This window comes from Kitasatospora sp. NPDC057692 (genome assembly GCF_042799475.1).
Lineage (GTDB): Bacteria > Actinomycetota > Actinomycetes > Streptomycetales > Streptomycetaceae > Kitasatospora.
The window spans coordinates 81,912-138,741 of the sequence record NZ_JBHVIV010000003.1 but is presented as its reverse complement, the minus strand read 5'-3'; the positions used below and the strand labels follow the sequence as shown (position 1 = coordinate 138,741).

50 protein-coding genes are annotated in these 56,830 nt (G+C 73.9%); 27 read left to right on the top strand and 23 right to left on the bottom strand.

The window, feature by feature from the left end; genetic code table 11:
* Positions 1–224 precede the first annotated feature (224 nt).
* A complete protein-coding gene (locus ACFVFS_RS02850) occupies positions 225–2,729 on the top strand; it encodes a transglycosylase domain-containing protein (protein WP_380619338.1) in 2,505 nt (834 codons plus the stop codon).
* Positions 2,730–2,848: 119 nt separating this feature from the next.
* The gene (locus ACFVFS_RS02845; RefSeq protein WP_380619336.1) at positions 2,849–3,946 is read left to right on the top strand and encodes a DMT family transporter; all 1,098 of its coding nucleotides are present in this window, start codon (positions 2,849–2,851) and stop codon (positions 3,944–3,946) included.
* A gap of 40 nt (positions 3,947–3,986) precedes the next feature.
* On the opposite strand, the gene lepB is transcribed toward ACFVFS_RS02845, so the two are convergent.
* On the bottom strand, positions 3,987–4,772 hold the full coding sequence (gene lepB / locus ACFVFS_RS02840) for a signal peptidase I (RefSeq protein WP_380619334.1): 786 nt from the start codon (positions 4,770–4,772) through the stop codon (positions 3,987–3,989).
* A 147-nt stretch (positions 4,773–4,919) separates the two neighbouring features.
* Positions 4,920–5,282 carry a chorismate mutase gene (locus ACFVFS_RS02835; protein ID WP_380619332.1) on the bottom strand — a complete coding sequence of 121 codons (363 nt, stop codon included), beginning with the start codon at positions 5,280–5,282 and terminating at the stop codon, positions 4,920–4,922.
* A 331-nt stretch (positions 5,283–5,613) separates the two neighbouring features.
* On the opposite strand from ACFVFS_RS02835, the gene ACFVFS_RS02830 reads away from it, so the two are divergent.
* Entirely contained in the window at positions 5,614–6,042 is a 429-nt protein-coding gene (locus ACFVFS_RS02830; RefSeq protein ID WP_350571830.1) for an OsmC family protein, read from the top strand.
* 443 nt (positions 6,043–6,485) lie between these two features.
* Entirely contained in the window at positions 6,486–8,687 is a 2,202-nt protein-coding gene (locus ACFVFS_RS02825; RefSeq protein WP_380619330.1) for a putative bifunctional diguanylate cyclase/phosphodiesterase, read from the top strand.
* A 27-nt stretch (positions 8,688–8,714) separates the two neighbouring features.
* On the opposite strand, the gene ACFVFS_RS02820 is transcribed toward ACFVFS_RS02825, so the two are convergent.
* Entirely contained in the window at positions 8,715–9,830 is a 1,116-nt protein-coding gene (locus ACFVFS_RS02820) for an LLM class flavin-dependent oxidoreductase (RefSeq protein WP_380619328.1), read from the bottom strand.
* Positions 9,831–10,455: 625 nt separating this feature from the next.
* Here ACFVFS_RS02820 and ACFVFS_RS02815 point away from each other — a divergent pair.
* Both ACFVFS_RS02815 and ACFVFS_RS02810 read left to right on the top strand, forming a co-directional pair.
* Entirely contained in the window at positions 10,456–11,052 is a 597-nt protein-coding gene (locus ACFVFS_RS02815; protein ID WP_380619326.1) for a DedA family protein, read from the top strand.
* A gap of 291 nt (positions 11,053–11,343) precedes the next feature.
* Positions 11,344–12,636 carry a hypothetical protein gene (locus ACFVFS_RS02810; protein WP_380619324.1) on the top strand — a complete coding sequence of 431 codons (1,293 nt, stop codon included), beginning with the start codon at positions 11,344–11,346 and terminating at the stop codon, positions 12,634–12,636.
* Positions 12,637–12,655: 19 nt separating this feature from the next.
* On the opposite strand, the gene ACFVFS_RS02805 is transcribed toward ACFVFS_RS02810, so the two are convergent.
* Positions 12,656–13,606 carry an alpha/beta fold hydrolase gene (locus ACFVFS_RS02805; protein ID WP_380619444.1) on the bottom strand — a complete coding sequence of 317 codons (951 nt, stop codon included), beginning with the start codon at positions 13,604–13,606 and terminating at the stop codon, positions 12,656–12,658.
* Between the two features lie 1,368 nt (positions 13,607–14,974).
* On the opposite strand from ACFVFS_RS02805, the gene ACFVFS_RS02800 reads away from it, so the two are divergent.
* Together ACFVFS_RS02800 and ACFVFS_RS02795 are read left to right on the top strand one after the other, a co-directional pair.
* The gene (locus tag ACFVFS_RS02800) at positions 14,975–16,894 is read left to right on the top strand and encodes a glycosyltransferase family 2 protein (RefSeq protein ID WP_380619323.1); all 1,920 of its coding nucleotides are present in this window, start codon (positions 14,975–14,977) and stop codon (positions 16,892–16,894) included.
* A 9-nt stretch (positions 16,895–16,903) separates the two neighbouring features.
* Complete coding sequence (locus ACFVFS_RS02795) at positions 16,904–18,835, top strand: galactose oxidase-like domain-containing protein (RefSeq protein WP_380619322.1); 1,932 nt, start codon at positions 16,904–16,906, stop codon at positions 18,833–18,835.
* A 12-nt stretch (positions 18,836–18,847) separates the two neighbouring features.
* On the opposite strand, the gene ACFVFS_RS02790 is transcribed toward ACFVFS_RS02795, so the two are convergent.
* The 3 genes from ACFVFS_RS02790 to ACFVFS_RS02780 form a co-directional block, all read right to left on the bottom strand.
* Positions 18,848–19,930: a glycoside hydrolase family 6 protein gene (locus ACFVFS_RS02790; RefSeq protein WP_380619321.1), complete on the bottom strand. Its 1,083-nt coding sequence runs from the start codon at positions 19,928–19,930 to the stop codon at positions 18,848–18,850.
* Positions 19,931–20,065: 135 nt separating this feature from the next.
* Positions 20,066–20,743 (bottom strand): uracil-DNA glycosylase, encoded by a 678-nt coding sequence (locus ACFVFS_RS02785; protein WP_380619442.1) that lies wholly within the window; start codon positions 20,741–20,743, stop codon positions 20,066–20,068.
* A 168-nt stretch (positions 20,744–20,911) separates the two neighbouring features.
* On the bottom strand, positions 20,912–22,060 hold the full coding sequence (locus ACFVFS_RS02780) for a low temperature requirement protein A (RefSeq protein WP_380619319.1): 1,149 nt from the start codon (positions 22,058–22,060) through the stop codon (positions 20,912–20,914).
* Between the two features lie 268 nt (positions 22,061–22,328).
* Between ACFVFS_RS02780 and ACFVFS_RS02775 the strand changes: the two genes are divergently transcribed.
* The 3 genes from ACFVFS_RS02775 to ACFVFS_RS02765 all read left to right on the top strand — a co-directional run bounded on the left by ACFVFS_RS02775 (position 22,329) and on the right by ACFVFS_RS02765 (position 25,305).
* Positions 22,329–22,868 carry a ricin-type beta-trefoil lectin domain protein gene (locus ACFVFS_RS02775; protein WP_380619317.1) on the top strand — a complete coding sequence of 180 codons (540 nt, stop codon included), beginning with the start codon at positions 22,329–22,331 and terminating at the stop codon, positions 22,866–22,868.
* 291 nt (positions 22,869–23,159) lie between these two features.
* Complete coding sequence (locus ACFVFS_RS02770; RefSeq protein ID WP_376089726.1) at positions 23,160–23,900, top strand: HAD-IIA family hydrolase; 741 nt, start codon at positions 23,160–23,162, stop codon at positions 23,898–23,900.
* A 301-nt stretch (positions 23,901–24,201) separates the two neighbouring features.
* Entirely contained in the window at positions 24,202–25,305 is a 1,104-nt protein-coding gene (locus ACFVFS_RS02765) for a Gfo/Idh/MocA family oxidoreductase (protein WP_380619315.1), read from the top strand.
* A gap of 62 nt (positions 25,306–25,367) precedes the next feature.
* Here ACFVFS_RS02765 and ACFVFS_RS02760 read toward each other — a convergent pair whose 3' ends face one another.
* Positions 25,368–25,925: an RICIN domain-containing protein gene (locus ACFVFS_RS02760; RefSeq protein WP_380619313.1), complete on the bottom strand. Its 558-nt coding sequence runs from the start codon at positions 25,923–25,925 to the stop codon at positions 25,368–25,370.
* 231 nt (positions 25,926–26,156) lie between these two features.
* Between ACFVFS_RS02760 and ACFVFS_RS02755 the strand changes: the two genes are divergently transcribed.
* Together ACFVFS_RS02755 and ACFVFS_RS02750 are read left to right on the top strand one after the other, a co-directional pair.
* Positions 26,157–26,672, top strand: a complete 516-nt coding sequence (locus ACFVFS_RS02755) for a hypothetical protein (RefSeq protein WP_380619311.1) — start codon at positions 26,157–26,159, stop codon at positions 26,670–26,672.
* Positions 26,669–27,121 carry a hypothetical protein gene (locus ACFVFS_RS02750; RefSeq protein WP_380619309.1) on the top strand — a complete coding sequence of 151 codons (453 nt, stop codon included), beginning with the start codon at positions 26,669–26,671 and terminating at the stop codon, positions 27,119–27,121. The genes ACFVFS_RS02755 and ACFVFS_RS02750 overlap by 4 nt, the downstream gene beginning before the upstream one ends.
* A gap of 6 nt (positions 27,122–27,127) precedes the next feature.
* Here ACFVFS_RS02750 and ACFVFS_RS02745 read toward each other — a convergent pair whose 3' ends face one another.
* Both ACFVFS_RS02745 and ACFVFS_RS02740 read right to left on the bottom strand, forming a co-directional pair.
* Positions 27,128–27,550: a type II toxin-antitoxin system VapC family toxin gene (locus tag ACFVFS_RS02745; protein ID WP_355370541.1), complete on the bottom strand. Its 423-nt coding sequence runs from the start codon at positions 27,548–27,550 to the stop codon at positions 27,128–27,130.
* Complete coding sequence (locus ACFVFS_RS02740) at positions 27,543–27,827, bottom strand: type II toxin-antitoxin system Phd/YefM family antitoxin (RefSeq protein WP_380279392.1); 285 nt, start codon at positions 27,825–27,827, stop codon at positions 27,543–27,545. Before ACFVFS_RS02740 ends, ACFVFS_RS02745 begins: the two co-directional genes overlap by 8 nt.
* 225 nt (positions 27,828–28,052) lie before the next feature.
* Between ACFVFS_RS02740 and ACFVFS_RS02735 the strand changes: the two genes are divergently transcribed.
* The 7 genes from ACFVFS_RS02735 (at position 28,053) to ACFVFS_RS02705 (ending at position 35,447) form a co-directional block, all read left to right on the top strand.
* Complete coding sequence (locus ACFVFS_RS02735) at positions 28,053–28,352, top strand: DUF6412 domain-containing protein (RefSeq protein ID WP_380619307.1); 300 nt, start codon at positions 28,053–28,055, stop codon at positions 28,350–28,352.
* A 92-nt stretch (positions 28,353–28,444) separates the two neighbouring features.
* Positions 28,445–29,161 carry a YidC/Oxa1 family membrane protein insertase gene (locus ACFVFS_RS02730; RefSeq protein WP_380619305.1) on the top strand — a complete coding sequence of 239 codons (717 nt, stop codon included), beginning with the start codon at positions 28,445–28,447 and terminating at the stop codon, positions 29,159–29,161.
* Positions 29,162–29,272: 111 nt separating this feature from the next.
* On the top strand, positions 29,273–30,043 hold the full coding sequence (locus ACFVFS_RS02725) for a CDP-alcohol phosphatidyltransferase family protein (RefSeq protein WP_380619303.1): 771 nt from the start codon (positions 29,273–29,275) through the stop codon (positions 30,041–30,043).
* A gap of 205 nt (positions 30,044–30,248) precedes the next feature.
* Positions 30,249–30,986, top strand: coding sequence for a hypothetical protein (locus ACFVFS_RS02720; RefSeq protein ID WP_380619301.1), 738 nt, complete (start codon positions 30,249–30,251; stop codon positions 30,984–30,986).
* A 199-nt stretch (positions 30,987–31,185) separates the two neighbouring features.
* Positions 31,186–32,445 (top strand): serine hydrolase domain-containing protein, encoded by a 1,260-nt coding sequence (locus ACFVFS_RS02715; RefSeq protein ID WP_380619299.1) that lies wholly within the window; start codon positions 31,186–31,188, stop codon positions 32,443–32,445.
* A 212-nt stretch (positions 32,446–32,657) separates the two neighbouring features.
* Positions 32,658–33,950 (top strand): serine hydrolase domain-containing protein, encoded by a 1,293-nt coding sequence (locus tag ACFVFS_RS02710; RefSeq protein WP_380619297.1) that lies wholly within the window; start codon positions 32,658–32,660, stop codon positions 33,948–33,950.
* A gap of 228 nt (positions 33,951–34,178) precedes the next feature.
* Positions 34,179–35,447, top strand: coding sequence for a serine hydrolase domain-containing protein (locus ACFVFS_RS02705; protein WP_380619295.1), 1,269 nt, complete (start codon positions 34,179–34,181; stop codon positions 35,445–35,447).
* A 7-nt stretch (positions 35,448–35,454) separates the two neighbouring features.
* On the opposite strand, the gene ACFVFS_RS02700 is transcribed toward ACFVFS_RS02705, so the two are convergent.
* Both ACFVFS_RS02700 and ACFVFS_RS02695 read right to left on the bottom strand, forming a co-directional pair.
* Positions 35,455–35,844: a hypothetical protein gene (locus ACFVFS_RS02700; protein WP_380619293.1), complete on the bottom strand. Its 390-nt coding sequence runs from the start codon at positions 35,842–35,844 to the stop codon at positions 35,455–35,457.
* Positions 35,845–36,175: 331 nt separating this feature from the next.
* Entirely contained in the window at positions 36,176–36,538 is a 363-nt protein-coding gene (locus tag ACFVFS_RS02695) for an ATP-binding protein (RefSeq protein WP_380619291.1), read from the bottom strand.
* Between the two features lie 203 nt (positions 36,539–36,741).
* Between ACFVFS_RS02695 and ACFVFS_RS02690 the strand changes: the two genes are divergently transcribed.
* The 5 genes from ACFVFS_RS02690 to ACFVFS_RS02670 all read left to right on the top strand — a co-directional run bounded on the left by ACFVFS_RS02690 (position 36,742) and on the right by ACFVFS_RS02670 (position 40,368).
* Positions 36,742–37,605 (top strand): helix-turn-helix domain-containing protein, encoded by an 864-nt coding sequence (locus tag ACFVFS_RS02690; RefSeq protein ID WP_380619289.1) that lies wholly within the window; start codon positions 36,742–36,744, stop codon positions 37,603–37,605.
* Between the two features lie 4 nt (positions 37,606–37,609).
* The gene (locus ACFVFS_RS02685) at positions 37,610–37,795 is read left to right on the top strand and encodes a DUF397 domain-containing protein (protein WP_380619287.1); all 186 of its coding nucleotides are present in this window, start codon (positions 37,610–37,612) and stop codon (positions 37,793–37,795) included.
* Between the two features lie 143 nt (positions 37,796–37,938).
* Positions 37,939–38,571, top strand: a complete 633-nt coding sequence (locus tag ACFVFS_RS02680) for an RNA polymerase sigma factor (RefSeq protein WP_380619285.1) — start codon at positions 37,939–37,941, stop codon at positions 38,569–38,571.
* Positions 38,568–39,596, top strand: coding sequence for a CU044_5270 family protein (locus ACFVFS_RS02675; protein ID WP_380619283.1), 1,029 nt, complete (start codon positions 38,568–38,570; stop codon positions 39,594–39,596). Before ACFVFS_RS02680 ends, ACFVFS_RS02675 begins: the two co-directional genes overlap by 4 nt.
* Before the next feature lie 115 nt (positions 39,597–39,711).
* A complete protein-coding gene (locus tag ACFVFS_RS02670) occupies positions 39,712–40,368 on the top strand; it encodes a peptidase inhibitor family I36 protein (RefSeq protein ID WP_380619281.1) in 657 nt (218 codons plus the stop codon).
* A gap of 75 nt (positions 40,369–40,443) precedes the next feature.
* Here the strand turns inward: ACFVFS_RS02670 and ACFVFS_RS02665 are convergent, their stop codons facing one another.
* Positions 40,444–41,961 (bottom strand): MFS transporter, encoded by a 1,518-nt coding sequence (locus tag ACFVFS_RS02665; protein WP_380619279.1) that lies wholly within the window; start codon positions 41,959–41,961, stop codon positions 40,444–40,446.
* Between the two features lie 164 nt (positions 41,962–42,125).
* On the opposite strand from ACFVFS_RS02665, the gene ACFVFS_RS02660 reads away from it, so the two are divergent.
* Entirely contained in the window at positions 42,126–42,854 is a 729-nt protein-coding gene (locus ACFVFS_RS02660; protein ID WP_380619277.1) for a TetR/AcrR family transcriptional regulator, read from the top strand.
* A gap of 89 nt (positions 42,855–42,943) precedes the next feature.
* On the opposite strand, the gene ACFVFS_RS02655 is transcribed toward ACFVFS_RS02660, so the two are convergent.
* From ACFVFS_RS02655 to ACFVFS_RS02615, 9 genes are all read right to left on the bottom strand, one after another.
* Positions 42,944–43,780 carry a DUF4097 domain-containing protein gene (locus tag ACFVFS_RS02655; protein WP_380619275.1) on the bottom strand — a complete coding sequence of 279 codons (837 nt, stop codon included), beginning with the start codon at positions 43,778–43,780 and terminating at the stop codon, positions 42,944–42,946.
* A gap of 89 nt (positions 43,781–43,869) precedes the next feature.
* On the bottom strand, positions 43,870–44,436 hold the full coding sequence (locus ACFVFS_RS02650) for a hypothetical protein (protein ID WP_380619273.1): 567 nt from the start codon (positions 44,434–44,436) through the stop codon (positions 43,870–43,872).
* A 146-nt stretch (positions 44,437–44,582) separates the two neighbouring features.
* Positions 44,583–45,650: an adenosine deaminase gene (locus tag ACFVFS_RS02645; protein WP_380619440.1), complete on the bottom strand. Its 1,068-nt coding sequence runs from the start codon at positions 45,648–45,650 to the stop codon at positions 44,583–44,585.
* A 90-nt stretch (positions 45,651–45,740) separates the two neighbouring features.
* Positions 45,741–47,078: a DUF445 domain-containing protein gene (locus ACFVFS_RS02640; protein ID WP_380619271.1), complete on the bottom strand. Its 1,338-nt coding sequence runs from the start codon at positions 47,076–47,078 to the stop codon at positions 45,741–45,743.
* A gap of 81 nt (positions 47,079–47,159) precedes the next feature.
* On the bottom strand, positions 47,160–48,506 hold the full coding sequence (locus ACFVFS_RS02635; RefSeq protein ID WP_380619269.1) for a nucleotide sugar dehydrogenase: 1,347 nt from the start codon (positions 48,504–48,506) through the stop codon (positions 47,160–47,162).
* Positions 48,503–49,858: a glycosyltransferase family 2 protein gene (locus ACFVFS_RS02630; RefSeq protein ID WP_380619267.1), complete on the bottom strand. Its 1,356-nt coding sequence runs from the start codon at positions 49,856–49,858 to the stop codon at positions 48,503–48,505. The genes ACFVFS_RS02635 and ACFVFS_RS02630 overlap by 4 nt, the downstream gene beginning before the upstream one ends.
* A 179-nt stretch (positions 49,859–50,037) precedes the next feature.
* Positions 50,038–50,997 (bottom strand): ATP-binding cassette domain-containing protein, encoded by a 960-nt coding sequence (locus ACFVFS_RS02625; protein ID WP_380619265.1) that lies wholly within the window; start codon positions 50,995–50,997, stop codon positions 50,038–50,040.
* 31 nt (positions 50,998–51,028) lie between these two features.
* The gene (locus tag ACFVFS_RS02620; protein WP_380619263.1) at positions 51,029–51,892 is read right to left on the bottom strand and encodes an ABC transporter permease; all 864 of its coding nucleotides are present in this window, start codon (positions 51,890–51,892) and stop codon (positions 51,029–51,031) included.
* Complete coding sequence (locus ACFVFS_RS02615; RefSeq protein ID WP_380619438.1) at positions 51,885–52,685, bottom strand: ABC transporter permease; 801 nt, start codon at positions 52,683–52,685, stop codon at positions 51,885–51,887. Before ACFVFS_RS02615 ends, ACFVFS_RS02620 begins: the two co-directional genes overlap by 8 nt.
* Positions 52,686–53,011: 326 nt before the next feature.
* On the opposite strand from ACFVFS_RS02615, the gene ACFVFS_RS02610 reads away from it, so the two are divergent.
* Positions 53,012–55,438, top strand: a complete 2,427-nt coding sequence (locus ACFVFS_RS02610; RefSeq protein WP_380619261.1) for a transglycosylase domain-containing protein — start codon at positions 53,012–53,014, stop codon at positions 55,436–55,438.
* A gap of 23 nt (positions 55,439–55,461) precedes the next feature.
* Here the strand turns inward: ACFVFS_RS02610 and ACFVFS_RS02605 are convergent, their stop codons facing one another.
* On the bottom strand, positions 55,462–56,640 hold the full coding sequence (locus tag ACFVFS_RS02605) for a winged helix DNA-binding domain-containing protein (RefSeq protein WP_380619259.1): 1,179 nt from the start codon (positions 56,638–56,640) through the stop codon (positions 55,462–55,464).
* Between the last annotated feature and the right edge of the window lie 190 nt (positions 56,641–56,830).

The window sequence follows — 56,830 nt, the reverse complement described above, 5'->3', positions numbered from 1 at the left end:
GGGCTCTCCGGCTTTTCGCTGCCCATTGACGTCCGATTTGTGTGTGATGTCGGTCTCGCTTCCCGCTGCCGTGGAGCCAACCGGTACCTTCGGCGCGTTCTGGGCTGTAAACCGGAAAAGGGGCAAAGTTCCCCGACCGCCGACGATCCCGTCTGCGTGAGCCGGCACGCCCCCGTGCGTCGCGCCGGCCGCGCAGCCGCCCGCCCGCAGGAGAGGCCGCCGCTTTGTCCCGTAACGCCCTGAGCGGCGCGCCGCGCACCCGGAAACCCAAGGTCCGCCGCCCCCGCAGACCCCGCCGCACCGGCTGGCGCAGACTGATCCCCACCTGGCGGATGACCCTGGTCGGCTTCGCCACCGCGCTGCTGCTCGGGGTCGGCCTCTTCGCCCTCGGCATCACCCTGGTGAAGGTGCCCGACGCGCACGCCGCCGCGACCGCGCAGAGCAACACCTGGCTCTACCAGGACGGCTCGGTGATCGCCCGGACCGGCCAGACCAACCGGCAGAACGTCGGGCTGGACAAGGTCTCCCCCGCCGCCCAGCACGCCACGCTGGCCGCCGAGGACCGCAGCTTCTACCACGAGGGCGCCGTCAACATACCCGGCCTGGTCCGCGCCGCCGTCAACACCGCCAAGGGCGAGGGCACCCAGGGCGGCTCCACGATCACCCAGCAGTACGTGAAGAACACGTACCTGAGCCAGAAGCAGTCGCTCAGCCGCAAGGTGAAGGAACTCTTCATAGCGATCAAGGTGGACGCCACCGAGAGCAAGGACGAGATCCTCTCCAGCTACCTCAACACGTCCTACTACGGGCGCGGCGCGTACGGCATCCAGGCCGCCGCGCAGCAGTACTTCGGCGTCGACGCCTCCGAGCTCAACGCCGCCCAGGGCGCCTACCTGGCCGCGCTGCTGAACGCCCCGAGCGCCTACGACGTGGCCACCGCCACCCCGGCGGGCAAGCAGAACGCCGTCAACCGCTGGAACTACGTGCTCGACGGCATGGTGAAGGAGGGCTGGCTCTCCGCCGAGGAGCGGGCCGCCACCACGTTCCCCGAGGTCAAGGACCCGCAGACCCAGCTCGGGCTGTCCGGCCAGGCCGGCTACCTGGTCAACGCCGCGACCGAGTACCTCACCGGCAACCAGATCATCAGCGAGTCCGAGCTGGCCAGGGGCGGCTACACGGTCAAGCTGACCGTCGACCCGGCCCGTCAGCAGGCCCTGGAGGGCGCCGTCCAGGCCCAGCTGCACGACACCCTGAACCCGGAGAAGCGGAAGAAGGACGCCGCCGCCCAGCCCGGCGCCGTCTCGGTGGACCCGAAGTCCGGCGCCGTGGTCGCCCTGTACGGCGGCGTCGACTACACCAAGCACTACGTCGACAACGCGACCCGGCGGGACTACCAGGCGGGCTCGACGTTCAAGGCGATCGCGCTGGCCGCGGCGCTGGAGAACGACGCCAAGACGCAGTCCGGCCAGACCATCACCCCGCGCACCGTCTACGACGGCACCAGCGGCCGCAAGGTCCGCGGCGGGAAGGGCACCCCGTACGCGCCGCCGAACGAGGGCGACAAGAGCTACGGCCAGATCACCCTGCAGCAGGCCACCGACTGGTCGGTGAACTCGGCCTTCGCCCAGCTCGCCCAGGACACCGGGCTGGCCAAGGTGCGGGAGACCGCGATCGCGCTCGGCCTGCCGAGCAACACCCCAGGGCTGGACCCGGTGCCGTCGATCCCGCTGGGCACCGCCACCCCGAGCGTGCTGGACCTGGCGGGCGTGTACGCCACGCTGGACAACGACGGCCGGCAGATCACCCCGTGGCTGGTGCAGGAGGTGAGCCACGAGGGCGAGCCGGTCGCGCTGCCCGCGCACAAGGTCACCCAGGCGATCAGCGAGCAGACCGCGCGCGAGGTCACGGCGATGCTCCAGGGCGTGGTCAGCGACCAGGGCGGCACCGGCTGGCGCGCGAAGGCGCTGGGCCGGCCCGCGGCGGGCAAGACCGGGACGACGGACGACCAGAAGTCGGTCTGGTTCGTCGGGTACACCCCGGAGCTGGTCACCTCGGTCGCGCTGTTCGGGCAGGACCCGGCCAGCGGCGCCCAGGTCAGCCTGAGCGGCACCGGCGGGATCGACGGCGCGGCGGGCGGCCAGTTCCCCGCGCAGATCTGGACCTCCTACATGAAGGCCGCCCTGAAGGGCCAGCCCGTCGGCGACTTCCCCGCCCCCTCGGGCGCGGAGGACGCGCGCGGCGGTTCGGGCTCCTCGGGCCCGGGCTCCTCGTCCGGTCCGACGAGCACGCCGTCGGCCACCCCCGACGGGTCGGCGACGCCGTCCGGCGGCGCGCCCTCCCAGGGCGGTTCCGGCTCGGGCGGCGGTGCGGGCTCGACGCCGTCCACCCCGCCGTCGACCGACCCCACCGCCCCGCCGTCCTCGGGCGGTTCCGGTTCGGGTTCGGGATCCGGCGGTACCGGCTCCGGTGGCTCGGGCGGTTCCGGGTCCGGCGGCGGGGGCACCGTGCCGACCCAGCCGGCCACCCCGCAGCCGAGCAGCAAGCCGACCAGGCCGGGGCCGAGCACCGGCCCCACCACCGCTCCGACCACGGCACCGCCGGCGACCGGGGGCGGCGGCTCCGGGTCCGGCGGCTCCGGCTCGGGTTCGGGGTCCGGCGGCGGCAGCGGGACGGACGCCGCCGGCGGAACGAGTGCGCTGGCCGGGGCCGGGGCCGGATCGGCCGGGTAGCGGACGCTCCCACGGGGCGCCGGGCAGGACGCCGGTAGGACGCCGGGCAGAACGCCGTGCAGGACCGAATGATGGAATGACCCCTTACCGAAAACCGGTAACACTGTCACAATTCGTCGGTGCACAGCTCCAACCCCCTGCTCGGCCGCTCCCCCGGCCGGACCCTCGGTCTCACCCTCGCCCTCGTCTCGGCGTTCGCCTTCGGCGGCTCCGGCACCGCGGCCAAACCACTGATCGAGGCCGGGCTCTCCCCCCTCCACGTGGTCTGGCTGCGGGTCACCGGCGCCGCCGTCGTACTGCTGCCGCTGGCCTACCGCCACCGCGACGCCGTCCGGCGGCGGCCCGGCCTGCTGATCGGCTTCGGCCTGCTCGCCGTCGCCGGCGTCCAGGCCTGCTACTTCGCGGCGATCTCCCGGATCCCGGTCGGCGTCGCCCTGCTCATCGAGTACCTCGGCCCGCCGCTGCTCATCGGCTACGTGCGGTTCGTCCAGCGCCGACCGATCAGCCGCGGCTCGGCGATCGGCGCGGGGGTCGCCGTCGCCGGGCTCGCCTGCGTGGTCGAGGTCTGGAACGGGCTGAGCTTCGACGCGCTCGGCGTCCTGTTCGCGCTGGGGGCGGCCTGCTGCCAGGTCGGCTACTTCGTGCTCGCCGACGCCGGCAGCCGGGGCGAGCGCCCGGTCGACCCGATCGCCGTCAGCGCCTACGGCCTGCTGATCGGCTCCGTCGTGCTCACCGCCGTGACCCGCCCCTGGCAGGCGGACTGGGGGAAGCTCGGCGGGGACGTGGTGATGAACGGGCACACCCTGCCCGCGCTGCTCCCGGCGGCCTGGATGGTCCTGGTCGCGACCGTGCTCGCCTATCTGACCGGTGTCGTCGCCGTCCAGCACCTGTCACCGCCGGTCGCCGGGGTGGTGGCCAATCTGGAGGCGGTCGTGGCCACCGTGCTGGCCTGGGTCCTGCTGGGCGAGCACCTCGGCCTGCCGCAGACGGCCGGCGGCCTGCTGGTGCTGGCCGGGGCGTTCGCCGCCCAGGCCGGCAAGCCCGCCGAGGCGGCCGGGCCGGACCGGGCGCGGGGCGCGGGAACGGGGGCGGGGACGCCCCCGGGTACGGACACCGGGACTGGCGCGGTGCCGGCCGGGGCGACGGCGCTCGGCGAGCGGCTCGCCCGGGCGGCCGAGGCCGAGGGCCGGCGCGGCGGGGAGCGGGACCGGCGCTAGCCGCTCCGCCCGGGGCGGCGGGTGATCGCCCGGGCCGGGATCAGCGGCCGACCCAGCCGAACCAGTCGAGGTGGCCGAGCGGCCACACGACGGCCGACACCGGGCCGACCACGTTGTCTACCGGCACGGCCCCGCCGCCGGGGCCGCGCTGGTGGTAGCGCGAGTCCGCCGAGTCGCTGCGGTGGTCGCCCTCGACCCAGACGTAGCCCTGCGGCACCGTCACCGGGCCGAAGTCCAGCCCGGCGCAGGAGTCGTCCCCGGGGTGCAGATAGGGCTCGTCGAGCTCGGCGCCGTCGACGGTCAGCGTGGTGCCCGAGCACTGCACGGTCTGCCCGCCGGTCGCGATGACCCGCTTGACCAGGTAGTTGTCGTCCTTGGGCGGCACCAGGCCGACGAAGGAGAGCACCGAGCCCAGCGCACCGGTGACGGGGTTGCCGTCGGCAGGCTGCGGCGGCAGCCAGTCCCCGGGGTCCTTGAAGACCACCGGCTGGCCCCGCTCCGGCTTCCATCCGGTCAGCGGGGCGAGCTTGTTCACGCCGACCCGGTCGCCGACCCGCAGGGTGTTCTCCATCGAACCGGAGGGGATGGTGAACACCTGGAAGAGGCAGGTCTTGATCAGCAGCGCGACCACCAGGCCGACCGCCGCCATCGCCGGGATCTCGATCCACCACGGCCGCGGCCGCCGGCCGGACCGGCGGTCCTTCGGCGGCCTGCTCCGGCGCCCCTCGGCCGCGCGGCGGGCCCGCCGCGCCTCGGCCCGGCCCCCGACCGGGGCGGGCCCCGCCCCGGCGTCGCCGCCGTGCGTATCGGGCAGGTTCACCGCCATCGTCGCTGCTCCACTCTCCGGCTGCGGGGGAACCTGCACGCTACGCCAACCGGGGATCGAGGCGAAATCGGACGTTTACCCGCGCCAGACATCCCGGCGGGCCGGCCGCGGCTCCCCCAGGTGCTCCCGGCCCGGTCGGCCGCGCCGTCAGGCGGAGGCGTTCCCGCCGGTCACGGCGTCGCTCGCGATGGCCTCGTGGTGGCGGATGACCTCGGCGATGATGAAGTTGAGGAACTTCTCCGCGAACACCGGGTCCAGGTGCGCCCCGGCGGCCAGCTCCCGCAGGCGCTTGATCTGGGTGCGCTCCCGGGCGTGGTCGGCGGGCGGGAGCCGGTGCTCGGCCTTGAGCCGGCCGACCCGCTGGGTGGCCTTGAAGCGCTCGGCCAGCATGTGGACCACCGCGGCATCGATGTTGTCGATGCTCTCGCGCAGGCTGGTCAGCTCGGCCCGCACGGCATCGTCGACCCCCTCGGGCAGTCCGGCGTCGGGGGTCGTGGGGTGGTCCGTCATCGGGGCGGCTCCGCGGCTCTCTCGGTGGTGCGCCCGACCGCGCGGCGGCCGGGCCCGGGCCCGGGCCAATCTAACAGGGCGCCCGGCACCGGCCCGCACCATTCGGCCTAACCGTCCACGATACGGACGGCACACGGACCGCCCGTCGGACGGCGCTCCGAGCTGCCGGGGTCCGTCCACGGACGAGCCGAACCGCTGGGGCCGCCGGGGGATTTTCGGACGCGACGGACCGGTGCGCTACTTGTGGCACGCCCCGGACCTGCCCGTAGGCTGGGCGCGGCATGACCGGACGTGACGAATCAGCAGTTCCCCAGTGATGGAGGTATCGATCGTGGCAACCACCCGCACCGCCCGCACCGCTTGGGAAGGCAACCTGGTCGACGGCAAGGGCCAGGTGACGTTCGCGTCGTCCGGCATCGGCGAGTACCCGGTCTCATGGCCGGCCCGCGCCGAGGCCCCGAACGGCAAGACCAGCCCGGAGGAGCTCATCGCGGCCGCGCACTCGGCCTGCTTCTCGATGGCCCTCTCGCACGGTCTGACCGGCGCGGGCACCCCGCCCACCAAGCTCGACACCCAGGCCGATGTGACCTTCCAGCCGGGCACCGGCATCACCGGCATCCACCTCACGGTCACCGGCGAGGTGCCCGGGCTGGACGAGGCCGGCTTCGTGAAGGCCGCCGAGGACGCCAAGGCGAACTGCCCGGTGAGCCAGGCCCTGACCGGCACCACCATCACCCTCACGGCCAACCTGGCCGGCTGACCTCCCCGGGCGCCCCGTCCGCGGCCCCGGTCCCGGCGCGGCGCGCGGTCGGCGCGTGGTCGGCGCCGAACCGGGTCCCGAGGGCGCGTTCCCGGAGCCCACGCCCCTGGTGCACATCATGTGATGTGCACCAGGGGCGTCCGCATGTATCACCACACTCGCCCCCAAACCAGACGAATCACCCTGGCGGCGGTCACCGCGCGTTGCCGTCGCGTCCTATGATCGGCCGCAGCGCCCTGTTCCTCACGGTTCCTCAGGCGGGCTCCCACCCGGCCGCTCCGTCCCGAGCGTCCCGCACCGGAGTCCCCTCTCCGCGAGTGCGGCAGAGTGCGGAGCCGGCCGCCGAAGTCGGGTGACCGGCCGGACCAGCGTCAAGCGTCAGCAGCGGACGGGAGCATGCCGTGCCGGGCCAGAACGAGGGGGCCGACGCACACCACCCAGGCGTGCGGCACGAGGACCCGCGGCCACGCCGCCTCCTGCCGCCCGCCCTCCACCCCGCCCCGGCCAACGGCACGGCCCGCGCCGCCCTGGCCGACCCCCGGGAGGGCCCGGCCGACGACCCCGTCCCCCGCTGCCCCACCTGTTCGGCGCCGCTCGGTGACGGCACCCGCCACGGACCGGACGGCGACGGTGCGAACGGCCATCCGGGGGGCGAGGAGCACGGCCGGCGGCTGGCCGCCCTGCGGGCCAGCGAGTCCCGACTGCGGGCCGCCTTCTCCGACGCCGCCATCGGCATGGCCCTCATCGACCCCGAGGACCGGATCATCGAGGTCAACCCCGCCTTCGCCGCGTTGACCGGCCGCACCGTCGACGAGCTGGTGCTGACCCACCTCCACGAGATCGTCGACCCCGAGGGCATGCCGCGCCGGCTGTTCCCCGCGCTCGTCCACGGCGAGCACGACCGGCTCCGGGTCGAGAAGCAGCTCAAGCACCGCGCGGGGCGGACGGTCTGGAGCAAGGTGACCGTCTCGCTGATCCGGGACGCCGGGGGCAATCCGCTGTACACGCTCGCCCTGGTCGAGGACATCACCGAGCAGCGCCGGCTGGGCGACCGCCTGGAGTACCAGGCCCTGCACGACCCGCTGACCCGGCTGCCCAACCGGACGTACTTCTTCGAACGCCTCGACGCGGCCTGCCTCACCCCCGACCGGTCGGCGGGGCCGATCGGGGGAGGCGGCGGGGGCGCTGCGGGCGCCGGGACCGCCGACGTCTCCGACGTCTCCGGCGGCGCGGCCGACGGGACCGGCGCCGGAGTCGGAGTCGAGGCCGGGGCCCGGGTCGTCGGCGCGGCGGGGAGCGGAGGGCCCCGGGTCGGCGTCTGCTACCTGGACCTCGACGGGTTCGCCGCGATCAACGAGGCCCTCGGCCACCACATCGGCGACCAGCTGCTGATCGCCGTCGCGACCCGGCTGCGGCGCGGCTTCTCCGCGCACGGCACCCAGCTGGTCGCGCGGATGGGCGGTGACGAGTTCGCCGTCCTGGTCACCGACAGCAGCGGCAGCGACCAGCTCACCGACCTGGCCGCCCGGATCCTCGACGCCCTGGAGCGCCCGTTCGACGTGGCCGGCCACCGGCTGGTGGTCACCGCCAGCGTCGGCGTCGTCGAACGCTCCGTGCACGAGACCACCCCCACCGACCTGGTTAAGGACGCCGACGCCACCCTGTACTGGTCCAAGGCCGACGGCCGGGCCCGCTGGACCCTCTACGACCCCGACCGGGGCGCCCACCAGCTGACCCGCCAGCTGCTCGCCACCGCGCTGCGCCCGGCGCTGGAGCGCGGCGAGTTCACCATCGAGTACCAGCCGCTGGTCGGCCTGGCCGACGGCGCGGTGCACGGCGCCGAGGCCCTGGTCCGCTGGCGCCACCCCCGCTACGGGACGCTCTCGCCGGACCGCTTCATCCCGCTCGCCGAGGAGTCCGGGGCGATCGTGCCGCTCGGCAAGTGGGTGCTGGAGGAGTCCTGCCGCCAGGCGTACCGCTGGCTCACCGAGTTCCCCGAGACCGAGACCTTCGTGAGCGTCAACCTGGCCGCCCGCCAGATCTGGGACTCCGACGTGGTCGCCGACGTCGCCCAGGCCCTCGACCGCACCGGGCTGCCGGCGCGGCTGCTGCAGCTGGAGATCACCGAGAGCGCGCTACTCGGCCCCGGCGGACGCCCGCTCCAGGCGCTCCAGGCGCTCGCCGACATGGGCGTGCGGATCGCGATCGACGACTTCGGGACGGGCTACTCGAACCTGGCCTACCTCTCCCGGCTCCCGGTGCACGTGCTGAAGCTGGACGGCACCTTCATCGAGGGGTTCCGCGACACGGCCCCGGCCGGCGGCCGGCCGGAACTCCCGGAGGTCCGCTCACGGCGGAGCGACGCCGACGAGCAGATCGTCGGCGCGATGGTGCAGCTGGCCCACACGCTCGGCCTGACCGTGACCGCCGAGGGCATCGAGAGCGCCGCGCAGGCCGAACGGCTGCGGCTCACCGGCTGCGACACCGCCCAGGGCTGGTACTTCGCCCGCCCCGGCGAGGCGGAGCTGGTCGCGGCGATACTCCGCGACGGCCGCGACGGCCAGGACGAGCGGGAGGACCGGGAAGGCGCGCGGACCGGGGACCGGCCGGTCGGGGACCGGCGGGACACCCCGGGCGGGCGTTGACCCGGGGCGCTCCGGCCCCGGCCTCCCTCAGACGGTCACGGCCCGGCCCCCGGTCAGGCCGTACGCCTCGGCGATCCGCCCGTACGACCGCAGCCGTGCCTCGTGGCCGTGGATGTGCGAGGTCACCATCAGCTCGTCCACCCCGGTCCGCTTGCGGAGCGCCTCCAGCCCGTCGGCCACCTCTCCCGGGGCGCCCAGGACGACATTGCCCAGCCAGTCGTCGATGAAGTCCGCCTCCACCGGGCTGTACGGGTAGGCCTCGGCCTCCTCGGGGGTGGGGATCGGGCCCGGGTTGCCCCGGCGCAGCCGCAGCATGCCGAGCGCGGCGGAGCGGGCGAGGCGGCGGGCGGAGTCCTTGTCCTCGGCCGCGACCGCGCTCACCCCGATCAGCGCGTACGGCGCGTCGAGGACGGCCGAGGGGCGGAACTCCGAGCGGTAGAGGTCGAGCGCCGGGAGGGTGTTCGCGCTGCTGAAGTGGTGGGCGAAGGCGAACGGCAGACCGAGCCGGCCGGCCAGCTGGGCGCTGAACCCGGAGGAGCCGAGCAGCCAGACCGGCGGCCGCCCCTCCCCCCTCGGGACGGCGGTGAGCCGCTCGTACGGGTGCCCGGCGGGGAAGCTGCCGTCGAGGAAGTGGGTCAGCTCGGAGAGCTGCCGGGGGAAGTCGTCGGCGCCCTCGCCGAGGCCTCGGCGCAGGGCCCGGGCGGTGGCCTGGTCGGTGCCGGGGGCGCGGCCGAGGCCGAGGTCGATCCGGCCGGGGTGGAGCGACTCCAGCAGGCCGAACTGCTCGGCGATCGCCAGCGGGGCGTGGTTGGGCAGCATCACGCCGCCGGACCCGAGGCGCAGGGTGGTGGTGTGGGCCCCGAGGTGGGCCAGCAGGACGGCGGGCGTCGAGCTGGCGACACCGGGCATGCCGTGGTGCTCGGCCACCCAGAAGCGGTGGTAGCCCCACTGCTCGGCGCTGCGGGCCAGGGTGGTGGTCGCGGCGAGCGCCTGGGCCGGTGTGTGGCCGACCCCGACGGTGGCCAGGTCGAGAATCGACAGCGGGGCGGGCGCCGTCCCCCGGGACGTGCCCCGGATCGCGTCCGCGGCGTGCGGCCCGGCCCCGTTCTCCTGCCGGCTCTCCTGGCTGTCCTCGGTCGTCATGCCGTCCGTCCTCCTGGCCGTGGTCGGGTACCGTCCGCCGGTGCGGTTCACCGGTGCTGCCCACCGGTTGGCGGTCGGTGCCGCGGCCGGTGCCGACACTGGTCAACCCCGCTCCCGGGTCCCCTTGTTCCCCGCCCGACGGGTCGGCCCGGCCGTCCTCCGCCGGCGGCCCGGCGCCGTTCCCGCGCACCGCACGCGGCTCCGGCCCCGGGCGGAGCGGTCGGCGGAGGAGCTGACGCAGAGCCAGCGACCGGACACCCGTGGCGACTTCACGCCAGCGCGGGAAGTCGCCAGCCCGGGGGCTCGCCGTCGGCCGTCGCCATCCGGCAGGCTAGGGCCCAGGCGGATCACCCAACCGGATCCGCACTCACCAGCAAGATCGTCGGGCTGGACCAGCGCCGACCGATCCCCGCGAGCCCTCGGAGCGGCACCCCGCCCCGGGGGCTCGTGCCATGTTCCGCCCGGCACCGGGGAGGCGCCGGGCCCCGGACGGACCGCGGCGGGTGTGAGATGCGCCACCCGGACCCACCGCATGTCCGGGGTGCTTCATGGCATGAATAGTCGAGGCGCTAGCGTTGTCCCTTGCAACCACTGCTCCCCCGGGCAGCCTGGAGGGAGTAAGGGCATGGACATCGCGACACTGGTCGGATCCTCGTGGATCTGCGGCCTGGCGCTCTGCGCCGTCCTCGGTGACGCCTTCCTCCCCTTCCTGCCCAGCGGGACCCTCGTCATCCTCGCGGTGCTCAAGACGGCGCAGATAGACGGCGCCCCCGTCCTGCTCGGCCTCGGGGTGGCCGCGGCCTCCTTCCTCGGCGACCTGCTGCTGCTCCAGCTCGCACGCCGCGGTGCGCCGATGGTCAACCGGCGACTGGAGCACCGCCCGAAGCTCGCGGCCAGCGTGGCGCGGGTCCAGCAGACCCTGGACGGGCGCACCACCCGGGCGGCGGCGGCCATGGTGGTGATCGCCCGCTTCGTACCGGCCGGGCGGACCATCCTCGACCTGGCCATCGGCCACTCCCCCGCCCATCCGCACCGCTTCCTGCGGTGGTCGGCCCTGGCCGCGCTGATCTGGGCGGCCTACATCGTGTCCCTGGGCTGGCTCAACAGCCACTGGTTCGACACCGCCTGGCTGAGCCTCGCGGTCTCCTGCACGGCCGCCACCGTGGTGAGCACCGCCATCGCCCGGGTCGCCTGCCGCAGTCGCCGCATCTCCCTCGACTGACGCCACGACGGCGGCGCTCCCGGATCGCCGCCCCCCGGATCGCCACCCCTGGAACGCCGCCCCCGGAACGCCCTCCCCACGAAACGGGCGAAGCGTCACAGGACGGCAACAGAAGACATTCCTCCGCATCCCGCACAGGCGTTCCCGGCGTGTTCAGTGCCGGCGGACCTCGGGCCCTTTGGTGACCCCCGCGTTCGCGTGACATGCTAACGACGGATAATCAATCAATTGTCCGATATGACTGACGCGGCCTGAGTTGCGGCCCCACCGGTCCGGACAACAGGGGAGACGATGGCCAGCATCTCGCGCAGGACCGTGCTCACAGCCACCGCCGCGACTGCCGCGCTCGGAGCGGTGGCGGCCTGTTCCGGGGGCGGCTCGGGGTCGGCCGACCCCACCGGATCCGCCGCGGGCTCCGCCCCCGCCCCCACGACCGGCACCGGGAGTGCGGGACCGGCCACCGGGACCGCCACCACGGCCCCGGCCAAGGGCACGCCGATCGGGGACGGCTCGACCTCCGACACCGGCCCCCAGCCGAAGCAGCCCAAGCCGGAGAAGCTCAAGCCGGGCGAGCGCCCGCCGCAGTTCGTGGTCTTCTCCTGGGACGGCGCCGGCGGTACCGAGGACGGCCAGTTCCCCCGGTTCCTCAAGCTCGCCGAGGAACACAAGGCCTCGATGACCTTCTTCCTCTCCGGCATCTACACCCTGCCCAAGGGCAGGGCGGACCTCTACCACCCGCCGAAGCACTCGGTCGGCGCCTCCGACATCCCCTACCTGTCGGACGGCGCGGTGAAGGCCACCCTCAAGCTGATCAGCCAGGCCTGGTCGGCCGGCCATGAGATAGGCACCCACTTCAACGGCCACTTCTGCTCGACCCGCTCGGACGGCAACGGCGTCAACAAGTGGACCCCCGAGGACTGGCAGAGCGAGATAGACCAGGCCGTCGGCTTCGTGACCCAGTGGCGGACGAACACCGGCTTCACCGACGTCGACCCGCTCCCCTTCGACTACAGGAAGGAGCTGATCGGCGGCCGCACCCCCTGCCTGGAGGGGCAGAAGACCCTGCTGCCGACCATCGCCAACCTGGGGTGGAAGTACGACGCCAGCTCCTCGGGCGGCCTGCAGATCTGGCCGCAGAAGGTGCAGGACGGCAAGGTCTGGGACCTCCCGCTGCAGAGCATCCCCTTCCCCGGGCACACCTTCCAGGTGCTCTCCATGGACTACAACATCCTGGCCAACCAGTCCGCGGGCAGCACCAAGGGGGACCCGGCCAAGTACAACGACTGGCGCACCCAGGCGCGGGACGCCTACCTGGCCGGGTTCGACCGCGCCTACAACGGCAACCGCGCGCCGTTCTTCATCGGCAACCACTTCGAGCAGTGGAACGGCGGCATCTACATGGACGCCGTCGAGGAGACCCTCAAGACCATCGCGGGCAAGCCCGACGTCCGGCTGGTCTCCTTCAAGCAGCTCGTCGAGTGGATGGAGGTCCAGGACCAGTCCACCCTCCGCAAGCTGCGCACCCTCAACGTCGGACAGGCGCCGGCCGGCGGCTGGGAGTCCTTCCTGGGCGCGGCCGGCTAGCACCGGCCCGTCGCGGCGGCTATGCGTCGGCGGGACCGGCGGAGGCCGTGCCGAGCAGGGCACGGACCACCGCCTCGGCCCCCGCGCGGCCCCAGAGGATCGAGTAGTGGTTGGTGTCCGGCACCGCCGACACCGGGACCGGGTGGGTGTGGTCCAGCCCGACGGCGGCGAGCCGCTTCTCGTCGTAGAGGCCCTGCGGCTCGTCGAACAGGCCTCGCTCGGCCCGGATCAGCTCGCCCGGGCAGGGCAGCCGGTGCACGGCGGCGGCCGCCTCCCGGTCCAGCATGACCTGCGACCCGTCGGTCTCGACCGCCGCCAGCACGCAGGAGGAGCGCAGCTCGGGTTCGTCGCCGACGAGATCGTGCTGGGTGTACGCGTCGATCTCCGCGGACCAGTCGGCGGCGAAGGCCGGGTGCCGCTGCCAGAACTCGCGGTACGCCTGCCGGTCGGGGAAGGTCATCGACAGCCGGGCCAGCGCCGGCCCGAGCACGGCGGCCAGGGCGTCGTCCTCGTTCACGCCCTCGGGTAGCGGGAAGGTGACCGCGCCGTCGACCAGCACCACCCGGCGGACCAGCCCGGGGTGGCGGACGGCCGCCAGGGCCGCCACCCACGCGCCCATGGAGTGGCCGGCCACGACGGTCGGCCCCAGACCGAGCCCGGCGATCAGGGCCGCCACGTCGTCGGCGTGGCGGGCGAGTCCGTACGGCCCGCCGAGGTCACGGCTGCCACCGCGCCCGCGCAGGTCGGGTGCGAGCAGGGTGGCCCGCCCGGCGAGGCGGCGGGCGACCTCGAACCAGGCGAGGCCGTGGGCGGTGATGCCGTGCACGGCCACGACGGTCGGGGCGCCGGGCACGGTGGCGGGCCAGCGGAGCACGGACAGCTCCCCGCCGGGGACCGGGACGCGGAGCCGCTCCGGGGACGGCTCGGACGGCGGAGCGGGCTGGGCGGATCGATCGGTCGCCCGGTGTATCGACGGGCTCTCGGACTGGCTCACGCGGGGCTACCTCCTGTGGGGCCGGCACTGGGCGGAACGACGGTCCGACCGGGGCCCGGGCCGAACGGAAAGGGAGAGGGAGAGGGAGAAGGGAGAAGGGGGAAGGGGGAAGGGGGAAGGGGAGAGGGAAGAGGGGAACACTGCGGTGAAGAGACGCGACGGTACGAGCGGCACCGAAGGCGGCCGCCGCCGCGAACGGCAGCCGGAGCTTCGGCACGGCGAGCTCGGTGGTGCGGAGGCCGGCCGCGGAGGAGGGCGCGCGGCCGGGGAAGGACCGTCCGGTACGGCCGAGGGGGAGGTCGCCCCCGGAGGCGGGGGCTCCGTGGAACAGGCATGGGGCGACGAGACGGAGGCTCCCGGGGCCGTCGAGCAGTCCCGGGACAAGAAGCGCACTGTATAGGGCGTCAAGGAGCGGGATCAGCAGAGCGATCGACCACGATCGTAGTCCTCGACACAGGATTGTCGAGCGATTTGTGATCGATTCACCTGTTCGAGCGATTCCAGCATGTTCGGCCCCTCCTGGGCGACTTGCGGCCGCGTCGATGTCAGCGCCAGGGGGTCGGAGGCGCCGGATCCGGCCGGGAGGAGGACCCGGGCCGCGGGTCCGCGCAAGGGGCGGGCTCCGGAGCGGGCTCCTGAGCGGACACCGGAGCGGACACCGGAGCGGGCCGTGGCGAGGGCTGTCGGGCTGCGCATGACGACCGGTTCCTCAGGGGGCGCCGTGGATGTGGATGCCGGAACCGTAGACGAGGCGCACGGGCGGCGACATGGGTCCGACCGACGCATCAGCCCGGGCCACTGTGGTGGCCGGCTCCATACCGCCCGTCGGCCGGCGGCCCGGCAGCGCCCCGGCGCACGGCGGCCGACCGTCCGCGGCCGCCGCCGGCCCCATCGCACCAGGAGGCCCACGACTGGCCGGGAATCACCGGATTCACCGGCCGTCACATCGATCATCCCGAGGACCGGTTGCAATCGGGCGGCCCCTCCGCGACAGTGGGGGAAGCCCGGGGATCCCGGCACCCCGGAGGGGAGTCCGGGGACGGCCGAAGCGATCCGCATCCGACGCCGCTCCACCAGAACGCACCACCACCGATCGTCCACGGTCGACGAATTGACGGTCCGAAACCACCGGATCGGCGGATCACCGGAACCGCCGGAATGCCGAAACAACGGAAGCGGAACGGCCCGCCGGGGACCGGTCCGCCGGACGACGGCCCGGCAGCGGAGGCAGGGCTCCGGGGACCGTCCGCCGCCGTGCGGCGGTGCGGCGGATCGGGTCGCACACCCCTGGTCGGAGCACGCACGAAAGGCGGGTCCGCGCGGCCGGCCACGGGGGGAGCGCACATGACCGGGCCGCTGTCGCGTCGGGCGAAGGGCACCGAACCGTCCGCCCCGGCCGCCACCCCGGATCCGATCGCCGTCCCCGAAGCCCCCTACGACTACGCCTACTTCAGCCGCCTCGCCGGCCGAGCGGTCGAGGACCCCGCGCCGGACGAGCCGTACCGGGTGCAGTACCGCAGCCTGCTGCGCCGCGAGCCGCACCGCATCCGGGCCGCGCTGCTCCTGCTGGCCGCGCCCCTGGTCGAGGGCGTGCTGCTGGTCTGGCTGCTCCAGCCCGGCCACTGGCCGGTCCGGCCCGGCGAGACCGACACCTGGCTGCTGGTCGGCGACAAGGTGATGATCGGAATCATCGCCGTGGTCGAGGCGTTCCGGCTGGTCAACGTCGTCTCCAACGTGCACGCGACGCTCGCCGCCCGCGACCCGGTCCCGGTGACGCCCGAGCGCGGCACCCGGGTCGCCTTCCTCACCACCCTCGTCCCGGGCAAGGAACCGCCCGAGATGGTCCGCGCGACGCTCACCGCCGCACTGGCCGTCCGGCACGACGGGCCCTACCAGGTCTGGCTGTTGGACGAGGGGAACGATCCCGCCATGCGCGACCTCTGCGACCGGCTGGGCGTGCGCCACTTCAGCCGGGACGACATCCCGCAGTGGAACACGCCCAAGGGCCGGTTCCGCGCCCGGACCAAGCACGGCAACTACAACAGCTGGCTCCAGGCGTACGGCGCCGACTACGACTTCTGGATCTCGGTGGACACCGACCACGTGCCGCTGCCCGAGTACTGCGAGCGCATGCTCGGCTACTTCCGCGACCCCGATGTGGCCTTCGTGGTCGGCCCGCAGGTGTACGGGAACTACCGCAGCTCGGGTTCGGTGGTCACCAAGTTCTCGGAGAGCCAGCAGTACCTCTTCCACGCCCTGGTCCAGCGGGCCGGGAACCGTTACGGCGCACCGATGTTCGTCGGCACCAACAACGCCGTCCGGCTGGAGGCGCTGCGCTCGATCGGCGGGCTGTACGACTCGGTCACCGAGGACATGGCCACCGGCCTGGAGTTCCACCGCAGCCGCAACCCGGCCACCGGCGCGCGCTGGAAGTCGGTCTACACGCCGGACGTGCTGGCGGTCGGCGAGGGGCCGTCGTCCTGGACGGACTTCTTCTCGCAGCAGCTGCGCTGGAGCCGGGGCACCTACGAGACGCTGCTGACCCAGTTCTGGCGGGTGGCGCGGGGGCTGTCGCCGGGGCGGCTGCTGAACTACGCGCTGCTGGTCTCCTTCTACCCGATGGCGGCGCTGACCTGGCTGCTCGGCGGGGTGTCCAGCGTGCTCTACCTGGGGTTCGGCGCCTCGGGCGTCCATGTGTCCTCCGAGCTCTGGATGGCGCTCTACAGCGACGCGGCCGTGCTGCAACTGCTGCTCTACACCTGGAACCGCAAGCACAACGTGAGCCCGCACGAGCCGGCGGGCTCCTCGGGCGTGGCGGGCATGGTGATGTCCGCGCTGTGCGGTCCGGTGTACGCGGCGTCCCTCCTGCAGGCCCTCCTGCGGATCCGCAGCCGCTTCGTGGTGACGCCGAAGGGTGCGTCGACCAGCCCCGACCGGGTGTCCACCTTCCGGTTCCACCTGTTCTGGGCGCTGGTGTTCGGCGGCGCCGTCGCGGCCTCCTTCCGCACCGGCCACGACCACGTCGCCATGCGCACCTGGGCCTGCCTGGCCCTCCTCCTCAGCCTGCTGCCGATGCTGCTGCTCGCCGCGGACGCGGTGCGGCGCCGCCGGGCCCGGCCCGTCTCGACCCTCACCCTCACCCCGGCCGGGGCGACCGCCACTCCGGCTCCCGCACCCGAGCCCGCGCCGCACCCCGTGCCCGAACCCCGCCCCGCGTCCGCGTCCGCGTCCGAGCCCGAAGCCACACCCGCCACGAGGGGATGACGAACCACCGTGAAGATCCGCCACAGCGGCCGCACCCGGCGCTTCGCCCTCGGCAGCACCGTCGCCCTCACCGTGGCCGGGATGAACGCCCCCGCCGTCCTCGGCTTCGCCACCGACCAGTACCACCACTACGCGATCAACCGCCCCGCCTACAAGGCGGAGTACGGCCACTGGCAGACCCTGGTCCTCCCCGCCGAGTTCCGGATCAACGCCATCCACGCCGCCCTGCTGCGCACCGGCAAGGTCCTGATCATCGCCGGCTCCGGCAACAACCAGAAGAGCTTCGACGCCGGCACCTTCCGGAGCCTGCTCTGGGACCCGGTCGCCAACACCTACAAGAACGTCCCCACCCCCGCCGACCTGTTCTGCGGCGGCCACACCGCGCTGCCCGACGGCCGGATGCTGGTGGCCGGCGGCACCCGCCGCTACGAGGCCCTGGACGGCGCGGTGAAGAAGGCCGCCGGCACCATGCGGATCCGCAACGAGGACCCGGACACCGCCCGCAGCCTCCCCCGGGGCACCGTCTTCCGCGCGCCCGACGGCCGGGAGTACGTCTCCACCGACGACGTCACCGTCCCCGCCGCGACCAAGACCGGCGCCGGCACCGCGACCGTCGTCAAGGCCGGCGAGACCAGGGTGTTCGCCGAGGCGGTGGCCCCCGGCCCGGGCTCGGTGCTGGACTCCCCCGCCCAGTACACGGTCAAGGGCCTGACCGGCGCCGACGCCCGGAACGTCTACGGCACGGCCGAGCGGATGACCCTGGAGAAGCAGGACTACCAGGGCATCCGCGCCGCCTTCGAGTTCAACCCGGACACCGAGCTGTACGAGCAGGTCACCGACATGGCCTACGCCCGCTGGTACCCGACGCTGACCGGCCTGGGCGACGGCCGGGTGGTCACCGTCTCCGGGCTGGACGACACCGGCCAGATCCTCAGCGGCAACGACAACGAGATCTACGACCCGGCGCGCAAGACCTGGTCCAAGGCGCCCGACCGCTACTTCCCGACCTACCCGTCGATCTTCCTCACCGCGTCCGGCAGGCTCTTCTACTCCGGCTCGAACGCCGGCTACGGCCCCGCCGACAAGGGCCGCGAGCCCGGGATCTGGGATCTCGCCGACAACGGCTTCCACCCCGTCCCCGGCCTGCGCGACCCCGAGCTCACCGAGACGTCCGCCTCCGTCCTGCTGCCGCCGGCGCAGGCGCAGAAGGTGATGGTGCTCGGCGGCGGGGGCGTCGGCGAGTCCCCGCTCTCCACCGCCCGCACGGACATCGCCGACCTCGCCGCCGAGCGGCCCGCGTTCACCCCGGGGCCCGACCTGCCGGCCGGCGGCACCCGGTACCTCAACAGCGTGATCCTGCCCGACGACACCGTCTTCACCACCGGCGGCTCCCGCGACTACCGGGGCAAGCACCGCAGCGACCTGCTCAAGGCGCAGACCTACCACCCGGACACCAACACCTTCACCACCGCCGCCGAGCCCTCCGTCGGCCGGAACTACCACTCCGAGGCCCTGCTGCTGCCCGACGGACGGGTGGCGGTGCTCGGCTCCGACCCGCTCTTCAACGACCGGGCGAACACCGAGCCGGGCACCTTCGAGCAGCGGATCGAGATCTACAGCCCGCCCTACCTGTTCCACGGCGAGCGGCCGCGGCTCACCGGCGCCCCGGCCGCCGCCAGGCTCGGCGGCACCGTCCAGGTGGCCGCTCCGGCGCCGGGCGGCATCACCACCGCCAAGCTGGTCCGGCCGAGTTCGGTCACCCACGCCACGGACGTCGAACAGCGCTCGGTGGCCCTGGACATCACCGCGCGCACGGCGGACGGCCTCGCGCTCACCCTGCCCGCCAACCCGAACCTGCTGCCGCCCGGCTGGTACATGCTGTTCGTCGCGGACGCCGCCGGCACCCCTTCGGAGGCCCGCTGGATCCAGGTCACCCCCTGAGCGGCGGCCCCGCTACCCCACGGCCCCGGCGCCGGCGCCCGCCGTCGCCAGCCCCAGCGCGTACGGGAGCCAGAACTCGCCGGCCCGCGGCTCACCGCGGCCGCACTCGCCGTCGGACTCGCCCGGGTTCTTGATCCAGAGGTAGGCGTCGACGCCGGGCCGCCCGGTCTCCGCCGTGGGCGGCGCACCGAGGGCGCGGCCGGGCGGGTTGCACCACGCCCCGGCGTCCAGCGGACCGTTGCCGTTGCGGCTGGTGTCGACGACGAAGTGCTTGCCGTCCAGCAGGGCCGACAACTGCGTGCCGAACGCCTCGTTGCGTTCGGTGGTGAAGAAGTTGGAGACGTTCACCGCGAAGCCGTCGGCCACCGCGACCCCCGACCTGCGCAGCGCCTCGGCCAGCGCCGGCAGGTCCTGCGTCCACCCGGGGTTGCCCGCGTCCAGGTAGACCCGCACCTGCGGGCGCTTCTTCAACTCCTGGACGGCGAAGGACAGCAGGCCGTACCGCTCGGCGGCGGCGTCACCCTTGACCCCGCAGGTGTCCAGGGTGTGCGCGACCGCGTCCGGCTCCAGCACCACCCAGGCCCGGCGCTCGCCGATCGCCTCCGCCAGGCCGGTGATCCAGGCCCGGTACGCCGCGGCGTCGGCCGCGCCGCCGGCCGAGTAGAGGCCGCAGTCCCGGTGCGGGATGTTGTACGCGACGAAGACCGGTGTGCGGCCGGCCTCGGCGGCGCGGCGGCTCACCTGGTCAGCGATGCCCCGGGCCGCCTGGTCACCGAGCCACTGGGAGGACGGCTGGGCGGCGATCCGCAGCAGGGTGTCGGCCTCCGCCGTACGGCCCTGACCGCGCAGGGCGGCCGACTGGCGGGCGGCGGAGGTCTGGTCGGAGACGTAGAAGGTCTGGCCGGGGAGCTGCGGCAGCGCACCGGCGCCGGCCTGTGCGGTCGGCGTCCCGCTCGGACTGCCGCCGCCGGGCGCGGCCTGGACGCCGCTCTTCCCGGTACTGCCCCCCGAGCAGCCCGTGACACCCGCCGCCAGTCCCAGCAGGGCCGCCCCCGCGGCCAGCCGGAACCCCGCACCTCGCCCTACTCGGCGCACCTACGCCCCTCCCCGACCCGGTCCGGCCCCCAGCTTCGCACACCGGAGCACCGCCCGCCGCCCATCCCCGGGTGAACGGCGGGCGCTCACAGCCTGGCAGACGCCCCGTCAGCCGGATCGGGAGGAGGCTGCGGCTCAGGCCTGCTTGAGGTCCGGGATCCGCCAGTCGATCGGGTCGACCCCGAAGCCGTCCAGCGCGGTGTTGATCTGCGAGAACGGCCGGCTGCCGAAGAACAGCTTGGCGGACAGCGGCGACGGGTGCGCGCCCTGGACCACCACGTGCTTCCCGGTGTCGATCAGCGGCAGCTTCTTCTTCGCGTAGTTGCCCCAGAGCACGAAGACCACCGGCTCCTCGCGCGCGCTCACCGCCTTGATCACCGCGTCAGTGAACTTCTCCCAGCCCTTGGCCTTGTGCGAGTTGGCCTCGTGCGCGCGCACCGTGAGCACCGCGTTGAGCAGCAGCACGCCCTGCTCGGCCCAGTGCATCAGGTAGCCGTTGTCCGGCGCCGGGATGCCGAGGTCGGCGTCCAGCTCCTTGAAGATGTTGCGCAGCGACGGCGGCGTCTTGGTGCCGGGCAGCACCGAGAAGCTCATGCCGTGCGCCTGGCCGTCGTCGTGGTACGGGTCCTGGCCGAGGACGAGCACCCGGACCTTCTCGTACGGAGTGGCCTCCAGCGCGGAGAACTCCTGCCCGCTCGGAGGGAAGACCTGGTGCTCCGCCCGCTGGGCCGCCACGAAGGCCGCCAGCTCGGCGAAGTACGGCTTCTCCGTCTCGGCGCCCAGCACCCCCCGCCAGGACTCCGGCAGCTCCAGCCCGGTACCCGCCTGCGCCTCGCCCACGTTCGCCTCGACCGTCCCCGCCTCGACCGTGTCCGTCACGACGACCTCTACCTCCCACCGGGCGGCCGCTCACCGCGGCACCGCCCCGACCCGCGGGCGTATCGCGCCGCTCGCGCCGTACGCCCTCTTTCACCCCGAACGCTACACAGACCCACCGACAACCGGCTCAACGCCCAGCTCACGGGCCGCCGCCCGCACCACCCGCAGGTGCTCGACCGCGTTCAGCGCCACCAGTACCACCGCGAGCGACACCAGCGCGGTGATCGCCGGCCACCGCACCATCAGCGGCGCGAGCGCCAGCACCACCGCCGCCGCCGCGATCCGGGTCGTCGCGACCGAGCGGAACATCATCCAGCGGGTGTAGCCGAAGGTCAGCAGGTACAGCCCGCAGCCCCCGTACAGCAGCGCCACCGAGCCCGCGCCGAGCGCCCGGCGCGGATCCGCCACCGTCTCCCCGAAGCCGACCGCCACCGCGATCACCCCGGCGACCAGCGCCAGGTGCCCGTACTGGAAGACCCGCCGCACGACGTCCCGGCGCGAGTCGGCGACCTCGACGGCGTGCCGCATGGCGTCGGCCGCGTACACGAAGTACTGCCACCAGAGCCCGGCCGAGATGGTGAACGCGGCGGTGACGGCGACGAGTTCGGCCGCGTCCAAGCGGGCCGCCGCCGCGGTGGCGCCGATCCCGACGATCGACTCGCCGAGCGCGACCAGCAGGAACAGGGCGAACCGTTCCGGCATGTGCGCCGGGTGGTACGCGACGTTCGCCAGCCGCCGGCGGAACACCATCGGGGCGGACAGGTCACAGAGCGCCGCCAGCCCCCACAGCACGACCCGCGGCTCCTCCGGCAGCAGCCCGCCCGCCACCAGCAGCGGCCCGCTCACCAGCACCCCCACCCCGTACGGCCCGCGCCACGCCCCCGGGATCCGCACCACCAGGAGCAGCAGCACGATCCGCGCCGCCCAGTACGCGGCCCCGAGCAGCACCCCCCGCCCCTCGTACGCCCCGGGCACCGCGAGCGCCATGACCAGCCCGGTCAGCCCGACCGCCAAGATCCCGAGCCGGTCCCGCGCGATGTCCACGTCCCGGATGTTCGCCTGCACGGTCGTCCCCACCCAGCACCAGTACACCGGCACGAACACCACCAGCGCCCGGACGACCCCCGCCCAGTCGTGGTGGTGGTGCAACAGCCCCGACACCTGCGTGATGGCGAACACGAACACCAGGTCGAAGTACAACTCCGCCCAGGTGACCCGCTTCTCCCCCGCCAACTCCCCCGCGCCGCCCATTCCGTCCTCCCCGACGCCCACAGCGAACGGGCCCCGTTCCCGGCCATCGGCCGGGAACGGGGCCCGCAACAGCAACCCCGAGGCTAGAGCAACCCGACCGGGGCACATGATCGGCACCTCCGATCGGCAAGCCCTCCGGGGCCGCCACCGACCCCAACGACGGCGACGACCCTCCACTTCGTGCAGCGCCCGTTCACTGACGTTGCCGTCAACTACTGCCGTCACGTAGCCATGAGGCCCCGCCAGGAATTCTGGCGGGGCCTCATGTTTGCTTCTGGAGCTCTCCGGAGAACTCGAATTTTCAGCTTTCCAGAACACTCCGGCGTCCAACCGCTGCCTCGACGACCCGGGGGCCGGCGGCACCGACGGCCTCCAGCTCTGGCTGTGGGACTGCCACACCTTCGACAACCAGAAGTGGATCACCACCGCCAACCGGCCGGTCAACCTCCACTCCGGCGCCAACACCACCAAGTGCATGGACGCCAACGGCCCGGAGGACGGCTCGCAGGTCCAGCTGTACGACTGCTGGAACGGCCTCAACCAGCGCTTCGACCTGCGCACCGACCACACCGTCCGGGTCTACGAGAAGTGCCTGACGGCCGACGGCACCACCGACGGCAGCCCGGTGAAGGTCCGCACGTGCACCGGCGACGCCAGTCAGAAGTGGGAGTTCTGGGGCGACGGCACGCTGAAGAACCCGGCCTCCGGCCGCTGCATCGACGATCCGGCGGCCGGAGCCTCCAACATGGTCGCGCTCTGGATGTGGACCTGCCACACCTACGCGAACCAGCGCTGGATCTCCGGCTGACCGGTCCCTGACGGGCCGCCGGTGACGGCGGTTCCTCCCGGCCCCCGGGCCGGGCCCTTCCGCTGCGGCGGGGGCCCGGGCCGGGGGCCGGTCCGTGCTGTGGGCGGGCTCTGTGAGCGGCCGGGGCGGACGACTACGCTGGGGCGCGTTGGGGCAGCCGAGCGGCGCCCGGCCGGCCACCGGTGTCCGGTCCGGAGCGATGCACGAGATCGTTCAGAACCATCGCAAGACGTAGGAGACACCGACGTGGCAGAGCGAGAGCGCAAGCCGATCGATTCCTGGCTGACCGACATGGACGGCGTCCTCATCCACGAGGGCGTGCCGATCCCCGGGGCCGACACCTTCCTGAAGCGGCTGCGCGACTCCGGCAAGCCGTTCCTGGTCCTCACGAACAACTCGATCTACACCCAGCGCGACCTGCACGCCCGGCTGGCCCGGATGGGGCTCGACGTCCCCGTCGAGCACATCTGGACCTCGGCGCTGGCCACCGCCAAGTTCCTGGAGGACCAGCGGCCCGGCGGCACCGCCTACGTCATCGGCGAGGCCGGCCTGACCACGGCGCTGCACGACGTCGGCTACGTCCTCACCGACACCGACCCCGACTTCGTGATCCTCGGCGAGACGCGGACCTACTCCTTCGAGGCGATGACCAAGGCCGTCCGGCTCATCGACGCGGGCGCCCGGTTCATCGCCACCAACCCCGACGAGACCGGGCCGTCCGCCGAGGGCGCGCTGCCGGCCACCGGGGCGGTGGCCGCCCTCATCACCAAGGCCACCGGGGTGGAGCCGTACTTCGTCGGCAAGCCCAACCCGCTGATGATGCGGGCCGGGCTGAACGCCATCGGCGCGCACTCCGAGAACAGCGCGATGATCGGCGACCGCATGGACACCGACATCGTCTCCGGCATGGAGGCGGGCATGTCGACCTTCCTGGTGCTCACCGGCCTGACCCAGGCGGAGGACGTGGAGCGCTTCCCCTACCGGCCGACCCGGGTCGTCGAGTCGATCGCCGACCTGGTCGACCTGATCTGAGCGCACCGGCACACCGGGGGCCCTCCGTGCGGGGAGGGCCCCCGGGCCCGGGAGCCGGTCGTCATGCCCTCCTCAAGGGCTCCTTAAGACGCCCCTAACGGCGGTGACGCCCCTCGGCAGCGCGGCCCGGTCCGGCTACCGTGAACGCCACGCCGCCGCGTCCCCCACCGCGGCGGCGGCACGCTTCCGCTCCCGGGCGCCCCGGTGCGGGGACCCGTCCCCGCACCGGCCGCCGGGGCCACCGGCGAAGGCCGGCGCCGAAACCGGGGCCAACCGGACGCGCCGTGGTTGAGTAGGACGCATGACGACCTCCGCGCACCGATCCCCGGCCACCCCCTCCGGTACCCGCCCGCCCTTCCGCGTCGGTCTGATCGGCTACGGCCTGGCCGGCTCCGCCTTCCACGCCCCGCTCATCGCCACCACCCCCGGGCTCCGGCTGGACGCCGTGGTCACCGCCAACCCGGAGCGCCGCGAGCAGCTGCGACGCGAGCACCCCGGGGCGCGCGCCGTCGACACGCCCGAGCAGCTGCTCGCCGACCCGGAGGCGCTCGACCTGGTCGTCATCGCCTCCCCCAACCGCACCCACGCCCCGCTGGCCCGTGCCGCGCTGGCCGCCGGGCTGGCCACCGTGGTCGACAAGCCGCTGGCCGGGACCGCCGCCGAGGCGGCCGAGCTCTGCGCGCTCGCGGAGGCGAGCGGCACCCTGCTCACCGTCTTCCAGAACCGCCGCTGGGACGGTGACTTCCTCACCGCCGCCCGGCTGGTCCGCGAGGGCGCGCTCGGCCGGGTGCACCGCTTCGAGTCCCGCTTCGAGCGCTTCCGCCCCAAGCCCAAGCCCGGCTGGCGTGAGCTCGCCGACCCGGCCGAGGTCGGCGGCACCCTCTACGACCTGGGCAGCCACCTCGTCGACCAGGCGCTCACGCTCTTCGGGCCGGCGGAGACGGTGTACGCCGAGATCGACGTCCGGCGCGACGGCGCGGTGGTCGACGACGACGCCTTCGTCGCCCTCACCCACGCCAACGGCACCCGCTCCCACCTGTGGACCAGCGCCCTCGCCCCGCTCGTCGGCCCGCACCTGCGGGTCCTCGGCGACACCGCCGGGTACGTCAAGTCCGGCATGGACCCGCAGGAGGCCGCCCTGCGGTCCGGCCTGCGCCCCGACGCCGCGACCCCCTGGGGCGCCGAGGACCCGGCCCGCGACGGCGTGCTCGGCACCGACGAGTCGACGGTCACCGTGCCCACCGACGCCGGCGACTACCCCGCCTTCTACGTCGGGGTCGCCGCCGCCCTGGCCGACCCCGGCACCCCGCCGCCGGTCGACCCGCGCGACGCCGTGGCCACCCTCACCGTCCTGGAGGCCGCACGCGCCTCGGCCGCGACCGGCCGCACCGTCCGACTGGGCTGACCCAGGCCGACCGGCGCGGGGGCGGGTCCGGCCCGCCCCCGCGCCCGTGGACCCTGCCTCGCCTACCGCCGCTCCCACAGCTGGTTGGCGCCGCCGTTGAACCACCACAGCTGCGCGGGCGCGCCCTGGGCACCGCTGAAGCCGCCGATCTCCAGGACGAGATCGGCGCCCCGGATGACTGTGCTCGCGGGATCCGTGCGGGACGGGATCGTCCAGAGCAGCCAGCGGCCGCAGGTGACCTGGACCAACTGGGTCCCGCCGGTGGGACCCACCGGGCTCCCGTTCGGCCAGTACGCGCACTTGCCGCTGTGGACGTTGACCAGCGCCCAGTCGCCGGTGGCGACATCGATGGGGCCCACCAGCTTCCACTTCTGGTTGTCCCCGCCCGTGCAGTCCCACTGCCGGACCGGCGCCCCTTCGTCCAGCCGCCAGTCCGCCACTTCCAGGCACTTCCCGCTGCTGCGGTTGACGTACTGGAACGGACCGGCGGTCGCCGGGGGATCGCCCGACCCCATGACCGCCGCCGACGCGGCGGCCGCCGGGCCGCTGAGCACCAGCATCGCGCCGGCCGCCACCGCACCCGCACGCACCGCCGCCCGCCTCTTCGGACGGAACGTCATGTCCCCACCCCTTCGCCCGTACGGGACGGCCGGCCACACGGCTCGCCCTGGCGTCCGCCCCGCTCCACTCCGCCACGGCGAATCGATGATGACAGCTCCACGAATCCTTCACAAGAGATACACGCCTCCCCGCCCCGGCCCCGCCGGAACCTCACCGGGCTCTCCTGAACTCCGCTGAACTCGGCCCGCCGCCCTGCCATTTCGCTCGCCCGTTCGCCTACGCTGCATCCCATGCAGACCTGGGGGGAGCGGTATCAACAGGGCCTGACGGACAGTGCGGAGCAGCGGCGGCGGGCCGAGGCCGACGCGGTCGCGCTGCAACGCCGCAGCTGGGCCCGGGGCGAGAACGTCCACTGGACACCCGTCACGGTGACCACCCCGGACGGACGGCCGGTGGGCCTGCGGGTCGTCTGGGTGGGCGCCGGCCTGCCCGGCGACGGGAAGCCCGACAAGCGCGGGGCCCGCAATCGCCTGGTCGTCGGCATCCTCGGGCTCCTCACCCTGCTGTCGGAGCTCGGCGGAGCCCTGGTGTTCCTGGGCCTCGCCCTCCGCTGGCTGCACATCGAGCTGACCGGCCGCCCGCACTACGCCGTCCTCGCCACCGCCGACGGCGTCCCCGTCGCCGTCCACCGCACCCGCCGCCGCAAGCAGGCCCTGACCGCCGCCGCCGCGCTCGCCGACCGCGTCGAACGCGAGGGCACCACCGCCCTCCACCTCCCCGCCCCGGCCACCGCGAGCAGCCGATGAGCGCCACCCGCATGATGACCCTGCAACGCCGCAGCTGGGCCCGGGGCGAGAACGTCCCCTACACCGGCCACGTCGCGGTGGCCGGCCCGGACGGCCGGACGGTCGGCCTCTCCGTCGTCCGGCTCGACGTCCCCGGCGCCGTCCCGAAGCCGAAGCGCCGCCGCAGCGGCCCGGGCATCGAGGCCTCGGGCCTCGCCTCCGACGCCTCGGGCATCGGCGCCGCGCTCGCGATGGTCGCCGTTCTCGGCTTCTTCCTGTTCGTCGTCGGCCGCTGGCTGTTCAACGAGCTGACCGGCCGCCCGCACTTCGCCGTCCTGGCCACCGCCGACGGCGTCCCCGTCGCCGTCCACCGCACCCGCCGCCGCAAGCAGGCCCTGATCGCCGCGGCCGCCCTCGCCGACCGCGTCGAGCGGGACGGCGCGGCGGCCGTCACGGCCGCGGGCGGCTGAGCGGGGTCAGACGCCGATGACCTCCACGGCCGAGCCCAGCCCCTTGAAGTCCGCGACGTTGCGCGTGTACAGCGGCAGGCCGTGCGCGGAGGCGATCGCGGCGATCATCAGATCGATCCGGCGCGGGCGCGGCTGGCGGCCGGCGGCGATGGTCAGGGTCACCAGGGTGCCGTAGCGGGCGGCGGCGGCCGCGTCGAAGGGCAGCGGTTCGAAGTCCGCCATCGCCGCGCCCAGCACCTCCATCCGGGCCGCCCGGCTGATCGGGTCGCGGGCCATGGAGACGCCCTGCTGCAGCTCGGCGAAGGTGATCGCGGTCAGCTCCGGCACGGCGGGCAGGTCGGCCGGGCTGAGCAGCGCCAGGTCGATGTAGACGCAGGTGTCCAGCACCCCGGCGGGCCGCCGCCGGGACGCCCGTCGCCGCTCAGCCACGCGGCCGCTCGAACGGGTCGCCGTCCTCGTCCCCGACCAGCTCCTCCGGGCCGAAGTACTCCTCGGCCTCCTTGCGCAGCTGCTGATAGTCCACGCGTGGCAGCTTCACGTGCCGCGCCACCAGTTCCTCCGCCGTGAGCCGGCGCCGTCCCGCCACCGGCCGCAGCTCGGCGACCTCGACCCCGTTCCTGGTGATGTGGAAGGTCTCCCCCGCCTCCACGGCGTCCATCACCGCGGCGGAGTTGTTCCGGAACTCCCGCTGGGTAATCGTCTTCATCCTCCCAAGGTAGCCCCGTGTAGCACCTGCGGCTACACCCCTGCCGCCGATCCCGTGAAAAGGTCGTGCGGAGGCCGGGCCCTTCGTTGCCGGGGCCGGACGGGACGGGCCGGGTGCGGCGGGTCAGCGCCGCCCGGACGCCCTGAGCCGGGAACCGGGGCGGGGGCCCGATCGTCTTCCCGCTGTGTAGAGCCGGGATCCGGAGCGCCGAAGGAGGGCAGGGACGTGGCGGTGGTCGCGATGCTGCTCGGCGTCCTCCGGGTGCTGATGGGCGGGGAGTGGCTCGCCGAGGGCGGCGGGTCGCTGACCTCGGTGGCGGCCGCGGCCGCCGTGGTGCTGGTGACCGGGGCGGTCGCGGGGGCGCTGGTCGTCGCGCGGCTGCTGGGGGCGCGGGCACCGGCGAACGTACGGGACGGGATGCTGCGCAGGCGCGCGTTCCGGACGGCGTTCCTGCCGCAGCGTGATCCGGACGCCCGGGGCCGACGGCGTCCGAGGGCGCCGGGCGCGGCCCCGGCGGCCGCGTAGTCCCGGTAGCAGTCCTTCCCGGAACCGCCGTACAGCGCGGCCGTCCTCCGCCGACCACTCGTACCCCGAGACCCCGGAGGGCTCGCCCCGTCATGTCCGTTTTCGCCGTTCTCGACCCGGCCGTCGGCCTGGCCCACGACATCGTCGCCGCACTCGCGCACGTCGTCCCGACCGCGCTCGCGATCGTCCTGTTCACCGTCTGCGTCCGGCTGGCGCTGCACCCGCTGGCGCGGGCGGCGGCGCGCGGCGAGAAGTCGCGCGCCCGGCTGGCACCGCGCGTCGCCGAGCTGAACCGCACCCACAAGGGCCGCCCGGAGAAGCTCCAGGCGGCGCTCGCCGAGCTCTACCGGGAGGAGAAGGCCTCGCCGTTCGCGGGATGCCTGCCGATGCTGGTGCAGATCCCGTTCTTCTCGGTGATGTACCGGCTGTTCACCACGCCGAACGACCTGCTCGGCCACACCCTGGCCGGCACCCCGCTCGGCCTGCACGTGGGCCAGGTGCAGGGCGCGGGGCAGTGGGCGGTGTTCGCCCTGCTGTACGCGGGCCTGGCGGCGGTGGCGTACGCCGGCTTCCGGCGGGCCCGGCGCGCCCAGGCGGCCCAGGCGGCGAAGGCCGCCGAGGGCGGCACCCCGCCGCAGCCGGGGCTGGCGTTCCTGCCGTACCTGTCCTTCGGCACGGTGCTGTTCGCCGCCCTCGTGCCGCTCGCCGCCGGGGTCTACCTGCTGACCACCACCACCTGGTCCGCCGTCGAGCGGGCCTGGCTGTACCGTGACGGCGCACCGGAGCCGGTGGGAGCGGCCCTGGTGTGACGCCCGGGTCCAAGTGCGGGCCGGGACTCCTCTAGCCTGTGTGATCGTTTGGGCCGGTCGGCCGGACGCTCACGCAGGTGAGCACACACAGGCGAAGGGAAGGGTCGGATCATGGCGGTCGCTGCTCCGGCGTTGGCCGAGTTGCGGGAGGTCTGCCAGCCGCAGGCGAAGCTGGCGAGCCGCAACGGGGAGCACTGGGCGGGTCGGCTCTACATGCGCGCCGTGTCGCTGCGGGTCACCCGCCAGTTGGTGCGGACCTCGGTCTCGCCCAACACGCTGACCTGGGTGATGGTGGTCTGCGGGGTGGGTGCCGGAGCGGCGCTGCTGATCCCCGGACTGCCGGGCGCGGTGCTGGCGGTGGTACTGATGCAGGGCTTCCTGCTGTTCGACTGCGTCGACGGCGAGGTGGCCCGCTGGAAGCGGCAGTTCAGCATGGCCGGGGTGTACGTCGACCGGCTCGGCGCCTACCTGGCGGACGCCGCGCTGCTGATCGGCGCGGGTGTCCGGGCGGCCCGGGGCGGCTCGGAGCTGTGGGTCTCGGTGGGCCTGGCGGCCGCGCTGGGCGTCGTGCTGCTGAAGGCGTCGACCGACCTGGTGGACGTCGCGCGGGCGCGCAGCGGGATGGCGCCCGCGGACGAGGAGTCGACGCAGCCGCGGTCGCAGGGCATCGCGACGGCGCGCCGGCTGGCGTCCGTGTTCAAGATCCACCGGGTGACCAACGGGATCGAGGCCTCGCTGGTGCTGCTGGCGGCGGCGGTCGTGGACGCGGTGGTCGGCACCACCGACCCCACGCAGGCGACGGTCGCCGCGATCACCGTGATCACCTGGGGGATGGTGGTCGCGCACCTGGCGTCGATCCTGTCCTCCTCCCGGCTGCGCTGAGCGGGCACCGGGCCCGGCTCCGGACGGCGCGCCACCCCGAGGGGTGGCGCGCCGTCGCGCGTCCGCGGGGTCCGGATCGCGACGACGGAACCCGACTACCGGGCGGTGGTCGTCCGTTCGTGCCACTCTTCTGGGAGGCGGGCCGGGGAGGGCCCGCCGTCCGTTGATGGGGGGCATGGTGGGATCGATCGGTGTTGTGTGCGCCGTGGCGGGGCTCGTCGGCGCGGGGCTCTTGCGGTGGCTGCCCGCCGGGGGGAGACCGGACGGGCTGACGGCGGTCGGCCTCGCGGGTGTGCGGGGCGGTCCGAAGGCCGCGCTGGCGGTGGCCGTCGTGGAACTCCACCTCGCGGAGGTGGTCGACACCGACCGGTACGGCCGGCTGCGGCGGGTGGTGCACACCGGCCCCGGACGTGACGCGACCCCGCTGCACCGGGCCGTGTGGGCGGCGGTCGGCCGGGACCTGTCGTTGGCCGACGCCGCCGTCACTCCGCCCGTCCGACGGGCTCAGGAGGAGGCGGTCGCCGACCTGGCCCGACGCGGCCTGCGCTGCGGCCGGGCCAGGCTGGCCGCCGCCGGCCTCCTGGCCCTCGCCGCCGGCGGAACCGCCGTGGCCGTCGCGGCACAGGGGTCCCTCTGGACGGGTCTGCCGCCGGCCCTGCTCTCGCTCGCCGTCCTGTGCGCCCCGGCCCGGACCCTGGCCGGGCACCGGCTGCTACGCGGGATGCGTCGGCGGCACCCCCTTCCCGGCACCGCCCCGGCCGAGCCGGAGGAGACCGGGCTCCTGGCCGCGCTCCACGGTCGCCGGGCACTGCGGTTGCTGGTGCCGGCGTTCGCCGCCCGCACCGGTCTGCTCGGCGCCCGCACCGCCCGGGAGACCGTCGCCCGGTCCGATGACGGCCCGCACGAGGGCTTCGCCGCCGGTGCCGACGGCGTCGGCACCTGAGGCCCTCCACGGCGGCGACGCCCCTCCGGGAGGCGCCGACAACCCCGATGGCACCGGTCGCACCGCCCCCGCCGTTCGGCCGGGCGGCGTCGTCCCCTCGGGGACGCCGGGGCTGATCCCGAGGGGTGACGCGACCGGCTTTCACGGGTGCGAACGTGGTTGCCGGGGCCCGGAGTTCGGGCTCCGGGGAGGGATCACCATGAACGTCACCCACACCACCTCCGCCACCCGGACCGGCCGACGCGCCAGGCGGCTCGCCGCCCTCGCGCTGGCCGGCGCCGCCGTTGTCGCACTCGCCCCGACGGCGGCGGTCGCGGCCGACGGCGGCAGCAGTTCGACCACCGCGGCGGCCGACGCCACCGGCCGCGCCGACCTGAGCCCCGAGCTGCGGGCCGTCGTCGAAGGCGGCGCCACCACGGCCGCACTCGCCGAGACCCGCGAGAACGGCCGCCGCACCTGGCGCGGCTCCGCCGGCGTCACCGACCTCGACTCACGGCGCCCGGCACGCGCGGACGGCCGGTTCCGGATCGGCAGCGTCACCAAGACCTTCGTCTCCACCGTCGTGCTCCAACTCGTCGACGAGGGCAGGCTCCGACTGGACGACCCGGTCGAGCGCCACCTGCCGGGCCTCGTCCCGAACGGCGGCGCCATCACCCTGCGCCAGCTGCTCAACCACACCAGCGGCCTGGACGACTACCTGGAGGACCCGCGCTTCCTCTTCCAGGGCGAGGAGAGCCTGCGCACCTTCCTCGCCGGACGCCGCTGGCAGGACTACCGTCCGGCCGAACTGATCGAGGCGGGCGCCGGCCGGACGCCGCGCTTCCCGCCCGGCCGGGGCTGGCACTACTCCAACACCAACTACGTCCTCCTCGGTGAGGTCGTCCGCAAGGTCACCGGGCACCGCTGGCAGCGCGAGGTGGAACAGCGGATCGTCGAACCGCTGGGGCTGAAGGACACCGTGTTCCCGGGCTCCTCGCCGGGCATCCCCGGCCCGCACGCCCACGGATACGCCCGACTGCCGGAGGGCCCGGTGGACATCACCCTGATCAACCCGACCGTCGGGGACGCGGCGGGCAACGGCATCTCCACCACCGCCGACCTCAACCGCTTCCACGCCGCCCTGTTCGGCGGCGCGCTGCTGTCGCCCGCGCGGTTCGCCGAGATGACGGCGGTCGTCCCCGCGGCCGACATCGACGCGCACTACGGGCTGGGGCTCATCCGCTACGACCTCCCGTGCGGCGAGGTCTGGGGCCACACCGGCGGCGTCCCCGGGTACAGCACGGTGTGGCTCGGGGCGAAGGACGGCACCCGGCAGTTCTCGCTCTCTTTCAACGATGTGGCCGGCGTGGAGAGCCCCGGCACCCACGCCGCGATGGACGCCTTCGTCCGGACGGCCTCCTGCGGACCGCGGGCCGCTGCAGAGGTGAGCGCGAACTCATCTCCCACAACGCCTCGTTGAGACCGGACATGCGCGACCGGTCGAGTGCCGGGGAGCGCCCGGCGTCAACCCCGCGGACGCCGATCCCATCGGTGGGCCACCCCGCCGTTCGGCCGGGTCGGGCCATACCCCCGAGGGCCACCGAGGCTGGTCCCGGAGGCTGACGCGACCGGGTGCGGCGGGTGCGAACGTGAGGGAAGGGGGCCGGAGTTCGGCCCCGGGGAGGGATCACCATGAACGTCATCCGCACCACTTCCGCCACCCGCACAGCGCGGTCCGCCACCCGGACCGGCCCGCACGCCGGGCGGCTCGCCGCCGTCGCGCTGGCCGGCGCCGCCGTCGTCGCGCTCGCCCCGACGGCGGCGGTGGCGGCCGACGGGGACAGCAGGTCGGCGGCCATCGTGACGGCCGACGCCGCCGCGCGGGTCGACCTCGGCCCCGAGCTGCGGGCCGTCGTCGAACGCGGAGCCTCGACGGCCGCGCTCGGCGAGGCCCGCGAAAACGGCCGCCGGGTCTGGCGGGACTCCGCCGGCGTCACCGACATCGACTCGCAGCGACCGGTGCGCGCCGACGGCCGGTTCCGGATCGGCAGCGTCACCAAGACCTTCGTCTCCACCGTCGTGCTCCAACTCGTCGACGAGGGGAAGCTCCGACTGGACGACCCGGTCGAGCACTACCTGCCGGGCCTCGTGCCGAACGGCGGCGCCATCACCCTGCGCCAACTGCTCAACCACACCAGCGGCCTGTACGACTACCTCGACGACCCGCGCTTCCTCTTCCACGACGAGGCCAGTCTGCGCTCGTACCTCGCCAACCGCCGCTGGACCACCTGGAGCCCGGCGCAGCTGATCGAGGTGGGCGTGCAGGGGACCCCGTACTTCGCGCCGGGGCAGGGCTGGCACTACTCGAACACCAACTACGTCCTCCTCGGCGAGCTGGTCCGCAAGGTCACCGGGCGCGCCTGGCAGAGCGAGGTGGACCGGCGGATCGTCAAGCCGCTTCACCTGGACGAGACCACCTTCCAGAACACCCGGACAGCCGTGCCGGGCCCGCACGCCCACGGGTACGTCACACTGCCGGAGGGCCTGGCGGACGTCACCCGGCTGAGCCCCAGCTTCGGCGACGCGGCCGGGAACGGCATCTCGACCGGCGCCGACCTCAACCGCTTCCACGCCGCCCTGTTCGGCGGCAGGCTGCTGTCGCCGGCCCGGCTCGCGGAGATGACGACGGCCGTCCCGGCACCGATGATCGGCGCGCACTACGGGCTGGGGCTGATCCGCTACGACCTGCCGTGCGGCGAGGTCTGGGGCCACACCGGCGGGCTCCCCGGGTACAACACCGTGTGGCTCGGGGCCAAGGACGGCACCCGGCAGTTCTCGCTCTCCTTCAACCTCTCGCAGGGGTCCGAGACCGAGGAGACCTTCACCACGTTGAACGCCTTCATCGTGAAGGCGTCGTGCGGTTCCGGCGCGGTGGCCGGGACGGGTGACGCGGCGGCGAACCCGCCGCTGAAGACGCTGCGTTGACCGACCCGTCGGACGGCGGGGCGGGCGGACGGGGAGGCTCGGCGTCAACCCCGGTGACGCCGATTGGCCAACGCGCCACCCCCGCCGTTCGACCGGGTCCCGGGATACCCCCGACGGACCACCGGGGGCCGCCGGCGCCGGTCCGGAGGACGACGCGGGCCCGGCGGGGCGGGTGCGAGTCTGAGGAACGAGGGCCCGAGGTCCGGGCCACGGGGAGGATGGTTCACCATGACGCTCGTTCGGACTCACGCACCGCGCAGACGAGCCCGGTTGGGGATCCGGCTGGCCTCCGCCGCGCTGGCCGGGGCGACGGTCGTCGCGCTCGCCCCGGCGACGGCGATGGCCGCCGAGCCCGCCGGAGCGGCCGGGGCCGAGGCCCGCCCGGGTGGCGTCGACGCCCGGGCGGAGCTGGAGGCGTTCATCGCGGACGGCTCCTCGACGGCCGCGTTCGCCGAGGTCCGGCAGAACGGCCGGCGGGTCTGGCGGGGTGCGGCCGGCACGTCCGACCTGGCCACCGGGCAACCGGTCAGGCCGGACGGCCGGTTCCGGATCGGCAGCGTCACCAAGTCGTTCGTGTCCACGGTCGTGCTCCAGCTGGTCGCCGAGGGCAGGCTGCGGCTGGACGACCCGGTCGAGCGCCACCTGCCGGGCCTCGTGCCGAACGGCGGCGCGATCAGCGTGCGCCAACTGCTCAACCACACCAGTGGGTTGTTCGACTACCTGGAGGACCCGCGGTTCTTCTACCGGGACGAGGCGAGCCTGCGCGACTGGGTCCGCGGGTCGAGCCGCTGGCAGGACTACCGGCCGGAGCAACTGGTCGCGGTCGGCGTCGCGCACCCGCCGTACTTCGCGCCGGGGCAGGGCTGGCACTACTCGAACACCAACTACGTGCTCGCCGGGATGCTGATCCGGAAGCTGACCGGGAAGAGCTGGCAGAGCGAGGTCGAGCGGCGGATCGTCAAGCCGCTGCACCTCGACGACACCGTGTTCCCCCGCTCCGAGACCGGCGTGCGCGGCCCGCACACCCACGCGTACGCCAAGCTGGCGGAGGGGCCGGCGGACATCACCCGCTTCAACCCGACCGTCGCCGACGCGGCGGGCAACGGCATCTCCACCCCTGCCGACCTCAACCGCTTCCACGCCGCCCTGTTCGGGGGCAGGCTGCTGCGGCCCGCCGAGCAGGCGGAGCTGAAGCGGACGGTCCCGACCGGCTCGGGCCACTCGTTCTACGGCCTCGGCGTGGCCCAGGCCGACTTCGGCTGCGGCCCGCTGTGGGGCCACGACGGCGGCCTGCCGGGATGGGGCACCCTGCTGTTCGGCACGGCGGACGGGAAGCGGCAGGTGGCGCTGTCGTACAACCCGTACGCGGGCGCGGACCCGTCGGGCCTCGACGCGGCGGTCGTCAACGTGGCGGTCAAGACGCTGTGCGGCGGCGCTGCGGCGGCTCCGGCCGACGTGGCGGCAGGGCTCTCGGCGCTGCGGGGCGCCGGGCGCTGATCGGTGCTCAGGGGCGGACCAGGGCCCAATGGGCCTTGGGGCCGGCGAACCACAGGGTGTGTTCGCCGCCTTTCGCGACGTAGTTCCCGAACGCGAGGGAGCACGTCGCGGGCTGTGCAACGCTGACGCTCACGCCGTACCCGCCGTCCGGGTCCCAGTACGCATCCCGGGTACCGTCGGCGATCTCCCGCAGGTCGTCGGCCTCCAGGGCCGTCGCCCCGCACGCCGAGGCCGGTATGACGGACGGCCCGAGCCGCTCGCCGTCCAGCAGCTCCAACCGGGTGCCGGCGGGCCCCTCGCTCACCACCCACCGGCCGACCACGCTCGGCGGCGGGTCGGGGGCGATGAGCCAGCTGAGTACGAAGAACGCGGCGAACACCGTAGCAGCACAACTCATCGGCTCCGGGCTGAGCTTCGGGGAGGAACGTCCTCCCGCCGATCGGCAGATGGACGGACGCACTCCGCCCCGGGGACGATGATCGGACCGCGACCGCCGTCGTCGCCGCCCACCCCCGGCGGCGGCGACGGCGGGGCAACGGCCGCGGCAGGCGCGTCCGGCCTGGCCGACCGGGCAGCCGGTCAGGCCGGGCGCGCGCCCCGGACGGGGGGCTACTCGGGTATGCGGTGGTCCTGGTCGTGGTGGCGTTCGTGGAGGGATTCCGAGCGGAGACGGCAGACGGCGCCGACGATCGCTGCCGTGATGATGAGGGCCAGGAGACCGAGTGTGGTCACGCGGCGTGGTCGAGCTCGAACCAGACCAGCTTGCCGCGCTTCTGGGGGTCGGCGCCCCAGCGGTGGGTGAGGCCCTGGACGAGCTGGAGCCCCCGGCCGGATTCGGCGAGTTCGGCGGGGGTGCGGGGGTCGGGGAGGTCCGAGGAGTTGTCGGCGACCGAGACGCGGAGCGTCCGGTCGAGGATGAGGACGAGGACGACGGGCGAGGCCGTACAGCCGTGGCGCCAGGCGTTGACGATCAGCTCGACGAGGGCGAGTTCGGCGTCCGCGATGGCGTCGGGGAGGAAGCCGGCGTGGCCCATGGCCGAGCGGAGGGCCTCGCGGGCGACGGTGAGGGAGGGGGTGTTGCGGTTACACATGGGGACACTCCCAGCGGTGTAGGTGGGGCGCACCGGATGGAGACATGAGGGTGCCAACTGCCCAGGTGAGTGACGTTGATGACGATCCGTCCGGTGAGCGGTGCATCACAGACTGTAGAGCAGAGGTGGCACATGTGCGGGCACTCTTCCCACCTTTGTCACTCGATAGAGGTGCTGCTGGACCCGCCGATGAATCAAGGTGGATGCTTGAGGGCATGCCACCACGAACCACCCCGACGGTCAGGCAGGAACGGGTCGGTATCGAACTGCGGAAGATGCGCGACAGCGCCAGCCGCACGACCGCCCAGGCCGCCGCACTACTCGGGCTCGATCGGACGAAGATCACTCAGATCGAGAAGGGGTACTACCCGGTCAACGCGGAGCGCATCCGCGCACTCGCCTCCGACTACGAGGAGAGCGATGCCGAGTTCATCCATGCTCTCTCCCGCATGGCCGAGGAGCGGCATCGCGGGTGGTGGGTCGAATATCGCGGCTCCGTACCAGCCGGGTTCTTGGACATCTCCGAGATGGAGTTCTTCGCCCAAGGCATGCACACCTACCAGGTCTGCCATATTCCGGGTGTCATGCAGACCGAGGAGTATGCACGTGCGATCTTCCAAGACGTCTATCCGCCGCTATCACCTCGCCTACTCGAAGCGCGTGTCGAGAATCGAGTCCAGCGCTCAGCTTTCCTGATGGCCGAAGGCGCCCAGCCATACACAGCCGTTGTCCACGAGGCTGCACTCCGGATGCGCTTTGGAGGTCGCAACGCTGCCCAGAGGCAACTGGAGCAGTTGTTGACCTTCTCGGAACTCCCCCACGTCACGCTCCACGTGCTCACCTTCGAGGCCAACGGCTTCAAGGGTGCTGGCCAAGGGATTATCTACGCGAGAGGCCCGCTTCCCCGGCTGGACACGCTCCAACTGGATGCAGTTGGCGGGCCGGTGTTCCTTCATGAACAGCGGCAGTTGGAGAACTATCGCCACATCCTGGAGACCATGACAGACCGCTCCCTGTCGCCGGGACAGTCCCGGGACTTCATCACAGTCCTCAAGAAAGAGATCTAGCACGATGGATGACCTCCGCTGGCAGCGCCCCGAAGCGTGCGGTGAAGGCGCGAGCTGCCCGGAAGTGGCCATGGCCGATGACATGGTCTATGTCCGGAGCAGCCTCCACCCCTCTTCCATAGCCCAGCTGACCATCACGGAATGGCGCGACCTCGTGGCCGGCATCCAGAACGGCGACTTCAACACCTGACCCGCATCCGTCAGCCGCCGGACCCGGGGAGGGCGCGGGCCGAGCCTGCGCCCTCCCCTCCCCTCCCCTCCCCTCCCGACCCTCCGCAAACTTCTTGGGAACCGTCTCCCCCCTGCGGACACCAGATCTGCGTGGAGTCCTCCTTGTCCAGTAAGCAGCCGCAGGCCGGCGGCGAGCGCCGGCTGTTCGCCGAGCTCTACGATCAGCACGCTCGCACGGTCTTCGCGCACGCGTACCGGTCCACCGGGGACCGCGACCTCGCGGACGACATCGTCTCCCTCACCTTCCTCGAAGCCTGGCGGCTCCGGCGGAAGCTCCGGGACGAAGTCCTCCACCCCCGCGCCTGGTTGCTGGCCATCGCCACCAACGTGCTCCGCAACACCGCCCGCACCGCGCGTCGGCACCGGGACGCGATGTCCCGGCTGCCGCGCCGCGATCCGATCCCCGACTTCGCCGACGAAGTGGTCAGCCGGATCACCGACGCCAACACGGCGGCGGCGGCCGTCCGCGCGCTGGACCAGCTCGGCGGGCCGGAGCGCGAGGTCTTCACCCTCGTCGTCTGGTCCGGGCTCGGCTACGCCGAGGCCGCCCAGGCCCTGGGCATACCCGTCGGCACCGTCCGCTCCCGGCTCTCGCGGGTCCGGGACAAGCTCCGCCGGATCGTCGACGCCGAGGATCCCCCCGCACCACGCCGGGCCTCCTCCGCCTCCTCGACGCCCGCCGGCCTCGCCATCAGCCATCAGTCCGTGGGCCACCACCAGGAAAGGCGGCCATGAGCAACACACGCACCGACCACTCCGAGTGGAACGAACACAGCGAGCGCCGTGAACTCGCCCGGTTGCTCCCCCCGCCGCCCCACCCGGAGCCCTCCCCCTCCCACCTGGCCGCCCGTCGTGACGTGCTGCTCGCCGAGTTCGGCCGGCCCCGCACCCTCTCCGCCCTCACCGCCCGCTGGCGCGGCCTGGTCGTGGTGGCCGCCGTCGCCACCGCCGCCGCCATCACCGCCGTCACCCTCACCCCGGACGCCTCCTCCACCCAGGACCCGCCGACCCCCGCCACCGCCGCCTCCGTCGAACTCCTCGACCGGATCGCCAAGGTGGCCTACAGCCAGCCGCAGTTCCCCGCCCAGGACAGCCAGTTCACCTACCTCAGGACGGTCGCCCACACCACCACCCTGTCCGAGGCCCCCGACGGCGCCATGGCACCCACCGCCACCACCGCCACCACCGAGCGCTGGACCGCCGTGGACGGCGGTCGCGCCGGCCTCCAGCGCCGCGACGGCACCGAGGGCCGGCTCCCCGCCGTCGACCACGGCTCGCTGAACTCCCCGACCTACCGGCTGCTGTCCACCCTGCCGACCGACCCCGACGCCCTGCTGAAGATGGTCTACGCCGACGCCCGGCCGAACCACGGCTCCGGTTCGGCGTCGACCGCCGGAGCGGACCACGAGGCCTTCATCGCCATCGGCGACATCCTGCGCGACTCGGTCGTCCCGCCCCAGGTGGGCTCGGCGCTCTACCGCGCCGCCGCCCGCATCCCCGGGGTGGTGGCCGTGGACGACGCGGTCGACGCCGCCGGGCGGCACGGGGTGGCGGTGGCCAGGGTGAACGACGGACGGCGCTTCGAGTGGATCTTCGACCGGACGACCCTGCGGCTGCTCGGCACCCGTACCGTCCTGGTCCGGGACAGCGCGTGGGGCAAGGTCGGGGACGATGTGGAGTCCACCGCCGTCCTCGCCCAGGGCATCGTCGACGCCGCCGGTGAGGCGGCGCCCGCGGGGGCCACGGAATCAAGCCACTGAGCCAATTCGGCCAGCCATTGACCGGTCCTCGTCGGAACTATTGTGCGATCGGCCGATCCGGCGTTGGGTCGTGGCAGCACAGTCCTGCCACGACTCATCAGGGGAGAAGTTGACCGTGCGTTCCTTCCGCATGCTCGCCGTCGTCACCGCGGCCGCCGGCGCGCTCGCGCTGGCGGCCCCGGCGGCCACGGCGACACCCGCGCCGGCGGCCCCGTCCGCCGACGCCCAGCAGTCCGCCGGTTCGACGAAGGCAACGCCGTCCAAGCCGGTGATCGCCACCTACAAGGGCCGGCAGATCGACCTGGCCAAGGGCTGGGACGGCGCCCGCGTCTGCACCGAGGTGACCGGCGGCGCCGTCTACTGCCATGACAGCGTCGCCGAGGCCGACCAGGCGCTCGCCACCCTCGACCCGGCGCTCGCCCGGACCGCGAAGGCCGCACCGGCCGCGGCCCCCGGCGTCGTGCTGTCGCCGCAGGCGACCTCCGACTGCGGCTCCGGCTGGGCCTGCCTCTGGGAGCACACCAACTTCTCCGGCTCCCTGCTGCGCTGGTCGCAGCCGGGCACCAAGTACCTCTCCGACTGGTCGTTCCGCGACATGGCCAGCGCCGCCTGCGTGTTCCGTTCCAGCGGCGACCTGACGGTCTACGACGACCGCACCCTGCAGCCGGACCCCTCGGTCTACCTGTGGAACGGCAACTGCTACGACTTCACGGGCCTGAGCTACCCGTACGGCGGCAACTGGAACGACAAGGCGGACTACGTCGTCCTGTAGCGGGCGCCCGCACCGACGCCCGAAGGCCGGCCCCCTCCCCGGGGTGCCGGCCTTCGTCGCGGTCGCCCGCCGATGTCACACCACCGGCTCGACGACCTCCTCCTTCACCCCCTCCGGGGCCTGCGCGGCGCCCACCTTCTTGTTCCGCAGCACCGCCGCCGCCAGCACGGCCGCCGCCAGGACGCCCGCCGCGCTGAAGGTCAGGGTGGTGGACATCGCCGAGGTGAACGCCTCCCGGGCCTCGTGGGCCAGGCCCGGGTCACCCTTGGCGCCGGCCTCGGTCAGTGCGCCGAGGATCGATGCCTTGGCCTGCTCGGAGGAGCCCGCCGGCATCTTGTCCGCGTAGCCGCCGGCCAGCAGCGAGCCGAGGATCGCGATGCCGAGCGCGGTGCCCGCCTGCTGGATCGTGTCGTTCAGGGCCGAGCCGACGCCCGCCTTCTCCGGCGGGATCTCCCCCATCAGCGCGCCGACCGCGGCCGGCATGGCGAGGCCGGCGCCCAGGCCGAGCAGGGCCAGCGCCACCGCCGGGACGGTGAAGCCGGTGTCCGCGTCGACCGTGCTGAGCAGGACGAACGCGCCGGCCATCAGCCCCATGCCGACCAGGACCAGCGGCCGGAAGCCGATCTTGGCCGTCAGGCCCGCGCCGGCGCCGTTGCCGATCAGGGCCGCGACCGCCATCGGCACGAAGGCCAGGCCCGCCTTGAGGGGCGAGTAGTCCAGCACGAACTGCAGGTACTGGGTGAGCACGAGCAGCAGCCCGCCGTTGCCGATCTGGACCAGGGTCAGCGAGAGCGAGCCGCCGCTGAAGTTGCGCTTCCTGAAGAGTGCCAGCGGGACCATCGGCTCCGCCGCCACGTTCTGCCAGACCACGAAGCCGCCGAGCGCCACGACCGCCGCCGTCAGCGAGATCAGCGAGTTGCCGCCGAACGCGCCGTGCTTCGGGATCTCGATGATCCACCAGATCAGCGCGGTCATGCCGACCGCCGAGAGGACCGCGCCCAGCGGGTCCGGCTTCTGCCACGGGCCCTTGGACTCGGGCATCAGCACCAGCGCGGCGGTGATCGCCAGCACCACCACCGGCACGTTGATGAAGAAGATCGAGTGCCAGGAGAAGTGGTCGATGAGCACGCCGCCGAGCACCGGGCTGCCGACCAGGCCGAGCATCGAGACCGAGCCCCAGGCCGCCATGGCCTTGCCGCGCTCGTCCTCCTCGAAGACGGTGATGAGGATCGACAGGGTCGAGGGCATGATCAGCGCGCCGCCGACGCCCATCGCCACCCGGCTCGCGATGACCTCACCGGGGTTGGTGCAGACCGTCGCCGCCAGCGAGGCCGCTCCGAAGAGCACCAGGCCGAGGATCATGATCTTCCGCCGGCCGAACCGGTCGCCGAGGCTTCCGGAGGTCAGCAGCAGTCCGGCGAAGACCAGGATGTAGGAGTCGAGGATCCACTGCGTGTCCTGTGCGGTGGCCTTCAGGTCCTCGGTCATCGACGGCACCGCCACGGTGAGCGCCATGCCGTCGACCACCAGGACGAGCGTGCTGAGGCACAGCACGACCAGGATCCACCAGCGCCGCGGGTTACGGCCTTCCATGATTTTCTTCCCCTCCGAAGTACGACGATGCGTACGGCGTTCCGTCGATGCGCACACTGTACGCAGCGAAGAACGGTGTGCGCAATCCTGTTTCCTGTACGCTTCCTGCGAACGGTGTGCGCAGGGATGTCCTGAGACCGATTCCAGTGAGGGAGGGCCGACCGATGGCCGCCGAGACGAACCCGATCCCGTCCGTGTGGGCCCGGCGGCAGCGGGAGCCCGAACAGCCCGCGCTCAGCCGGGAGGCGATCGTCCGCGAGGCGGTCGCCGTGCTCGACGCCGACGGGGTCGAGGCGCTCTCGATGCGCAAGCTGGGCGCCCGCCTCAACGCCGGCGCGACCTCCCTCTACCGGCACGTCGCCACCAAGGACGAGCTGATCGAGCTCGCGCTGGACGAGGTCTTCGGCGAGATCCCCGTCCCGGACCCCCACGCCTCCGACTGGCGGGCCGACGTCACGGCGACCTGCGAGGCGTTCCGGGCCACCGCGCTGCGCCACCGCTGGCTGGGGTCCGTCATCGGCCAGGCCGGACTCGTCTACCTGGGGCCCAACCTGGTCACCGTCTCCGAGCGGATGGCCGCGCTGTTCTCCGCCGCCGGCTTCCCGGAGCCGTCACGGGCCATCGACACCGTGCTCTCCTACGTCCTCGGGATGAGCACCAGCGAGGCCGCCTTCCTCACCACGGTCATGCGGAGCGGCCGGACCGAGGCCGAGTTCATCGCCCGCCTGATGCCCTCCGCCGAGAAGGCGGTGGCCGAGCACGAGTTCCTCGCCGCGGCCTTCGCCGAGGCGGCGACCGGCGCCGTCACGGACCCGGCCGCCCTGCGGCACGAGAAGTTCGCCTACGGCCTGGACGTCATCCTCGACGGCCTGGCCCTCCGGCTCCCCCGCTAGGCTGCCCGCTTCGGGCGCGTCCGGGGCCCGCGACCGCCGCCCGTCCCGGCGGCCGCCGACCCCGGACGGCCGGTCGTGCCGACGGCCGGTCAGACCCGCCGGATCACGACGTCTCCGACCTGCGTCCGGGCCCGCACCTCGACCGTCTCCCCCGACCCGCCCGGCGCGTCCGAGGCCTCCAGCGCGGAGCGGACGCCGCCGACCCTGGTGTGCACGTCCAGCCAGGCGGCGGTGCCCTCCCGGATGCCGACCTCAAGATCCCCGATGGAGGTCTGCAGGACGGTGCGACCGCGGACCACCTCGCCGATCCGGATGCTGCCGTGGGCCGACTTGGCGTCGACCCCCGCCTGCGCGATGCCGACGGTGATGGCGCCGTTGGAGGAGTTGGCCCGCAGCTCCCCGCCGACCTCCCCGACGACGGTCTCGCCGTTGAGGTTCTTGACCGTCACCGAACCGGCGACGGTGCCGAGCTCGATCCGCCCGGAGGCCGACGCCTCGGCGTCGCCGTCGGCCCGCCCCAGCCGGACGTCCCCGTGGTCGGTCCGCAGCCGGACGGTGGCCGCCTCGTCGACCTGGATCCGGCCGACCGAGGTCTTCAGCCGGCAGTCGCCGAAGACGCCCTCCAGCAGGAAGTCGCCCATCGGCGCGTCACCGCGGACCTCCGAGCCGGCCGGCAGCTCGACGGTGACATCGATGGATCCCGTCCGGCCGAAGATCGAGCGCTTCTTCGGGGCCTTCACGACCAGGACGCCGTTGGCGCAGGTGATCCTGGTCTGCTCGGCGAGCCGGACGTCCGGCTCGGCGCCCGGATCGGTCGGGCGCACCTCGACCACCGTGTCGGTGCGCTTGGACGCGGTGATCCGTACCGAGCCGATGTCGAACTCCAGGGTGGCGCTGATCGGGTTGGGCGTGTCGAAAGAAGGCATGGCTGTCCCGTCCTCGTGGCTCTGCCCGGCGTTTCCGCAGGTGGAAGAAGGTGTGAGTAGGCGGATGGATGGCGCGGTGGGCGGCCCGGCTAGCGGACCCAGCCCGTGAAGCCCTGGCCGAGGCCGCGCCGGGGCCGCGGCTCGGGCCGGGCGGGCGCGCCCGGGTCCAGCGCGGCGCCGACGGCCCGGACCAGCCAGGCGTTGACCGAGAGGCCCTCCAGCCCGGCGGCCTCCTCGACCCGGGCCTTGAGGTGGGCGGGCAGCCGGAAGTTGATCCGGGCGGTGTTGCCGTCGTCGAGCGGCTCCCCGGGGCCGGACGGCGCGGCGGAGGGAGCGGGGGATGGCGCCACGGATGGCACCGGTGACACCATCGTGGAGCCAACCGGCTCCACATCGTGGAAGGCGTCCGCACCCGGCGGCACCTGGACCACGAACTCCGGCTCCAGCCCGCGCAGCCGGACGTCCACCGAGCCCGGCGCCAGCTCCCGCGTCACCTCCCCCATGGCATCGGAGAGCGCGTTCAGCAGCGTGAGCCGGGCGGCCGATTCCAGGGGCAGGGTCAGGCGTTCGGCCAGGGCGCGGGCCTCGTCCCCGCCCGCGCCCGCGGCCACCGCGAGCTCGTGCCGGAGGTTGTCGACGTACGGCGTGAGATCCATGGCCAGAGCATGGCACACCTTTGGCGCCATGTCGAGCCTTTTTGGCACCACTCCATGGCGCCACTCGAACGAGTGAGCGGCGCCATGGACGCCGAGGGCCCCGCCGGCATCCGCCGACGGGGCCCTGGAGAGCGGGGAACCGCAGCTCAGGCCTGGCGCCACCGCGCCAGGTGGGCGTCGATCTCGCCCGCCAGCCGGGCCTTGCCCGGCGCGTCGAGGAAGGAGGCCTCGACCGCGTTCTTCGCCAGCGCGGCCACCCCGGCCTCGTCCAGGCCGAGCAGCCGGGCCGCCACCGCGTACTCGGTGTTGAGGTCGGTGCCGAACATCGGCGGGTCGTCGCTGTTGACGGTCACCAGCAGCCCGGCGTCGACCATCCGCCTGATCGGGTGGTCCTCGATCCGCTCGACCGCGCGGGTGGCGATGTTGGAGGTCGGGCAGACCTCCAGCGGGATCCGGTGCTCGCCCAGGTGGTCGAGCAGCGCCGGGTCCTTGACCGCCTGGGTGCCGTGGCCGATGCGCTCGGCGCCGAGCACGCGCAGCGCGTCCCAGACCGTCTCCGGCCCGGTGGTCTCGCCCGCGTGCGGGACGCTGCGCAGGCCGGCCGCCCGGGCCCGGTCGAAGTAGGGCTTGAACTGCGGGCGCGGGACGCCGATCTCCGGGCCGCCGAGGCCGAAGCTCACCAGGCCCTCGGGGGCGAGGTCGACGGCGAGCCGGGCGGTCTCCTCGGCGGCCGCCAGACCGGCCTCGCCGGGGATGTCGAAGCACCAGCGGAGCACCACCCCGAGGTCCTTCTCGGCCCGCAGCCGGGCGTCCTCGATGGCCTCCATGAAGGCGACGTCGGGGATACCCCGGCTGACCGAGGAGTAGGGGGTGACGGTCAGCTCGGCGTAGCGGATGTTCTGCCGGGCCATGTCCTCGGCGACGCCGTAGGTCAGGGCGCGGACGTCCTCGGCGTCGCGGATCAGGTCCACGACGCTCAGGTAGACCTCGATGAAGTGCGCGAAGTCGGTGAAGGTGAAGTACTCGGCGAGGGCCTGCGGGTCGGCGGGCACCCTCGCCCTGCCCTGGTGGCGGGCGGCCAGCTCGGCCACCACGCGCGGCGAGGCCGACCCGACGTGGTGGACGTGCAGTTCCGCCTTGGGCATCGCGGCGATGAACGCCTCGATGGAGCGGTCCGCGGGGGCCGCGGGGGTGCTGGCGCTGGGGGTTCCGATCCGACTTCCGTCCGGCTGGACCACGGGGGTGCCCTTCTCTGGGTTCTACGCGCGTTTCGAGCGGTGTTCGCAAGGATAAGCAGACCGGGCTCAGCCGCCGAGGGCGACGGCCGCGGTGTGGATCAGCAGACCGGCCAGCGCACCGACCACGGTGCCGTTGATCCGGATGAACTGGAGGTCCCGGCCGACGTTGGCCTCGATCTTGCGCGAGGCGTCCTCGGCGTCCCAGCCCGCCACCGTCTCGGAGATCAGCGAGGTGATCTCGGCCCGGTAGGTGTCGACCAGGTACTGGGCGGCGTCCTGGAGCCAGCCGTCCACCTTGGCCTGGAGCCTGGCGTCGGTGGCCAGGCGCGTACCGAAACCGTGCACGCCCTCGCGGATGCGCCGGCGCAGCTCGCTCTCCTCGTCCTCGGCGGCGTTCAGCACCAGCGAGCGGACGGCGGCCCAGGTGGAGGCGATGAGGTCCTGCACCTCGGGCCGGGCGAGCAGTTCCCCCTTGGCCCGCTCGACCCGGGCGATGGTCTCCGGGTCGGTCTGCAACTCGGTGGCGAAGTCGGCGAGGAACTTGTCGATCGCGCCGCGCGCCGGGTGCTCCCGGTCGTCCCGTATGTCGGTGACGAACCGCATCAGCTCCTTGTAGACCCGCTCGCCGACCTGGTGGTCGATGAACTTCGGGGTCCAGCCGGGGGTCTTCTGGGTGACCCGCTGGACCACCTCGGCGTGGTTCTCGGTGAGCCAGTCGTGCGCCCGGACGGTGATCAGGTCGACCACCCCGTGGTGCCCGCCGTCCGCGACCACCTTGCCGAGCATCCGGCCGGCCGGCTCGGCGACCGAGGTGGCCGCGGCCCGGCGGGTGACCGCCTCGGCGACCACCGCCTGCACGTCGTCGTCGCGCAGCACCGCGAGCACCCCGCGCAGCGCCGCCGAGGCCTCCTTGGTGACCCGCTCGGCGCTGCCGGGCGCGGCCAGCCACTCGCCGAGCCGCCGGGCGATGCCGAGCGCGGCCAGCCGGCCGCGCACCACCTGGCCGGAGAGGAAGTTCTCGCCGACGAAGTCGCCCAGCGAGCGGCCGAAGGCGTCCTTCTTGGTCGGGATGATCGCGGTGTGCGGGATGGGCAGGCCGAAGGGGCGGCGGAACAGCGCGGTCACGGCGAACCAGTCGGCCAGCGCGCCGACCATGCCGGCCTCGGCGGCGGCCGCCAGATAGCCCGCCCAGGCACCGGCGCCGGCCGCCTTCGCCCAGGTGGCCAGGGCGAAGACCAGGGTCGCGAGGGCCAGCAGGCCGGTCGCGATGGTCTTCATCCGGCGGACGCCGCGTCTCTTCTCCTCGTCGGCCGCGGTGAACCGCATCCCGGGGCCGGTCCCGCTGAAGGCTTCGTCGCTCACCCCGCCAGTCTGCCCGCTGGCCGGCGCGAACGGACGGCGCATCCGATTGTCGCGCGCCGGTCGGCTGTCGTACCCGCCCGCACGACCCGTTCCCGGGGGCGGGGAAACCGCGCGGACGCGGCGTCACACGCCCCCGAGCACGATCCGGCGCACCCCGTCCACACCCACCCAGCGGGCCGGGTCGGTGCACCGCCGCCCGTCCAGCAGCACCCGGACGCCCGGCAGGTCGGCGGGCGCCAGCTCGCGGTACTCCGGGTGGTCCGCCTGGAGCACCGCCGCCGCCACCGGCTCGCCGTCGTACGCGGGCAGGCCCAGCGCCGTCAGTTCCCCGGCCGGGTAGAGCGGGTCGGCCACGTACGGCCGGGCCCCGGCCGTACGCAGCGCCTCGACCAGCGGGAACACCCCCGAGTAGGCGGTCTCCTTGACCCCGCCCCGGTACGAGGCCCCGAGCACCAGCACGCCCTGCCCGGCGAGTCCGCCGTCCAGGGCGCCGTCCAGCACCCCGACCGCGTACGCCGGCATCTCCAGGTTGGCCGCCCGCGCCGCGCGGACCACCGTCGCCGTGGGGTCGTTCCACAGGTAGAGCCGCGGGTAGACCGGGATGCAGTGGCCGCCGACCGCGATGCCCGGCCGGTGCAGGTGGCTGAACGGCTGCGAGTTGCAGGCGTCCGCGACGGCCGCGAAGTCCACCCCGATCCGGTCCGCGTAGCGGGCGAACTGGTTGGCCAGCGCGATGTTGACGTCCCGGTAGGTGGTCTCGGCGAGCTTGGCGAACTCGGCGGCCTCGGCGGACTCCAGCTCCCAGACGCCGTTGGGCCGGCCCGACGCGGCCAGTTCCGGGCGCGGGTCGAACTCCAGCACGGCCCGGTAGAACTCGGCGCCGCGCCGGGTGGAGGCCCGGTCGATCCCGCCGACCAGCTTGGGGTAGCGGCGCAGATCGGCGAAGACCCGGCCGGTGCGGACCCGCTCGGGGCTGAAGACCAGCGCGAAGTCCCGCCCGGGGGCGAGCCCGGAGCCGGCCGCCAGCCGCGGCGCCCAGCGGCCCCGGGTGACGCCGACCGGCAGGGTGGTCTCGTAGCTGACCAGCACGCCCCGGCGCAGCCCGGCGGCGACGGCGTCGGTGGCGGCGTCGAGCAGGGTGAAGTCGGGCGTGCCGTCGGCGGCGGTGACCAGCGGGACGACCAGGACGACGGCCTCGGCCCCGGCGACGGCCGCCGCGGTGTCGGTGGTGGCGCGCAGCCGTCCGTCGGCGACCACCCGCTTGAGCGCCTCGTCCAGGCCCGCCTCCCGGGGGAACGGCGGACGGCCCCGGTTGACGGTCCCGACCACCGGGGCGGCGACGTCGGCGCCGGTCACCCGGTGGCCCATGGCGGCGAACTGGACGGCGAGCGGCAGGCCGAGCTTGCCGAGGCCCACTACGCAGATGTCGAGCGGGCGGGCGGCGGGCGGCCGGACGGCGGGCGCGGTCACCGGCGGCCCCCGTTCGCGGCGGAGTCTGAGCCTGAGCCGGTGCCGGTGCCGGAGCCGGAGCCGGTGCCCGAACCGGAGCCGGTGCCGGAACCGGGCCCGGAGCGGCCCACCGCGCCCGCCAGCCGCCGCCAGGCCGGATAGCGGCGCAGCCGGCGGCGCACCTGGACGGGCACCGCACCCCGCCACAGCTGCTGCACCAGCGTGGGCGGCGCCGCGCCCGGAACCGGCGCGGCCGCCCGGGGCGCCACCGTCTCCTCCCCCAGCAGGAACAGCTCGTCCGCCAGCCCCAGCGCCCCGTCCCGGAACGCCGGGTACGCCGCGTACCGCCGCCGCACCCCGTCCGCCCCGTCCTCGGTCACCACCGGCGGCGCCCCGTACTCCGCCTCGTGGGCGATCAGCTCGCAGAGCGCCTCGTGCCTCCCGCCCGCGGCCAGCTCCAGCCGGACCCGGTCCGCCGCGGCGAGCCGGTGGTACACCTCGTGCGCCGCGAACCGCCGGACGAGCTCGCCGACCCCGGCGCAGACCTCCTCCCGCAGCCGCGCGTCGAGCGCCAGGAAGTCGGCCTGGAGCAGCTGCGGCACCTCCCAGCCGAAGTGCCGCGCCCTGATCGCGTCCAGCTGCCCGCCGGGCGCGGCCAGCTCGGCGGCCACCCACTGCACCGCCGCGACGCCCCGGATCCGGTCCAGCGCCCCGGCCCGCTGGGTGACGTTGCCGCGGTCCTCGCGCAGCACCAGGAAGTAGTGGTCGTAGTCGGCGAGCACGGAGATCCGGCGGGCCCGCAGACAGGCCGCGAGGGTGAAGGGCTGGTCGGAGTAGACCTTCAGCTCCTCCTTGCGGGCCAGGTTGTGCCGCCGGATCAGGTCCAGCCGGAACAGCTTGGTGTCGGCGAGGGCCCAGGCCAGCGCGGAGTCCTCGAAACCGACCGAGGCGGCGGTGGTGTCGAAGATGCCCTGCGGGACCAGCCGCCCGTTCACCCCGACCTGCTTGGGGATCAGCACGTCGGAGTCCCAGGCGTCGGCGGAGGCCACCATCCGCTCCAGCGCCTCGTCGCCGAGCCAGTCGTCGGCGCCGAGGAAGAGCACGTACCGGCCGCGGGCCAGCGCCAGGCCGCGGTTGGTCGGGGCGGCCGGGCCGCCGGAGTTGGCCTGGTGGACCACCCGGAACAGCCCGGGGTGACGGGCCGCGCAGGTGTCCAGCAGTGCGCCGCCGCCGTCCGTGGAGCCGTCGTCGACCGCGACCACCTCCATGCGCGCGTGCCCGATGCTCTGCCGGACCAGGGAGTCCAGACAGGCGGTCAGGTACGGCATGGTGTTGTAGACCGCGATCACCACGGTCACGTCGGGTACGGTCATCGGGCGCTGCCCTCCGGTGCGCGGGTCGGCCGGGACGGTGCCCGGCGCGCGCCGCCCGCGGAACGGGGCGGGCGGCGTGCGCCGGGCGATGCAACGGTCAACTAGGCGGCACGGCGCGGGGTCACGTCCGCCACCCGCACGAGCGAGCGGCTCCGGACACCCGCGTCCCGGTCGAACGCTCAGCCGATGGCGACCTCCGCGTACATCCGGGCGATCACGTCCTCGATGGCGGGCTCGCGCACCGAGAGGTCGACCAGGGGGTAGCGGGCGGCGACGGCCGCCACCACCGGCGCGGCGCTCTGCTCGGCGGGGAAGGCCAGCCACTGGCGCGGGCCCTCGACCCGGACCACCCGGGCGCCGGGCACCTCGATCGGCGGGCGCTCCTCGGCCAGGTCGACGACCAGGGTCCGCTCGCTGTCGCCGACCGCGTGCAGGCCGTCGAGACCGCCGTCGTAGACGACCCGGCCGTGGTCGATCACCATGACCCGGTCGCACAGCTGCTCGATGTCGGTGAGGTCGTGCGTGGTGAGCAGCACCGTGGTGCCCTGGTCGCGGTTGACCTCGCGCAGGAACTCGCGCACCTTGCCCTTGCTGACCACGTCCAGGCCGATGGTCGGCTCGTCCAGGTAGAGCACAGCGGGGTCGTGCAGCAGGGCGGCGGCGAGGTCGCCGCGCATCCGCTGGCCGAGCGAGAGCTGGCGCACGGGCGTGTCGAGCAGCGCGCCGAGGTCGAGCAGCTCGACGCAGCGTTCCAGGTTGGCGCGATATCGGTGGTCGGGGATCCGGTAGAGCCGGCGGGCGAGTTCGTAGGAGTCGCGCAGCGGGAGGTCCCACCAGAGGGTGGTGCGCTGTCCGAAGACGACGCCGATCCGGCGGGCCAGCGCCACCCGTTCGCGGGCCGGGTCGACGCCGGCCACGCGCAGCCGTCCGGAGGTGGGGACGAGGATGCCGGTGAGCATCTTGACGGTGGTGGACTTGCCGGCGCCGTTGGGGCCGATGTAGCCGACGCACTCGCCGGCCCGGACGGTGAAGGTCAGTCCGTCGACGGCGCGCACCTCGCGCTTCTCCCGCTTCAGCCGGCCGGCCTTGGTGCGGACGGTGAAGGTGCGGCGGACGTCGTCGAGTTCGATCAGTGCCATGGGTCTTCCTCAGAACGGTGGGAAAGGAGAGTCAGCTGCCGGCGCCGCGGTAGGCGCGCAGTCCGGCGCGCCAGACCAGTCCGGCGGCGGACAGCGCGAGGACGGCGGCCAGCGGCGAGGCGAACTGGAAGGCGGCGGGCAGGCCCAGCGGGTCGGGCTTGTCGAGGATCCTCAGCGCGGGCAGCCAGTTGACGAAGGCCAGCGGCACGCCGAAGACGACACCCGCGACCAGTTCCTTGGCGAACACGGTCGGCGGGTACTGCAGCACGGTCGCGCCGCCGTAGGTGAAGGAGTGGTGCAGTTGCCCGGACTCGCCCCACCAGAACTGCAGGCTGGCGAAGGCGATGAAGACCGCCGCGAAGATGAGGCTGCCGCAGAGCAGCAGCACGGGCACCAGCAGCACCCGGTCCCAGGTCCAGTGGACGTCCAGCACGAACAGCGACCAGCCCAGCACGGCCGCCGCCTGCGCGGGCCGTCCGATCCGGCGCAGCGAGAACCGCTCGGCGCAGACCTGGGCGAGCGCGGGCGCCGGACGCACCAGCATGGTGTCCAGGGTGCCGCTGCGGATCCGCTCGCCGAGGGCGTCGATGGAGCCGACGAACAGGTTGGCCGTGCCGAGGGCGAAGGCGGAGGTGCCGTAGAGGAAGCCGAGTTCGGGCAGGTCCCAGTCGCCGAGGCTGTCGGTGTGCTGGAACATCAAGATGATCACGACGAAGTCGAGGAAGGTGATGACCACGTTGGCGAAGGTCATCAGGGCGAACGACGCCCGGTAGGACATCAGCGCCCTGGTCCACATGGCGGCGGTGAGCCACCAGGAGCGCAGCGCCCACGCCGTCCGGGCGGCCAGCGGCTCCCGGGGAGCCAGCGGTTCGCGGGAAGCGAGCAGCTCAGCCACCCTGGACCACCACCTTGCGGGTGGCGAGCAGCTGGACCAGCCGCCCCGCCGCGAGCAGCACCAGCGCCCAGGCCAGCTGGAAGGCCAGCGCGCCGAGCAGCCCGGTGCCGGTGACGCGCTCCAGGAAGACGTCGGTCGGCACCTTCACCAGCGCCGCCCAGGGCAGCAGCGGGGCGAGTTCGCCGAGCCAGCCGGGGAAGAGCGCGAGCGGCAGCAGCATCCCGGAGAGGAAGATCGACAGCATCACCACCAGGGTCCGCACCCCCTCCGTGTCGTGCAGCCAGAAGCCGGTGAGCGAGACGAGGAACCGCACACCGAAGCTGACCACCACCGCGAGCAGCACCGACAGCAGGAAGAACACCCAGGTCAGAGGGTGTTCGGGCATCCTGGTGCGGAAGGCCAGGGCGCCGACCAGCACGGGCGGCACGCCCCGGGCGAACAGGTCGAAGGCGGCCCGGCCGAGGTCGGTGGCCAGCCACCAGCCCTGGAAGTCCACCGGGCGGTAGAGGTCGATGGCGATGTCGCCGCTGCGGAACCGCTCCTGGACGTCGTCCTGGAAGCCGCCGCCCATCACGGCCACCGTCATCAGCAGGGCCTGGCTGATCCAGATGTAGGTGACGGCGGCGCTCTCGTCGTAGCCGCCGAGGCCGGGGCGGGCCCGCCAGAGGGCGAGGAAGGTGGAGGCGAGGATGAAGCCGAAGACGGTGTTGGTGAAGGCTCCGGCCAGGGTGGCGGCCCGGTAGGTGGAGAAGCGGCGGAACGCGCCGCCGACGACGGCGGCGTACAGGCGCAGGGCGGCACGGGCGCCGCCGGGATCGGGGGGACGGAGCTCGGCCCGCGACGGCCCAAGCTTCTGCATATTGTCTCCTTATCGACAAATGGCGGCACAGGGAGACCCTGTCCGCGAGCGCGCATGCCGGACCGGCCCCGACCGTCCCCTCCCCGGGGGTCCCGGGCCGGGCGGGCGGAGCTCGACGGGCCGGGCCCGAAGTGGCTGCGCTATGTGGTGTGCACCTTTCACCGTACTGCGGCGCAACCCCGCCCGCACCCGGTTTTCCCCATCACCCGACCGGAGCCGCGCCGCCCCTGATCCAGGGTCAAATAGCACATAATCTCCGCATGACCCTGCGCACCAGCCGCCAGGCCAGACGGGCCGCCCGCCGCGAGGCGCGCCGCGCCCTGCCGCTCTGGCGACGGCTGCTGCCCACCTGGCGGGTCCTCCTCGGCGCCGCCCTCACCGCGCTGCTGCTCGCCGTCGGCGCCTTCGCCGTGCTCTACGTCGTCGTGCCGCTGCCCGACCCCAACGCCCAGGCGGTCGCCCAGAGCAACATCTACCTCTACGCCGACGGCGTCACCGAGATCGCCCGCACCGGCGCCGTCAACCGCACCGACGTCACCATCGACAAGGTCCCGATCAGCACCCGGCAGGCCGTCGTCTCCGCCGAGGACCGCACCTTCTACCAGAACCGCGGCATCGACCTGAAGGGCATGGTCCGGGCCGGCTGGAACAGCCTGACCGGCCAGGGCATGCAGGGCGGCTCCACCATCACCCAGCAGTACGTCAAGAACTACTACCTCACCCAGAGCCGGACCATCGAGCGCAAGGGCCGCGAACTCCTCATCGCCCTCAAGGTCGACCAGCAGCGCGACAAGGACGAGATCCTCGCCGGCTACCTCAACACCAGCTACTTCGGCCGCGGCGCCTACGGCGTGCAGAGCGCCGCCCGCGCCTACTACGGCGTCGACGTCTCCGAACTGACCCTGCCGCAGAGCGCCTACCTCGCCGCCCTGCTCCAGGCCCCCAGCCTCTACGACGTGAAGACCGCCACCCCCGCCAACCGCGAACGGGCCGTCGCCCGGTGGCACTACACCCTCGACGGCATGGTCCAGCTCGGCTTCCTCAGCGCCACCGAACGCGCCGCCCTCGCCTTCCCCGACCCGATCGACCCGCAGCCCGCCAGCGGCCTGGCAGGCCAGGCCGGCTACCTGGTCGGCGTCGCCGACGACTACCTGGTCGGCAGCGGCATCCTCGACAGCGCCACCCTCAAGGCCGGCGGCTGGCGCATCACCACCACCTTCGACCAGCAGAAGCAGGACGCCTTCGCGCACGCCGTCCACGACGAGCTCACCGAGGAACTCGACCCCGCCGCCCGGCCGGACACCGACACCGACGTCCGGGTCGCCGGCGCCTCCGTCGAACCCGCCACCGGCCGCGTCGTCGCCGTCTACGGCGGCCCCGACTACGCCAGGCAGCCCTACAACGACGCGCTGCGCCAGGACAACCAGATCGGCTCCACCTTCAAGCCCATCGACCTCGCCGCCGGCCTGACCTCCAACCACAGCAGCGGCGACGGCCGCCCGATCACCACCGAGACCCGCTACGACGGCACCAGCGAGCGCCCCGTCACCGACGGCCCCACCCCGTACGCGCCGCCCAACGAGGACGACATCGACTACGGCACCGTCACCCTGCGCCAGGCCATGGTCAAGTCCGTCAACTCGGTGTACGCGCAGCTCGGTGTGGACGCCGGGCTCGACCACGTCCGGGAGACCGCCGTCCGGCTCGGCATCCCCGCCGACGTCTCCGGCATGGACCCGGCCAACACCTCGATGACCCTCGGCACCGCCACCCCCAGCGCCCTCGACCTGGCCGCCGTCTACGCCGCCCTCGCCAACCACGGCGGGGCCCACCGCCCCTGGTCGGTGGCCGCGCTGGAACGCATCACCCCCGGCACCGGCCCCGTCGACGCCCCGGACCTGCCCGGGCACGAGGCCGCCGCCGCCCTCGACCGGGGCACCGCCGACGCCGTCACCGACGTCCTGCGCGAGGTCGTCGGCCCCCGCGGCACCGGCGCCGCCGCCCTCGACCTCGGCCGGCCCGCCGCCGGCAAGACCGGCACCACCGACGCCAACCTCTCCGCCTGGTTCGCCGGCTACACCCCCGAGCTCGCCACCACCGTCGGCCTCTTCCGGGAGAACCCGAAGACCCACGCCAAGGAACCGCTGGCCGGCACCGCCGGCTACGCCCGGATCAACGGCGGCGCCTTCCCCACCCGGATCTGGACCGCCTACATGAGCGACGTCCTGGAGGGCACCGCCGTCCAGTCCTTCGACCTCGAACCCGCCGAGGGCAACGGCCGGCCCGTCGGCGGCGGCCCGGCCGGCACCCCGACCCCCACCGCCCCGGCCTCCGCGAGCGCCACCCCCACCGCACCCTCCCCCGCCCCGGACGGCACCGCCGGCCAGGCCCCGGCGGCACCGGCTGTGCCCGCCGCACCCCCCGTCCCCCGGCAGCCCACCGTCCCGGCCCCGGAGCCCGGCCGCACCACCGCCGCCCCCGAGCCGGCCACCCCCGTGGCGCCCACCCCGCAGGAACCCGCCCCGCCGCAGCCCGCCCCCAGCACCCGGCCCACCGCCGACCGGCCCACCGCCGGCCCGCCGACCACCGCCCCCGGCCGGACCCCGGACCCGACCCGCACCCCCGTCCTGCCGCCCGCCACCAAGCCCCCGGCCACCGCCCAGCCCGGCACCCCGCCCCCGGCCTGACCAGGGCCTGGCCGGAGCGGGACTCAGGCCACCAGCTCGCGCTCCAGCGGCGTGCGGAACCGCGGCGTCACCCGGACCGCCCCCAGCCAGCGCGCCAGCCGCCGCGCCTCCTCCGCGACCGCCGCCCGCGCCTCGGCCCCGGCGTCCTCGAACAGCCGCCACACCACCTCGCCGTCGGCCCGCTGCGCCCAGCCGCCGATCACCCGGCCGCACCACCACACCGTCGGACCCGCGTTCCCCGCCCGGTCGAACAGGGCCGGCACGTCCTCGGGCCGCAGGTACCAGTCCCGCCCCCGCCAGCCCATCACCGCCGGATCCAGCGCCGGCAGCAGCGCCGCCCACGGCTCCGGCTCCGCCACCGGCCCCTCGTCCCCCGGCAGCACCAGACCGGTCGCGCCGCCGTCCAGCACCGCCTCCACCGCGCCCACCTCGGCCAGCGCCCTGCGGACGTCCCCCAGCGTCCAGCCGGTCCACCACTTCACGTCCTCGACGGTGCCCGGCCCGTACCGCGCCAGCCAGCGCCGCACCACCTCCGCCTTGGCCTCCCCCGCCGGCACCTCCGGCCACGGCGCCAGCGGCGCCCACGGGTAGCTGCTGCTCAGCCACGACCCGCGCGGCCGGCAGCGCCGCACGTGCCCGTCCGAGGCCAGCAGCCGCAGCAGCCGGCTCCCCACGCTCTGCTTCGCCTCGTACCGCTTGCCCGCCGACATCAGCATCGTCTCTTGCAGCGCCGGCACGTCCGCGCCCAGCTCGGCCGTGGTCGCCTCGCCGCGCACCGCCAGCGCCGCCAGCACCTCCCGCTCGGTCTGCGCCAGCCGCGCCCCGCTCCACCCCTCGGCGAACTCCGCGAGGTGCTTCAGCAGCGTCGCCCGCTCCTTGGCCGCGATCTGCCGCGCCGCCGCCGCGCTCACGTACGGCGCGAACTCCTCGGTCACCGCGAAGATCGTCCGCCGCATCGACAGCAGCTTCACCAGCGAGACGTCCTCGTACAGCGCCCGCTCCACCTCGGCCGCGGACGGCTCGCCCAGCCGCGCGCACGCCGACAGGTACACCGTCGCGGCGTCGCTGGCGTGCAGTCCGACGACCGCGTCGGCCACCTCCTCCGCCCGCGCCGCCCGCACGGACGGCGCCAGCAGCAACCGCCTCCCCAGCCGTGCCCGCCGCTGCCCGTCATCGATCGGAACCGCCCCGTTGACCACCATGAACGGATCCTAGAAGCCCGGCCCGTCGGACGGAGGGCGACCGGGGAAAAGAGCGGGCGCACGCGGACGCCGGTGGGGCGCCCCGCCCCCCGCCCCGCGGCCCCCCCGCGGGGGCCGTGGCGCGACAGGTTGTGGGCCCGGGCGCCCCCGGGGGGGCCCCCGCCCCACCCCGCCCCCCCGGGCAGGGGGC

Excerpts from the sequence above, each read along its gene's own strand:
- lepB (WP_380619334.1), bottom strand. The coding sequence starts at position 4,772 with ATGGCGGTGAACCTGCCCGATACGCACGGCGGCGACGCCGGGGCGGGG.
- ACFVFS_RS02835 (WP_380619332.1), bottom strand. The coding sequence starts at position 5,282 with ATGACGGACCACCCCACGACCCCCGACGCCGGACTGCCCGAGGGGGTC.
- ACFVFS_RS02820 (WP_380619328.1), bottom strand. The coding sequence starts at position 9,830 with ATGACGACCGAGGACAGCCAGGAGAGCCGGCAGGAGAACGGGGCCGGG.
- ACFVFS_RS02815 (WP_380619326.1), top strand. The coding sequence starts at position 10,456 with ATGGACATCGCGACACTGGTCGGATCCTCGTGGATCTGCGGCCTGGCG.
- ACFVFS_RS02810 (WP_380619324.1), top strand. The coding sequence starts at position 11,344 with ATGGCCAGCATCTCGCGCAGGACCGTGCTCACAGCCACCGCCGCGACT.
- ACFVFS_RS02800 (WP_380619323.1), top strand. The coding sequence starts at position 14,975 with ATGACCGGGCCGCTGTCGCGTCGGGCGAAGGGCACCGAACCGTCCGCC.
- ACFVFS_RS02780 (WP_380619319.1), bottom strand. The coding sequence starts at position 22,060 with ATGGGCGGCGCGGGGGAGTTGGCGGGGGAGAAGCGGGTCACCTGGGCG.
- ACFVFS_RS02770 (WP_376089726.1), top strand. The coding sequence starts at position 23,160 with ATGGACGGCGTCCTCATCCACGAGGGCGTGCCGATCCCCGGGGCCGAC.
- ACFVFS_RS02765 (WP_380619315.1), top strand. The coding sequence starts at position 24,202 with ATGACGACCTCCGCGCACCGATCCCCGGCCACCCCCTCCGGTACCCGC.
- ACFVFS_RS02760 (WP_380619313.1), bottom strand. The coding sequence starts at position 25,925 with ATGACGTTCCGTCCGAAGAGGCGGGCGGCGGTGCGTGCGGGTGCGGTG.
- ACFVFS_RS02755 (WP_380619311.1), top strand. The coding sequence starts at position 26,157 with ATGCAGACCTGGGGGGAGCGGTATCAACAGGGCCTGACGGACAGTGCG.
- ACFVFS_RS02750 (WP_380619309.1), top strand. The coding sequence starts at position 26,669 with ATGAGCGCCACCCGCATGATGACCCTGCAACGCCGCAGCTGGGCCCGG.
- ACFVFS_RS02740 (WP_380279392.1), bottom strand. The coding sequence starts at position 27,827 with ATGAAGACGATTACCCAGCGGGAGTTCCGGAACAACTCCGCCGCGGTG.
- ACFVFS_RS02730 (WP_380619305.1), top strand. The coding sequence starts at position 28,445 with ATGTCCGTTTTCGCCGTTCTCGACCCGGCCGTCGGCCTGGCCCACGAC.
- ACFVFS_RS02725 (WP_380619303.1), top strand. The coding sequence starts at position 29,273 with ATGGCGGTCGCTGCTCCGGCGTTGGCCGAGTTGCGGGAGGTCTGCCAG.
- ACFVFS_RS02715 (WP_380619299.1), top strand. The coding sequence starts at position 31,186 with ATGAACGTCACCCACACCACCTCCGCCACCCGGACCGGCCGACGCGCC.
- ACFVFS_RS02710 (WP_380619297.1), top strand. The coding sequence starts at position 32,658 with ATGAACGTCATCCGCACCACTTCCGCCACCCGCACAGCGCGGTCCGCC.
- ACFVFS_RS02705 (WP_380619295.1), top strand. The coding sequence starts at position 34,179 with ATGACGCTCGTTCGGACTCACGCACCGCGCAGACGAGCCCGGTTGGGG.
- ACFVFS_RS02700 (WP_380619293.1), bottom strand. The coding sequence starts at position 35,844 with ATGAGTTGTGCTGCTACGGTGTTCGCCGCGTTCTTCGTACTCAGCTGG.
- ACFVFS_RS02695 (WP_380619291.1), bottom strand. The coding sequence starts at position 36,538 with ATGTGTAACCGCAACACCCCCTCCCTCACCGTCGCCCGCGAGGCCCTC.
- ACFVFS_RS02690 (WP_380619289.1), top strand. The coding sequence starts at position 36,742 with ATGCTTGAGGGCATGCCACCACGAACCACCCCGACGGTCAGGCAGGAA.
- ACFVFS_RS02685 (WP_380619287.1), top strand. The coding sequence starts at position 37,610 with ATGGATGACCTCCGCTGGCAGCGCCCCGAAGCGTGCGGTGAAGGCGCG.
- ACFVFS_RS02675 (WP_380619283.1), top strand. The coding sequence starts at position 38,568 with ATGAGCAACACACGCACCGACCACTCCGAGTGGAACGAACACAGCGAG.
- ACFVFS_RS02665 (WP_380619279.1), bottom strand. The coding sequence starts at position 41,961 with ATGGAAGGCCGTAACCCGCGGCGCTGGTGGATCCTGGTCGTGCTGTGC.
- ACFVFS_RS02660 (WP_380619277.1), top strand. The coding sequence starts at position 42,126 with ATGGCCGCCGAGACGAACCCGATCCCGTCCGTGTGGGCCCGGCGGCAG.
- ACFVFS_RS02655 (WP_380619275.1), bottom strand. The coding sequence starts at position 43,780 with ATGCCTTCTTTCGACACGCCCAACCCGATCAGCGCCACCCTGGAGTTC.
- ACFVFS_RS02650 (WP_380619273.1), bottom strand. The coding sequence starts at position 44,436 with ATGGATCTCACGCCGTACGTCGACAACCTCCGGCACGAGCTCGCGGTG.
- ACFVFS_RS02640 (WP_380619271.1), bottom strand. The coding sequence starts at position 47,078 with ATGCGCCGTCCGTTCGCGCCGGCCAGCGGGCAGACTGGCGGGGTGAGC.
- ACFVFS_RS02630 (WP_380619267.1), bottom strand. The coding sequence starts at position 49,858 with ATGACCGTACCCGACGTGACCGTGGTGATCGCGGTCTACAACACCATG.
- ACFVFS_RS02625 (WP_380619265.1), bottom strand. The coding sequence starts at position 50,997 with ATGGCACTGATCGAACTCGACGACGTCCGCCGCACCTTCACCGTCCGC.
- ACFVFS_RS02610 (WP_380619261.1), top strand. The coding sequence starts at position 53,012 with ATGACCCTGCGCACCAGCCGCCAGGCCAGACGGGCCGCCCGCCGCGAG.
- ACFVFS_RS02605 (WP_380619259.1), bottom strand. The coding sequence starts at position 56,640 with ATGGTGGTCAACGGGGCGGTTCCGATCGATGACGGGCAGCGGCGGGCA.